This is a genomic window from Bifidobacterium sp. ESL0763 (genome assembly GCF_029433395.1).
Classification (GTDB): Bacteria; Actinomycetota; Actinomycetes; order Actinomycetales; family Bifidobacteriaceae; genus Bifidobacterium.
In genome coordinates this window covers 230,687-273,026 of sequence record NZ_JAQTHW010000001.1, presented here as the reverse complement: position 1 = coordinate 273,026, position 42,340 = coordinate 230,687, and the positions used below count along the sequence as shown (strand labels likewise).

The following is a 42,340-nucleotide window of genomic DNA, read 5'->3' as shown; positions in this document are numbered from 1 at the left end:
TACGACACCGACCTCATCTGGCAGAACGCCCTGCGCACCATGAACCTCGCGGACCTCATGAAAAACCTGCACCTCGACTACATCCTGCCGCAAAATATCGGCACCGCGTTGCCCACAGACAGACGCATCGCCCTGGTCATGCACCTCTATTATGAGGAAAGCTTCGAGAACAACCTGGCGTATATCGCCTCCATGCCCTCGACCTGCGATGTGATCCTCACCGTCGCATCAAAGGCGAAGGCGATGCGGATACGCGACTACTGCGACAGGCACTACCAGAATTACCATATCGATATCCGCATCGTCGAGAACCGCGGACGCGCAATCAGCGCTTTGCTGGTCGCGGCCGGCAAAGACCTGCTCGACTATGACTACGTCTGCTGCCTGGAAGACAGGAAGCGCGACATGCTTTCTCCGCAGGACGTCGGCTACGGTTCACATTCCAAGGGGTTCGATAACACCATTGCGACGAAAGAATACGTCGAGAACGTCATCCATCTCTTCGAGAACAGCCCGAGGCTGGGCATTGCCATGCCCACTCCGCCGAACCACGCGTGGTACCTCCCCAATTTCGTCTATGGCTGGGCCGGTGATCTCGATGGAGCCAAGAAGCTAATCCATGAGACCTTGGGACTCAATCCCCTCCCCCTTGATAACGCGAAGGAAATCATCGCACCGCTGAATGGCGCCATGTGGTTCCGCCCACAGGCATTGAAGCCACTGCTCGGGCACGAATGGAAATACGAGGATTTCCCCGAGGAACCGCTCAAACCCGATGGCACCATCAACCATGCCATCGTCCGCTCCTGCGCCTACATCGCACAGGCCGAGGGATATTTCCCTGCCTATATCCTATCCGATCGATCGGCGCGCACGGAAATCACCAATCTGGCGTTCGAAGACCGTGAGCTAATCAGAGCAATCAGCGACACATGGCTGAGCTATGACATCGAAGACACCAAGAAGAACATCATCAGGGGCAAGCGCCTAGGCAATACGCTGCTACGCTGCACCAGGAATCTCGTCAGCCGTATCCCACTCATTGGCCCCAGCCTGTACCATTTGGATTGGGGCGTGTGAGCAGCCAGATTCACTGACGCAATCTCCGTTGACGTTTCCTTGCGCTACGTCGACAACCTTGGTTGCATTGCCTCCATTGAAGCCATGGGAATACGGAAAGAGGAATGCGCATTGGTGCAAACGGCAACACGGGATGGCGAAGCCACCCAAATCGAGTCCCATGCTCATCGGCATAAACCTCGCCTTTTCTATCTGGATTGGGTGAGGGCGATATCCGTGCTTTTGGTGATTGTCGCCCACTTCAATGTGCCCGCTTTGTTGACGCATCCAATTTTCGCCAACTATCCCTTCCATATCTTCCTGGGCGACCTAGGCGTCTCCCAATTCCTGATCATCTCCGGTGCGGCGCTTATGTACACCTATGGGGATGAAGAACATCTGGACCTCAAAACATTCTATTGGAAACGGTTCAAATCAATTTTTCCCATGTTCTGGCTGGCTTTCCTCTTCGCCAATACGTTTATTTACATCAAAAACGGTGGCGAACCTACGGTAAACGCACCTCTTTGGACCATCGTCCTCTCATTTTTCGGCATTGACAGCTATGCGGCGGCAGCCGGATTCCTCACATTCGCGACCACCGGCGAATGGTTCATCGGTTTCATCGTCATTTTCTACGTACTGTTCCCTCTGCTCCGTTACGGCGTGAACAAGCATCCAGTGCTTACAGCTGCCATAGTCATTGCCCTCTACGTGGCGACGATTGCCCTCAAACCGAGCTTCCACACCCTTCCCTTGGAACTCATGCCCACAAGCAGATTGCCAGAACTTCTTTTCGGCATGTATTTCATTAAATACATCTCCAAATCGAATCTGCTAATGGCGATAGGCTCGGTAATTTTCCTCATTCTCCAGCAAATCTTCGGATTCATTCCTGATACGCTTCTGACCATCTCTTTGGTGGGAATCGCTTTCTTCCTTGTTCTTGCACGGCTGGCGAATATAGTGGAGTTCCAGCCCATCAAGGTCGTAATCGGAACGATTTCCAAATATTCATACGCCATTTTCCTCACCCACCACGTAGTTATCGAACAGATATTCACGGTGATAAAGACCTCGAAATACGCACAGTATGCAGCCGGAGCATATGTCCTGTTCGCAGCTGATTGCGTGGTCATTTTCGTTCTGTCGCTTCTGCTTTACGAAGCTGACGGAAAGATGAAACAATATGTCGAGAAGATGTTTGTAAAACCCGAAATTGCTTTAGCCAAATCAGGAACCAAACAGAACTGAAGTAAGAGAAAATGTTAATGGGGTGGGCGACCATGGTCGCCCACCCCATTAACGTCAGATCATCAGCCGTTTAAGGCACTATCGGATCTCACAAAATCGGCTTACTCGTCACCCATGATCTGACGAATCTTCGTGTCATCACCCCAGACCGCAGGCGAATCATACGGACGGTCGGGGAATGCGCCGTATTCGAGCTTGATGTCGAGATTGTTGTCCTTGATATAGCGTTCGACGCGATCCGCCAAGGAGACGGGCTCTCCGCTGCAGCAGTTGACGATGCCGGCGACCACGTCCTGCGAGACCACCGCGGCGATCTGGCTGGCGAGGACGTCGACGTTGATGAAATCGTATTTGTTCTTGCCCATGGTGAACGGGAAGGTCTTCTTGCCTTCCTGCGCGGCCTGGAGCAGTTTCGAGAAGATGGAGCTTCCCCGCAGATCGTCACCGACGATGTAGTAGGCGCGAATCCACTGGGCCACGGCCTCATGCTCATCGGCCATCTGCAAGGTGGCCTCGCGAAGCGCGTTCTTGGCGATGCCGTACATCGAAGCGGGCTTACAAGGCGTGTTCTCGTCGATCGCGCCCTCCCAATAGCCAACCTCGTGCATCGTGCCCATAACGGCGATCTGCTTCAGGCCGCTGTCCAGCATCTGCTTGATGAAGCGGTAATGACCGGAAAGATCACCCATATGGGCGTCGGAATTGTGCTTGAATCCGTCACGCCATGCCATGTGCAGGCACACATCCGGGCTACCGAGCTCCTCGAACAATCCATCATTGGAAGTGAGCAGGTCGACCGCGACCTGCTTCGCCCTGGGATCGAGATCATGGGGATGGCGGTCGGCAGCTATGACTTCCTGCCCGTCATCCAGCAAGGCCTTCACCACATGCCGGCCGATATACCCACTAGCTCCAGTTACAACAATTCTTTTTGACATAATTCCTTAGTCTATCAGTGTGGGCATAATGAGGTGTCTGCAACGCATAGAAGAAGTTCGGTTTTTCACAAATCAACCATGGATGATGGGCTACAGTTCTATGCCAGAGATTAAAATTAATGTGTTTGCTCGCGCGATTACGCGAAAACCGCGAAAACAAAGGTACTAGAAAGGCCACGATGACAGCAGAATCTGAAATCGTCTCGCACCCAGGTAAGAGTAGAGGCCTGCTGGATGTGCCTCATTATCTTTATCTGCTTAATTTGCTGGTAAAAAAAGAGGTAAGGATCCGCTACCGCGGTTCCTGGCTCGGTATGGCCTGGACCTACGTCAAGCCCCTTACACAGTTCATCGTCTTCTACGTGGCCATGGATGTCTTCATGGGAATGGGACGCGCCGGCAATATCCAGGTGTACCCGGTTTACCTCTTCAGTGGCGTCATCGTCACCAATTTCTTCACCGAGGCCTTCGGCAACTGCACACGCTCGATTCTCGGCAACGCAGGTCTGATTCAGAAAATATACCTGCCAAGAGAGCTCTTCCCTCTGGCGTCCCTGCGTGTGGCATTCGTCCATTTCTTCCCGCAGCTTGTGGTGCTGTTTATCGGCGCGGCGCTTATGGGATGGCGGCCAGATGTCGCTGGCTTGCTCATCGCCGTGGCAGGCCTTATTTCGGTATGTCTCTTCGCCTTCGGCCTCGGCCTGCTGTTCGGCTCGGTCAACGTCTTTTATCGCGATGCCGAAAACATCACGGATCTGGTGGCCATGATCTCCGTCTGGGCGGCACCGTGCTTCTATACCTGGCAGATGGTCGCGGCCCATGTGCCATGGTGGGTCCTCGAGATCTACTATGCCAATCCAATCGCCATCTGCGTCGAAACCTTCCATCGCGGTTTTTGGTGGGGCGCCACTGACGGCTCATTCCAATTCGCCGGCGCATGGTCGATGCGAATCGGCGAGAGCCTTCTTGTCTCGCTGATCTTCCTCATCATCGGCGAAATGACTTTCAAGCATCTTGAGGGCCGCTTCGCACAGGAGATTTGATATGAAGAAACAAACGAATTCGAAACTGACCCTTCCAGACAACGTGGCCATTCAGGTCAGAAATGTCTGCAAACACTTCTCCCTGCGCGCGAATTCCTCGATCAAGGAATTGATCATCAAGCTGTTCACGCCAAAGTCGAAGCGTCACAACAACCAAGAATTCCACGCACTCGATGATATTTCCTTCACCATCAACCAAGGAGAGACAGTAGGCCTGATAGGCGTCAACGGCTCCGGCAAATCAACCATGCTGAAGATGATTTCCGGTGTGATGCAGCCAGACAGCGGCGAAGTGCTGATTCGCGGCAAGATCGCAGGACTCATCGAAGTTGGCGCCGGCTTTGCTTCGGAGCTGACCGGACGCGAGAACGTCTACCTCAACGGAGCCATCCTCGGACTTTCCGAGCAGCAGATCAACGAACGATATGATGATATCGTAGCGTTCAGCGGCATCGAGAAATTCATGGATACCGAAGTGAAGTTCTATTCCTCCGGTATGTTCCTGCGCCTTGCCTTCGCCGTCGCCGTCTACAGCAACCCCGACATCTTCCTGATCGACGAGATTCTCGCCGTCGGCGACGAGACGTTCCAGCATAAGTGCATTGAACGGCTCAAGGAACAGCAAAAGCACGGTCAGACCATGGTCATCGTCTCCCATAGCGAGGACCAGATCAAAGCCCTATGCTCACGCTGCATCGTGCTCGCACATTCCCATGTCATCTTCGACGGCGAACCCGAAGAAGCCTTCAAAGTGATGCGTAAGAATCTTTAGCGTTTTTGCCTATTAAAGATATTGGAATCGACATATCCAATTCTCACTGAGGGTAGCGTTTAATGGTTTGCGTAGATTGGGGATACCAGCAAGAATATGTGCACATTTTAGGTGCTGAGGTATTCTCCCGTATGGTGTAACCGGTGCTTGAGATACATGGGCAGCAATTTTCTTGGTCGGCTAGAATGTGTGTCCGATATCAGGTCGGAGCCGTTGCGACGCAAGGGCTTGAAGGTGTTCGAGATGCCGTGGTTGCATGGGGGAGGCAAGATGCGGCGCCTCCTGGACGCCAGGCCACAACTGGCGAGTCATCAATCTGGGGCCCGGCTTGGAGCTGACTGTTCTCCAAACGGACTCAGTACAAATCGGGCGTGTCGGACCACACGCAGCGCCACCGCAACCTGGTGACGTGGCAGCTCAACTCTCCCGCGTCCCTGCTAGCGGAATACTATGACGTAGTGCACGCCGACAGGATTTAGCTGCACCGTAGGGCCGTCATCCTAATCGCCATCGCCGGCGGGCATGTGGTCGGCTGACACGTCACTAGAAGCGAGAACGACCGGACATGGGCTGTGCTGATGCGCTAGATCCGACCCCACCCAGGGTGCGTATGGCCCGGCAAACGCCCAAGCTCAAGGACACCCTGTTTGAGTCGGTGGTCATCCAACGCTACCGGGCGCACGAGTCGAGCGTCGAGAAGACGCTCTAGGGCAGCCTCAGGAAAGTTTACAAGGGCATTGACGCGTGGCATTGCCAGCCTCTAGAACAAGCGTTCCCATACGTGTTCATGGGCGGGGACGACATCTTGCTGAAACGAAGCTGGGCGGAAAGCTAGAGAACGTCAGCATACTCGTCACAATCATCATAGGCGGCGACGGGCGTCGCGAGGTCACCGGCGTCGGCTAGGACATGAAGGAAGACGCAGCCAGTTGAGAAGCGTTCCATCCGAAGCCTCATCGCCCGCGGTCTGGACGGTGTCTGTCTGGCCATAGACGACCGCGACCCCGGCCTGATGCGCACCGTCCGCGAACTGCCCCGCAGGCCCACTACCAGCGGTGCATGGTCCATTTCGAACGCAACGCGCTTTCCAAGTTACCGAGGAGGAGATGCAAACCCGTCGCCGCTAAGCTCAGGGCCGTGTTCGCCATGGAGGACCGGGGTAGGGTCCTCGTTAAAGTTGGGAAGGCCGTCTACCTGTGCGAGGGTATCTGCGAGGCTACGGCATGCCAACTCTCAGAATTCCCCATGGAGCACTGACAGCGAATCCGCGCCAACAACATGATAGAACGCCTCAACCGCTAGATATGGCGGAGGACAAGGACTATCGGCCAGTTCCCCGACGAGCGCAGCGCTCTCATGCTCGTCACCGCGAGGATCCTGCACGTCACGCAGAACTGGCCTGAACGCCGCTACCTGGACATGTCTCTACTCGAACCCAGAATCGAAGAGACGTCGAAACACCGCAAACAGGTAATTAAGGCCGAAAACCAAAAGTGAGCAACAAACCGGACGTTATCAGAACACCAGCATCAATGTTCTTTGTTATCAATAAGCATTTAACGGATAATCTAAATGAAAAGATAGCTGTTTATATAGTTTTTGCTATTTTTGTGATATTAAAGTACGCACCTTTTGAGCTGGTCTGCTGTTCCAGCAAATTTCAAATAGATGACCTTGATGCCGATTTATTGAGATAGCGAACAGCACCTCTCTGATGAGATCAAGAACAATACAAGTAAGCAGAACGCTGAGGATAAGAAGTAACGCCCTAAAGAAGGAGTGATCCCAATTCCAAATTGTTACAAAGGGGAAGAAGTGTGTCCAAAGAACATCGTTGATGACAGGATGTCGGTGAATTAGATAGACTCCTAGCATCGTTGATGCGACACAATTGATAAAGCGATTATAGAAATGTATTCGTTCAAAGAGCAGAAAAAGACTAAAACCAATCAATACTGTTGGTAATTTCCCGTTAAAGAAAATAAAGTATTGATAGTCTTTTGCAGCTGATATGTAGTTGGTCGGTATCCAGTAAAGCAGATTGATTATTTCACCAGCAAGAATCAGTAGCCAACACTGTTTAGTTGAAAATTCACTCATGTACCAACGGTAGTAAGAAATCAATATAAACCAATAAATGAAAATAAAAACTGATGTTGAATTGAAGTCGATTGTTTCGTTGGGTATTAATGTCCAAATACTTCCGACACCTATGCTCAGCAAGCAAAGCAAAGCGTGACCTGAGCGTTGTAATGATTTCAATGCCTTAATGAGGAAAGGTGAGAGAAGCAAAAAAATCATATAGCAGGTCACGTACCACCATAAGCTATGCAGTGTTGGCGTAAGGGACCAGAAAAGATGAAATTCCGATTTGAATGACGGAATAGATTTATGAAAATACATACTGGCAAAGAAAAGAATAATACTCCAGAACAAGACTTCTCGTTCTAACAGCCAAGCGCGTTTACAGCAACTTTTGATCGAAGGAGTTTTCCCCTGCTTACCAGCTATGAACCAAGCTGAAATAGTAAAAAATATAATATTGCCAATCCAACCGCCATCAAGTATGACCATCTCAAAAAGGAATTTGGAAATTGAAGGTGGCTGTGTTCGTAGGACATCTTCTGAGTTTCGTTGCATGAGATGGAAACCAATAATCATAAACATTGCGAGAATTCGCAGCAACTCCAAACTCGAGTTACGTGGAGTTGCTGTTTTTCTCTGTGTAACGTGTTCCATCATCCTCTTTCAATCCCATACGACTAATGAATAATAAACCGGTAACGTCAATTATAAGCTACGGCATCACAAATGTTAGAAACGATAATGGGTCTAACACTATCCTCGCTATTTGACACCGTATCGTTTGGTTCGTAAGTAAATTCTGTCTAACATTGGCTGACGTTGATACCGACACGTAGAATGGCAACCATGACTGAAGAATTCCAACCTAAGAACATCATCGTCACCGGTGGCTGCGGCTTCATCGGCTCGAACTTCGTGCATTATGTGGCCAACAACCACCCCGAGACGCACGTCACCGTGCTCGACGCGCTGACCTACGCCGGCAACATCGAGAACATCGCGGGCCTGCCGGAGGACCAGGTCGAGTTCGTGCACGGCAACGTGTGCGACGCCGAGCTCTTGGACAAGATCGTGCCCGGCCACGATGCCATCGTGCACTACGCGGCCGAGTCCCACAACGACAATTCGATCATCGACCCGGAACCGTTCATCCAGTCCAACATCGTGGGCACCTACCGCCTGCTGGAGGCCGCGCGCAAGTACGACGTGCGCTACCACCAGATCAGTACCGACGAGGTCTACGGCGACCTCGCGCTCGACGACCCGCACCGCTTCACCCCGGAGTCCCCGTACCGCCCGTCCAGCCCGTATTCGTCCAGCAAGGCCAGCGCCGACATGATGGTCCGCGCCTGGCACCGCACCTACGGCCTGCGCACCACGATCTCCAACTGCTCCAACAACTACGGCCCCTACCAGCACGTGGAGAAGTTCATTCCGCGCCAGGTCACCAACATCCTTGACGGCATCCGCCCGAAGCTCTATGGCAACGGCCTCAACGTGCGCGACTGGATCCACACCGAGGACCATTCCAGCGCCGTGTGGACCATCCTGACCAAGGGCCGGCTCGGCGAGACCTACCTCATCGGCGCCGACGGCGAGCGCAACAACCTCGACGTGCTCCACGACATCCTGCGCGTGATGGGCCAGCCCGAGGACGCCTTCGACTGGGTGCGCGACCGCCCTGGCCACGACCGCCGCTACGCGATCGACCCCACCAAGCTGATGACCGAGCTGGGCTGGAAGCCGAAGCACACCGACTTCGCCGAGGGCCTCAAGCAGACCATCCAGTGGTACACGGACAACGAGAGCTGGTGGCGCCCCGCCAAGGCCGCCACCGAGGCCAAGTACAAGAAACAGGGTCAGTGAGGCTGCATCATGGCATTTGACTTCGAGAAGGACCTGAAGGTCACCAAGACCAACATCCCCGGACTGCTGGTGTTCGACCTGCCGGTGCACGGCGACAACCGCGGCTGGTTCAAGGAGAACTGGCAGCGCGCCAAGATGACCGCGCTCGGCCTGCCCGACTTCGGCCCGGTGCAGAACAACATCAGCTACAACGCCACCAAGGGCGTCACCCGCGGCATCCACGCCGAGCCCTGGGACAAGTACATCTCCATCGCGGCCGGCGAGATCTTCGGCGCGTGGGTCGATCTGCGCCCCGGCGAGAGCTTCGGCCAGGTCTACACCACCCGGCTCGACCCCTCGCGCGCGATCTACGTGCCGCGCGGCGTAGGCAACAGCTTCCAGGCGCTCCAGGACGGCACGGTCTACACCTACCTGGTCAACGCGCACTGGTCGCTCGAGCAGAAGAAGACCTACACCTTCGTCAACCTCGCCGACCCCGACCTGCATATCGAGTGGCCGATTCCGCTCGAGCAGAGCGAACGCAGCGAGGCCGACCTGCACCACCCGATGCTCAAGGACGCCAAGCCGATGGATCCCAAGCGCACGCTGGTGACGGGCTGCAATGGCCAGCTCGGCCACGCGGTACGCGACTATGTGGAGCAGCACGGGCTCGACGGCTTCGAATTCGTCGACTCCGACACCTTCAACATCGCCGACCCCAGCGTCTATGAGAACTACGACTGGGACCTCTACGGCACCATCATCAACGCCGCGGCGTTCACCGCGGTCGACAAGGCCGAGACCCCGGAAGGTCGCAAGACCGCCTGGCGCACTAACGTCGAAGGCGTCGTGAACCTCTCCCGTGTGGCCACCCGCCACGGCATCACGCTGATCCACATCTCTAGCGACTATGTGTTCGACGGAACGGCTGAACAGCATCGCGAGGACGAGGGATTCGCGCCCCTGGGTGTCTACGGCCAGACCAAGGCCGCGGCCGACGCCATCATCTCGACGGTTCCGCGCCACTACATCATCCGCTCGAGCTGGATCGTCGGCGACGGCAAGAACTTCGTGACCCGTATGCTCGGCCTGGCCGAACAAGCCGCAGAGACCCACAAGCAGACCGCGCAGGCGCCAAGCGACCAAACGGGTCGCCTGACCTTCGTCGCGGACCTCGTCAAGGGAATGTTCCACCTGCTCGACCACAACTGCGAATACGGCACCTACAATCTCACGGGCGCCGGTCGCGTGGCTTCCTGGTACGACATCGCGGCCAAGATCTTCGAAATGGAAGGCGTCGACACCAAGTACATCGACGCCAATTCCGTGGACACCTATGCCACCCAGACGGGTGGCTCGCGCCGTCCGCACCATTGCGCGCTGGACCTCGCCAAGATCCGCGAGACCGGATTCGAACCCGCTGACTGGGAGAAGCTCCTGGATCAGTACGTAGCCAAGCGCAAGCAGAATCAGGACTAAGGAGATTCCATGAAAGGCATCATTCTTGCGGGCGGTTCAGGTACCCGCCTTTATCCATTGACCACGGTGACCTCGAAGCAGCTGCTTCCCGTCTACAACAAGCCGATGATCTACTATCCGATGAGCGTGCTCATGCTCGCCGGAATCCGTGACATCCTGGTGATTTCCACGCCGAAGGACCTACCGAATTTTGAGCGGCTGCTCGGCGACGGCAGCCAGTTCGGGCTCAACCTCTCCTATAAGGTGCAGCCCAGCCCCGACGGACTCGCCCAGGCATTCGTGCTCGGCGAGGACTTCATCGGCGGGGACTCCTGCGCGCTGGTGCTCGGCGACAACATCTTCTACGGCAACGGCCTGAGCCAGGTGCTCAAGCGCGCCGCCGAGGCGAAGCACGGCGCATCCGTGTTCGGCTATTACGTCGACGATCCGGAGCGCTATGGCGTCGTCGAGTTCGACAAGGACCACCGCGCCATCAGCATCGTCGAGAAGCCGGAGCATCCCGCCTCGAACTACGCGGTGACCGGTCTCTACTTCTACGACAACCGCGTCGTGGACTTCGCCAAGCAGGTCAAACCCTCGGCACGCGGCGAGCTGGAGATCACCGACCTCAACAAGATGTATCTGGAGGATGGGTCGCTCAACGTGATGACGCTGGGCCGTGGCTACGCCTGGCTCGACACCGGCACCATGGACTCGCTCTACGAGGCCGGGGAGTTCGTGCGCACCGTCGAGCGCGCGCAGGGCCTGCCCATCGCCGTCCTCGAGGAGATCGCCTACGAGAACAACTGGATCGGACGCGACCAGCTGCTCGAAGCCGCCCACAAGTACGGCAAGAGCCCCTATGGCCAGCACCTCAAGCAGGTTGCCGACGACAAGATCATCATGTCCGATCTGTAAGCTCACCACGCAACGGCAGCAACGCTTCTCGTAAGAAATATTCGCGAAAGCCACTGCAACAACAATGAGGTGTGTGCCCGGAAGCTGAAAACTTTCCAGGCACACACCTCATTCAATTCCACCTGTACGATTCCGAGAATACCTTTCTTCGGATTCCAGTATCGGCTAGACGCCGAAAGCATACGTCCTGGTATCGGCTTTTCTACCGTCAGGTGTGTAGAGTTCGAAGTGAGTCCAATACACGCCAGGGCGCGGATGCCAGTTGGCCCATTGCCCGTTAAAGCATTCGATCCATTTTTGGGCGTTGTAGTCGTAGATCTTGATCTTATAGCCGGCTCGGGAATCATTGGAATTCATACCCAACAGAATCCCGTTGCCGTTCCATCCCGCGTATGTGCCCGTAATCGCAGCACTACCAGCCGTATAGTGGAACGCGATGGTCCGTGTGCCGATTGACCGATGCGTCTGCCCATCCCTCACTTCAAGGTGGAGCCAATAGTCTCCGGGTTCCGCTTCCCAGCCGGCCCAATTGGCACTATTCCAATCAGCGATGTCCTTCCAAATATGAGTGTTCACATCATAGGACTGCCATTTGTACTCAATGTTCGAGCTTGAATTCGTCACTGCCGCACCGACGGCTATATCCTCATCGCGTACCACCCACAAGAGGCTGATGTCATCGACCGCATTGTAATTGCCGAATACATCCATATCGACGGTTCCGATTCCCGGGATATTGCCATTGTCCGCATACTGCCATCCACGGTAATTGTTGGGGAAATTAAAGTCGCGCCAACCGTACGTTCCCAAGACGCCGGGATGGGAACCATAGGAAGCGACCCAGTTGGTACGGCTATGGATGTTGTTGGAATTGAGTGCCCCCTCGAGATAACCCGCATAGGAATAAACAGAGACATTCCCATATCCGGAAAGCTGTACCTGCATGAAGAAGTTATTGACGATGCCATCGTAGACATACGGACTTGTGGGCGGGGCATGTCCAGCCCAAGTCCAATTCTCCAAATCATAATAGATCGGATAGCTCAGATCACCGGGACTCACGCCCGCGCCACGAAGCAGATTGACGACGTTGCTGCCTTCGGCCGCACCCATGTAGTCGTTATATGCATACGAATAGAGATAGATGCCGAACGGAATGCCCAGACGCTTGCATTCGCTGATATTCCGCAATGCCTGGTCGTCATAGCCATTATCTTGACCATAAGCGATACGGATAATCGCACCTTCGACGCCATTATTCTTGGCAGTCTGCCAATCTATATAGCCTTGCGCATACGAGACGTCGACCACGCCTTTGGCCTGCTGGGCGAAGAGGCTGCCGTCGCCTTTGAAGAACGCCTGGGTGCCGTTATAGTTGCCCCAATAGGCGCCCCAGCCGCCGTTGGTGAGAGCCACATTGCGAACGATACCGTTCCTGTTACCGGTGGAAAGGCGACGGTCCGCGGATTGGCGTGCGACCGAGGACTGGGCAGATTGGCCGGACTGGGCGTTCGGCTGGGACGACTGGCCTTGGGCACCACTGAGATCGTTGCCCTGACCGCTCTGGCTGCCCGCGCCGGAACCGGCGTTGGCACCGTCGTCAGCGGCAGAACCCGCGTTCGAACCGTTCGCTCCCCCATTGGATGAGGACGAACCCTGGCTCGAGCCTGCATTTGAACCAGTGCCGGAACCGCCGCCAGCGTTGGCGTCGCCGCCGTTCTGCTCGACGGCCTGCTTCACCCTGCTGGCCTCAACGGGGATGAAGTGCCTGCCGCCGGTCTTGGCGAGCGGGTCGGGCTGCTTGTCCTTGGTGCCCACGAGCTTCGGGTCGGTGACGGGCTGGCCGGTGCGCAGGTCCTTGACCTGGCCATCGGAGGTGACGGCGAGATCCTTTGAGACCACGGTCGCGTCATCCGGCACGGCGGCGCTCACTTTGTCGGGAAGCTTCTGGCTGGGATTGTCGGGCATGGCGTCCTTCGGTGCATCCGCGGCGTTCGAGACCCAAGCGCTCTGGTTGCCAATGGTCTTGCCTGTGCTGGCGTTGCCGCGGCCTGACCGCGCCACGGCCGACGTGCTGCCGGATCCCCCAACGCCGCTGAGATTCGTGTCGCTCGCCGCCTGCGCGGGAGCCACGCCCAGCGTCAGGGCGCATGCCGCGGTCGCGAGCGCCGCCACGCTCCTGGCCGCGATCCGGGAAAAATCGTGCGAACTGTGCATACCGTGCATCATCGTCTCATCTGCCTTGTCGGTTTGGTTGGTTCGGTAAGTCTTGCTGATTGCTTCAGGCTGGTCGGTCTCATCGAGCCTGACGATCTTGTCAGTCTGGTCAATCCGGCCAATCCAGCCAATCTGGTCGATTGCGCTTGCCGGTCTCATTCGTCGAGACGATCCAAGTGGCCTCTTGCGCGCGCGAGGCCGTCGGACGCCCTTCGGCCACGCCGGGTCGATTCCTCCACGCATGCGCATGCCCCTTGTCGCAATCGTCTTCGGGCGTTCCGCGGCGGCGCACCGTTCGCGAAACCCCTTCGTTCAAGCCAATACCCCATGGTAATCCGCGCCCCGTCGCCCCGTCTCCGCCATCCAAAACATTACCGAAATCCTAACAGTTCCCGCGCCCTGCATGATTGCCGGTCTCAGCTAGCTCTTCATTACATGGTAATCTTGAATGCATTCAACTCATCTTCTACAACGGCGGTCATCTATGGAACAAAGGAAAGCGGCAGACTCAATCTGCTTCACGCCCGCGCCTTCGCCACGCGCATTCCACAAGTGTGCCACGGCAGTACGCTGCTTCCTGGATGATGAGCTCGAAAGCCTATGCATAAGCCTGGCTCCGGCCAAACAGCACCGTTTCAAGGGCGAGTTAAAGGCTCTTTGTCTGGAAGCGGCAAAGGGACAACTCGATTACTCCGATTATTACCCGCCTCTCAGCCCTTGCGCCACACAACCAGATATATGGGAACTGCGGTATCAGCTGGATGATGCACCCTACCGTCTGTACTATTCGGAAGACGACAAACGTACTCCTGAGTTCGTGGGCTTGTTGCTAAGCAAGAAAGCAATTGACGGATATTCGTCTGATGAAATCAAAAGCTTACAGAACACCGCAATCGCCGATGCGCAAGACCGATTCAACCAATACCGGAACCAGACGTGGGGCCATGCTAGTATGGCTTGTACTTTTTGTGTCAAGAATTAGTAACGGGTTAAGGAGGAGCCATGCCAATCGAAGACCGCTACGCCAGCGAGGATTTTGACCGTATCGCCGCCTCCAACTATGCCGATTTCCTCGACCTCAAGCACGCCTTGGTTTTCCGACGCCAAAAAGAGGGGCTCACTGTTGAAGACGTAGCAGCGTTCCTTGGCGAGCAACCGCAGAAAATCGCTGAATTCGAAAACTACTATTACGATCCCAAGGCATCAGAAATAAGGAACTATGCCCTCGCCGTGGCAGTCGAACTGCAAAGCCACGGAACCGCTTTCGTGCCTCCGAAACCGGAAGAGGCATTCACTTGGGAATACGAGCATGATGGTGTACTCAACGAGGCCACGGAGGAAACCAGCCTCTCCTACGTCGAGTAGCAACGAATAGAGGTCAGTATCGCATGGTCGCAGCAGCAATAACCAACCTTGACCTCGCTATGTCCAGTGGAGTCATAGAGAACAGGAAGCCCAAGAAATCGCTGGCTTTCAACAAGCAGGTATCGACCTCTTGCAAGAGACTGCGTGGCGAGGACAGAAACCATATCACGCAGGCCCAAATCAGGATTGAAATTTCCATACAATCCTCTGCCGATAAAAAGACCAATGAACCAGCTGGAAAATATCTCAAGGCTTCGGTCGAAGTGGAATACATAGCCGCTTTCTCGGAATCGGTCTCTGCCAATGAGGCAATGCGGCGTATCTGGCCTTTCCTCAGGACCAGCGCCATCAACCAAATCCGGATAATGGGATTAGCCGGCGCGGAAAACGGATTGCCCATAGAGTTCAACGATCGGAATTGGCATGAGGAAAAGGCTCCTGAGACCAGGACATCTGAGAAGCCAACGAATAGCAATAAGCAATAACCGAGGGCACTCGCCTACCAAGCGTTCTTAAGCCACGCTCCCTCTAATGAATCTTTTGATATCGTCGACTTGATGATGACCGTGCAAAGCGTATCAGCCATGGGAACATATGGCTCATACGTATCGCACTCCTCGGCAAGCCATCAATTTTCTCGACAGCTACTGATTCTTGTCTTTCTTTTACGTGAAACGAACATTTTTTTTGTTCGGTTTGATGGGCAATTGGGAGAAGGCGTCAGGGCCGGACAGACAAATCGTCGGGGAATGGCGGAATGCACGCAGTGGCAACAAAACGCACATAAATGAACGCTTCTAAACGCCACGACTGTGCTACACTGAGGAAATCGGCACAGCATTGTGTCGGAAACACCGAGAGGGATTGTGGTGGTGAAAGGGATGTTCCATCTAACATGCTCTGCGCCCCGCGGTTCCGCCATCCATTGGCATTTTGGCCGATAGGAAGGAAGCATCATGGCAGATGAGAAAACCATCGTCGTAGACCCGTCGCTCTACGGCAAGACCCCGGCCGAAAAGACCGCGGCGGCCAACAAGGTGGCCAGGAAATTCGGCATCAGCGACGAGTCGCTGGCCCAGGTTGAGGACTTCAAGAAGCAGCTGACCGACCACAACGCGTGGGACCTGCCCTTCATGGGCTACGTGGACGAGGACGGCTACGGCTATGCCTACGTGCCGAACAAGGCCATCGCGCCGCCGAACTGGGACGCGCATGCGGCCTTCAAGGCGCTGCCCTACGACGTGCAGACCGCTTTCGCGATCCGCATGCTCTTCACGCACCGCGACGTGGACCGCTACGGCGCCACGATGTTCCTGCACTATGAGCGCAACTTCGCCATCGAGACCAAGGACTGAGGCTTCGGGCTCGAGACTTTGAGCTTCGGGCTTTGGACTTGAGGTTCCGGGCTGAGGTTCGACCGACATAGATTTTCAGATTGAATAGCACGAAGGCGGGCTCGCGGCATCTCCTTGACGGAGGTCGCCGCGGGCCCGCTTTTGGCATGCCGGAACGGGCTCCCATGCGGACGGAACGCATCTCGATGCGGACACGCCTGTTTTCGGGGATTGCGAACGTCTTGAAGGCATGGTATCTTATTTAAGTTGTGTGCTGGCGAGGTATTCGCCGCGCGCATGCTGGAGGATTCGCCTAGTGGCCTATGGCGCACGCTTGGAAAGCGTGTTGGTGTAACAGCCTCGCGAGTTCGAATCTCGCATCCTCCGCCACACAGAAACCCCTCGGGAATCCGAGGGGTTTCGTCATATCCGACGCCGTACGCGCCAACGCTCCGCGCTCACCGCACGCGAAGACGGCGGGTGACGTAGCGCTCCAGACTAGCGGCGGTCAGGCCGGCGTAGCCATCGACCGAGGCGAATTGCGGGCCGGTGGACGTGTCGATGTCGATGAAACCGGTCTGCGCGATGGTGGTCGCGCCCGAGGCTGCGGCCGATTCGATGCCGGTCATGGAGTCCTCGATGGCCACGCAACGGGCCATCTCCCTGCGGAACGCACGCCTGCGGGCAACATCGTCATGCTCGCCATCGTCAGCGGCATTCTTACCGCCGCCAACGCCACTACGCTCATCGGCGCCAATGCCAACACCATCGCGGCTGCCATCACCTGGCACCTCGATGCCAACGACCTTCGCGGCGGCGAGATACGGCGCGGGATCGGGCTTCTTGGGCAGGTCGTCATCGCCGCAGACGTAGCCGACGAACACGCCTTCGGGAGCCTGGCGCAGGAGGTTCTCGGCCATGCGGCGCGGTGACGCCGTGACCAAAACCGAGGGAATGCCGGCGGCGGCGAGCGAGCGCAGCACGTCCTCCACGCCCTCGATCCACGGCATCCGCTCGGCCTCCTGGCGGGCCACGCTCTCGATCAGCCCCTGTGCGATCCGCTCGGACGAAAGCCGCGTGCCGTGCTCGATCATCCTGCTGGCGACCACGGGCAATGCCTTGCCCGAGCATTCCCAGCCAAGCGCCTCGCTCCACGAACCGCCATGCTCTCGCGCGATGTCCATCTCGGCCTGGTGCCAGTAGGGCTCCGAATCGATCAGCGTGCCGTCCATATCCCACAGCACGGCCCTGAGCGCCGTCATGCCGCTGGCATCGTCACGTGTCTCATCGTTCAGGCCCGTCGCGTTCATCGTGTTCAGTCCATTCTTCCAAAGTGCAATCAGCTCTACCAAGCCTACCGTCATAGTGAATCCGGCGAAACCGGCCAGCCCCACGGCAGCGGTCAGTCGAAATAATCGCCCCAGACGACCATGGAGCGGGCGGCGACGAACGGGTCGTCGTCGAACATGCCGCGATTGTGGTCGCGGGATTGGGCATCGGCGGCATCGGTACCGAGGGAAGAGTGACGGCCGGAACCGTCACCGACGGCACCATGCTCATATGCCTGGCTGGCCCTTTGGCCATTGGAATCCGAGTCCGAGGCAGCGCCATCGGTACCGGCAGCACCGGCATCAGCATTTGCATCGCGATAGTCACGATAGTAGGGGCGCGCGGGCAGCTCGCGGACACGGGCGCGCACGTCGTGACGCCAACGACGGGCCTGGCGCGAGCGCTGCACCTCGGTGATGCCGCCGTCGGGATCCGCCGCGAACACGCTGGATCCGCGCGGACGGTTGAGCCGTTCCACCTCTCGCCGCAGCTGCCGGTTCTCCTCCTGCAGGTCGAGGATGCGCGAGATGCCGGCGAGGTTGATGCCCTCGCCCTGGCTCATGCGCTGGGCCTGCGCCAGCTTGTCGACGTCGCGCAGGGAGTAGCGGCGGGCGCCGCCTTCGGTGCGCTGCGGCACGATGAGCCCCTGGCGGTCGTACTGGCGCAGGGTCTGGGGGTGGATGTCGGCCAGTTGCGCGGCGCGGCCGACGCTGAAGACGGGCAGGTCGATGTCGAAGCCCACGTTGTCGGCACCGTCCAGGTCGGCGCGCCGCTCCACGAGCGCGACGGCGCACAGCCCATACAAGGCCTGCACCTCATGTGAGATTCGCGCCATCAGTTCCATCTCCTATCGTTTCGCCGGTTCCGGTCTCCTCACCGGTTCGGCCGTTCCACCGGTTTCTGCCGTTCCGTCCGTTTACTTATATCTTCCGCCACACCCGATACATCGAATCCGTCTGATGCGGCCGTTATGCCTATCCGATGCGGCCATGCGCCAGCATCGCCGATTGCCCGGTTCCGGCTGCCCCGGTGACGTCGATGACGCCGGCCGTTTCGGTATCGACACCTACCGTGAGACCGGCGCCTATCCTGCCAAACTAGCTCGAGACCGGACCGACAGCGTCCGGCTCTGTCGACCTAACCAGACGGTCCGCCAACGCCAGCCCTGTCAGCCAAGCCGACCAAACCATCGGCTCGTCCCGCAGACCAAGCCGACCGAGCCACTGGTCCGACGTGGCCCCGTCGACCGAACCGGCAACGCGTCTACGCCACCGGTCCAGCCGACAACATTGACTCAGCCGGTCCGGCTGACAGCTGACACCACAATCGACAAGCGACAGCCGTCAGGCGGTCACAGCCGCTCTTTCGCCACCTCGTCGACGTACTCGCCGGCGCTCTTGTCGAATTCCTTGGCGTCACGCTTCTGCGCCATGGTGGGCTTGGACGGCACGCGAATCTCGACACGGCCGACCAAGTCGCCGTCGTGGCCGGGAACGCCCTTGCCGCCGACGCGCACCTCGGTGCCACTCGACGTGCCGGCCGGCACCTTGAACGTCACCTCGTCACCGTCGAAGTCACGCGCCTTCACGCGCGCTCCCGACACCGCCTGGCCGATGGTGATCGGCAGCGGCATCACGATGTCGTGGCCCTCCATCGAGAACTTCGGGTCGTCACGGACGGTGATGTGCAGGTACATGTCGCCGTTCGCGCCGCCGTCGATGCCGGTGCGCCCCTTGCCGGGCAGTCGGATCTTCTGGCCGGTCTTCACGCCTGCCGGGATGCGGGTCTTGAACTTGCGCCCGCCGGCCTTCAGCGAGACCGTGGCGCCCTTGACCGCCTGTCGGAACGTCAGCGTGATCTTCGAGTTGCGGTCCTCGCCGCGCCTGGGCTTCGGCGGCTCACGGTAGGTGCTGGACCCGCCGCCCATGCCGCCGAACGGCGCGCCGGCACCGGCATAGCCGCCGGCGCCCTGGCCCGCCGCGTTGCCGAACATCGAGAAGATGTCGTTGAGGTTGCTCGGCCCGCCGCCCGAGGTCGAGAAGTGGACGTTGCCCGGGCCGCCGGCACCGCCGCCGAACATCGAGCCGAAGATGTCGGAGAAGTCGGAGGCTCCCCCGCCGAATCCGCCCTGCCCGCTGCCGCCGGCGAAGCGCGCCCCGCCACCGGCGAACTGGCGGATGGCGTCGTACTTCTTGCGCTCTTCCTTGTTGTTGAGCACGTCGTAGGCCTCGGAGATGTCCTTGAACTTCTCCTCTGCCTCTTTCGTCTTGTTGAGGTCCGGATGGTACTTACGCGCGAGCTTGCGGTAAGCCTTGGTGATCTCCTGATCGCTGGCATCCTTCGAGATGCCGAGCACCTTGTAGAAATCCTTGTTCAGCCATTCATTCTCGGCCATAATCACTGCCCTCCTTTTGGGGCTCAGCCTGTGCTGTTCCGCCGGGCGCCGCCGTTCTCACGCCCGATACCAATAAGTGCGGCCCTCCGACCAGCGGGGAGCCGCACCAACGGCATATGCGGAACCCCGCTAGGCCTGCGGAGACGCCACCACCACGCGGGCCGCGCGGATGACGCGCTCGCCGATGCGGTAGCCGGCCTCCACCACCGTGTCGACGGTCTCCTCGGTCGCGTTCGCGTCCGGCTTGTGGAGGATGGCCTCGTGCTTGGTCGGATCGAAGGTCTCGCCCTTCTCGCCGAACTTCTCGACGCCGAACTTCTCGAAGGCCTTGTCGATCTTCGTGGCCACGGCGGTGAACGAATCGTCCATCTCGCTGTGCTCGCGGATGCGGTCGATGTCGTCGAGCGCCGGGAGCAGCGCAGTCAGCACGTCGATGATGCCGTGCTGGCGGAAGATCTCCTGTTCCTTCTTGGAGCGGTTGCGGAAGTTGACGAACTCGGCGCGCTCGCGCTGGAGCGCCTCGAGGTAGTCGGCGGCTTCCTTCTTGGCCTGGCCGAGCGGCGTCAGCTTGTTGCCGTCGCCCTCGCCGTCCTTGCCGTCCGCAGCGTCTGCGTCCGCATCCGTATCCGCGTTAGCGTCGCCAGCGTTATCGCCGCCGTCAACGCTCGCATCGGCCTTGCCGTCCGCGGCGTTCGAACCGGCGTCGGTACCAGCACCGGCACCATTGTTCGCGGCATCGGCACCAGCGGCCTCAGCGGCGTCGCCGTCATTACCGGCGGCCGAGGCTGCGGCGTCCCGCGCGGCCCGCTTCGCTTCGTCGTCCTCGTTCCTGGCTTCTTCGGAGCTCATGGTTTCACCCGCCTTCTTGCCGGTATCGCCGGCCTTGGATCGCTCGGGCCCGACCGGGGCGCCATGCCCGCTGCCACCGGCGGGACCGCCGGATCCGGCGTCCGAGGCATGGACCCCGCCAAAGGAGCGGAGCCATGCCTCGTCGGGATCCGGCAGGTCCTTGAGATAGGCGTCCTTATCGAACCCGGACACGATTACTTGTTGTCCTTCTTGTCGTCGTCATCGTCCACGACCTCGGCATCCACCACGTCGTCGTCATCGGACGAGGAGGAGCCGGAGGCGTTCGCGCTGCCCGCGCCCGCGGCACCGGCGGCACCCTGGGCTCCGGCGGCACCTTCGGCGCCCTGCTGAGCGTAGAGGGCCTGGCCGATCTTCTGCGAAGAGGTGGTCAGCTTCTCCTGGGCGGCCTTGATCTTGTCGATGTCGTCGCCCTTCAGGGCCTCCTTGAGCGCGTTGACGTCGTCGGTGACCTCCTTGGCCACGTCGTCGGAGAGCTTGGCCTTGTTGTCGTTGACCATCTTCTCCATCTGGTAGGCGAAGGACTCGGCGGTGTTGCGCGTCTCGGCCTCCTCCTTGCGCTTCTTGTCGTCGGCCTCGTGGGCTTCGGCTTCCTTGACCATGCGGTCGATCTCGTCCTTCGGCAGGGCGGATCCGCCGGTGATGGTCATGGACTGCTCCTTGCCGGTGCCCTTGTCCTTGGCGGAGACGTGCACGATGCCGTTGGCGTCGATGTCGAAGGTGACCTCGATCTGCGGGACGCCACGCGGCGCCGGCGCGATGCCGGTCAGCTCGAAGGTGCCCAGCGGCTTGTTGTCACGGGCGAACTCGCGCTCGCCCTGATAGACCTGGATCAGCACGGAGGGCTGGTTGTCCTCGGCCGTGGAGAAGACCTCGCTGCGCTTGGTCGGGATGGCGGTGTTGCGGTCGATGAGCTTGGTCATGATGCCGCCCTTGGTCTCGATGCCCAAGGAAAGCGGGGTGACGTCGATCAAGAGGACGTCCTTGCGGTCGCCCTTGATGACGCCGGACTGCACCGCGGCGCCGACCGCCACGACCTCGTCCGGGTTGACGGACTGGCTCGCGGCCTTGCCACCGGTGAGCTCCTTGACCAGGTCCTTCACGGCGGGCATGCGGGTGGAGCCGCCGACGAGGACCACGTGGTCGATGTCGGAGACGGAAATGTTCGCGTCGTGCAGCACGTTGTTGAACGGCGTGCGGCAACGGTTGAGCAGGTCGGAAGTCATCTCCTCGAAGTGCGCGCGGGTCAGGGTCTCGTCGAGGTGCACGGGCGTGCCGTCGGGGGTCATGGCCAGATACTGCATCGAGATCGAGGTCTCGGTGGAGCTGGAGAGCTCCTTCTTGGCCTGCTCAGCGGCTTCCTTCAGGCGCTGCAGCGCGATCTTGTCCTTCGAGAGGTCGACGCCGTACTTGTTCTTGACCTCGCCGACGAGCCAGTCGATGACCTTCTGGTCCCAATCGTCGCCGCCGAGCTTGTTGTCGCCGTTGGTGGCCTGCACCTGGATGGTGGCAAAGCCGTCGTCGTCCTTGCCGATCTCCAGCAGGGACACATCGAAGGTGCCGCCGCCGAGGTCGAAGACCAGGATGCGCTCGTCTTCCTTGCCCTTCTCAAGGCCGTAAGCCAATGCCGCGGCCGTGGGCTCGTTGATGATGCGCAGCACGTTCAGGCCCGCGATCTTGCCCGCGTCCTTGGTGGCCTGGCGCTGTGCGTCGTTGAAGTATGCGGGGCAGGTGATGACCGCATCGGTCACCGGCTCGCCCAGATAGGCCTCGGCGTCGCGCTTGAGCTTCATCAGCACCTGCGCGGAGATCTCCTGCGGGGTCCACTTCTTGCCGTCGATGTCCACCGACCAATCGGTGCCCATGTGGCGCTTGACCGAGCTGATGGTGCGGTCGACGTTGGTGACCGCCTGGCGCTTGGCGACCTCGCCGACGAGTATCTCGCCGGACTTGCTGAACGCGACCACCGACGGGGTGGTGCGGGCGCCCTCGGCGTTCACGATGACCGTGGGCTCGCCGCCCTCGAGCGTCGCGATGCAAGAGTTCGTGGTGCCCAAATCAATTCCTACTGCACGTCCCATATTCGTTTCTCCTTGTATTCGTTCGTTCACATCTGTTCGCTCGGGTCCGGCACCGCTGCGCGGCGTTCGCTTCGTCGCCCGCGGCCCGCATCCAGGTTCGCACCTGCTACACGTTCCAAAACCTGAGCCTACTATACTCAACTTTTAATCTCAAGTTCTATTCCCGAATTCAAGAAAAAACCTGAGCCTTTTTGACTCAGGTTTCGCAATCGCCTCCTACAGAGACCAATAACCAGCGCACCAAATCAGCGTCCAGTGAAGAAACGGGACCTAAGCCGCACTTAGAACCCGTTTCTCAACAGCAACCGCACAATCCAGTGACAAAACAGGACCTTAGCGGCCGCCAGAACCCGTTTCTCAACAGTAAGCATCGGTTCCAGTGAAGAAACAGGACCCAAGCCATCCCTCAGTGAAGAAACGGGACCTAAGCAACAACCAGAGTCCGTTTCGCCACCGAAACAACACGGTCCAGTGCAGAAACGGAACCTTAGCAGTCATAAGAGCCCGTTCTTTAACAGTCAGGACGCAATCCAGACATCGACAAACGACCTCTTTCACCAACCCAGCCAGATATCGATTCCAAGCACAATGACGGCTACGAGCACGCCAGCGGCAAGCGACAAGATGCTGTTGCGATGGGTGCGGTCCACCGGCTTGCCGGAAATATAGGACAGCAACTCCCTGAACGTCGCGATATCCGCCTTTTTCTGCAACTTCTCGGAATACACTCCGACACCAATGCAAATAAGGCCCACCGGAATGACGACCATGCTCCAATACGGCTTCCAATACCTTCCATGCGTATAGGAATCGAAGAAGACATAAGCGGTGAGGAATACGACCAACGCCCATTGAACAACCACCAAAAACAGAATCCTGCGTCTGTTGCGCCTAATCTCCTCATCCATCTTCTCCACATCCCCCTTGACCAACTCGTCCAGTGTGATGTCGAAAAGATTGCCGAGGAGCAGGAGGTTCTGCACGTCCGGGTAGGTGTGGCCGGTCTCCCAGTTCGAAACCGTCTGGCGGGAGACGAAGAGCCTGCCGGCCAGGTCGTCCTGCGAGAGACCCATCGCCTCGCGATGCTCACGGATCTGCCCGCCCAACTTCATCTCGACCACCATCGCCTCGCCTTTCCTCACTCCGTTTTGCAACAGGAATTCGCCATTACCAAACTACTCCGAGTCGCCGCAGGCAAGCCGTACGACCCGCCTCGCGAAACGAACCACATAATCCGGGCACGCACCGCCCGGATCCCGGGTCACCCCGACCCCGTTCCACTGAACTGCCCAAACGGCAATCAACGGCCACGGCAACCGCGAAGTGATTCGACGCGTTCGGCCAACGCTTGCCGTCGATTCCGCCAGCAATCATTCCGACAATCTCAACGTAACCCGACGCGCCCGGACGCTCCAAGCCAGAACACGAAAAGCCCTGCCAAAAGTCTTTGACACGGCGGAATTCCAACGATTTTGGCGCCGTAACAGCTGCAAGCAAACAAAGCTAACCGACAGATTGCATAAGTTGAAACCGGCAATCTGCATAAACTGAATTAATCAATCCTCATAACTTGTAACCGACAAATTACATAAAACGAAACCGTCAATTTGCATAACTTGAAACCGTCAATTATCATAAAACGAAACCGTCAATTTGCATAACTTGAAATCAGGTCCTTTATGATCCCGCGCGAACTCAGCGACCATGCCAGACAAATGGCAACATGGTTCCCTATCGTCTCTGTCATGGGACCACGTCAAAGCGGCAAATCGACATTATTACGCAACGCCTTTCCCGATTACACCTACCTGAATCTTGAGACTTCAAAACTAAGCAATCTGGCCAATAACGACCCTGCGGGCTTCATGGAACTACAACCGAAGCACTCATTCATCGACGAAATGCAGTTCGCACCTGACCTGTTCCCAGAAATGCAAGCCATAAGCGACGAACGACATGAAACGGGGCAATACCTCATCTCCGGCTCACAGAATTTTCTGATGAACAAGAATATTACTGAGTCATTGGCCGGCCGAGTGGGAATTCTGACGCTGCTGCCGCTGAGCTATCGAGAGACCCAAGGCGCATACCCCGACTTCTCTGTCGACCAATTCATGTTCCGAGGCGGCTATCCGCGTATCTACGATGCCGGCATTCCCGAAGACGTGTACTTCCGCAGTTACATCGACACCTATCTGCAACGCGACATCTCGACGCTACTGCCCGTACGCAACCTCACCACGTTCCAAAATTTCCTCAAACTCTGCGCGCAGAATTCCGGAGAGCTGCTCAACGCCTCAAAACTGGCTCGGGATATGGAGCTACGGCGTGAGACCATCAATGAGTGGTTGACCGTTCTCGCAGCCAGTTATATCGTGTTTCTGCTGCCCCCATATTTCTCGAACGCACGCAAGCGACTTACGAAAACGCCGAAACTCTACTTCTACGACACCGGCCTGCTGTGCTATTTGCTCGGCATCCGCAGCGTTGACGCACTGATCCGCCACCCCAAGCGCGGAGCCGTGTTCGAAAACCTCATCGTCGAAGAGACGCTCAAACGCGGATTCAACGCCAACAGCGAATCACGGCTCTATTTCTACCGCGATTCCAACGGCGTTGAGGTCGATTTGATGGATATGACCGACTCCCTGAAGCCGCAACTCATCGAAATCAAGTCAGGCATCACACCGAAAGACGATTTCTTCCGCCATCTAAAAACCGTCGGACGCGATCTCGATATACCGATCGAGCAACGCCAGGTCGTTTATCGCGGCAAATCAAGCTACCGCACCCCCAATGGCCGGTTTATGTCGGCCAAGGATTATTTGCTGAGATAACGACTCGGTATGAATCCGCGACGACATCATCGTGCCGCTTCCGCACCGCATTCATTCCTATGGAGTAAGGAAATATGACTCACGAAAGTCGACGATAGAAAAAGATTTTGTTGGAAATCCGCCATTTTATTTTTCTATCGATGACTTTTGTGAGTCTCTACCAACACCGGCACACCCAAATGGGGGGTATTTAAAATCGGAAGCGCGGAAAATGGCCATTCCTTTTTTAAATACCACCTTTTGGGTGCGCGCGCCCGCACTTTAGACGGGTTGCCGAAGCTGAATCGGCAGAACACCGCAGAATCGTGTTTGGCAACCACACCAAAGTGCGAGCGCCGCTAACCGATGATATCGTCCGGATCACCGCTCGATGGTGGTGGAGAGCTCCTTCTGGCGCACGAAGAAGAAGACGAGCACGGCGGCGGCCATGAACGGCACCATCCACAGGAAGATGGGCAGCAGGGCGCTGTTGTAGGCGTCGACGATCGGGGTGCGCAGCATCTCGGGCAGGGCGTTGACGCCGCTGGGGGTGAGGTTGCTGGCGCTCAGGTGCGCGGCGCCCATCATGGCGTCCATACCCTTGTTGCCGGCCACACCGCTGGCGGCCATGTGCCTCATCGCGGCGGCGAGGTTGTCGTGCACGAAACCGGTGAGGCGCGAGGTGAAGATGCCGCCGACGATGGCCGTGCCGATGGTGGCGCCGACCTGCTTGAAGTAGTTGAACGAGGCGGTCGCGGTGCCGACGATCGAGGCCGGGAAGGCGTCCTGGACGATGAGCATGAGGATCTGCTGGCCGAGGCCCAGGCCCAAGCCGAAGACCACCGTGTAGACGCAGAGCATCCAGACCGGCGAATCCGCCTTCAGCGTGGAGAGCAGCACCAGGCCCACGGCCATGATGGCGGTGCCGACGATCGGGAACGCCTTGTACTTGCCGGTCCTCGAGACGAGGTTGCCGGAGACGATCGAGGTGACGAGCACGGAGGCCATCATCGGCGACATCAGCAGGCCGGCCTGGGTGGCGGTGACGCCGGTGGTCATCTGGATGTAGGTCGGCAGGTAGCTCAGCACGCCGAACATGGCCACGCCGATCAGCAGGGCGCCGAGCGTGGCGACGTCGAAGTTGGAGTTGCGGAAGAGGTTCATCGGCATGACCGGTTCCTTGACCTTGAGCTCCACGGCGATGAAGGCGGCGACGAGGACGACGAGCGAGACGATGACCTCGGCCCAGTTCCAGGTGTGCGGCTTGCTGGCGTTGGTGCAGACCAGCACGACGATGACGGTGATCGCGGCGATCAGGGCCATGCCGAGGTAGTCGATGTGCGACTGGTTCTCACGGCTCGGCTTGGGCAGGTGCAGGAAGATGGAGACCGCCGCGAGCGCCAGGACGCCCAGCGGAAGGTTGACCCAGAAGGCCCAGCGCCAGCCCGGGCCGCTGGTGAGCCAGCCGCCGATCAGGGGGCCGGCCACCGAGGAGACCGCGAAGACCGCGCCCATCACGCCCATGTACTTGCCGCGCTCGCGGGCGGGCACCACGTCGGCGATGGCTGACTGGGAGAGGATCATGAGGCCGCCGCCGCCGAGACCCTGGATGACGCGGGCGGTGACCAGCAGGTTCATGCTGCCGGCCAGGCCGCCCACCGCGGAGCCGCACATGAACAGCGCGATGGCGATCAGAAGCAGCGGCTTGCGGCCGAAGAGGTCGCTGATGCGGCCGTAGACCGGCATCATGACGGTGAGCGCGAGCCCGTAGCCGGTGACGACCCAGGTCATGCGGTCGACGCCGCCGAGATCGCCGACGATGGTCGGCATGGCGGTGGAGAGCACGGTCTGGCTCAGCGAGGACATGAGCATGGTGACCATCAGGCCGATGAAGACGAGCGTCACGTCGCGCTTCGACGGGCCGTCCTGCCGCGCTTGCTTGGCGGCGCCGACGGCCTCGGCATGGTGCATGGCGGGCGGCGTGAATGTCGCTTGAACAGCAGTCGTTGACATGTGAATCCTTTGCACGTTAGAAGGGAGGCCGCCCTGTGTCTCGCTGTGTGTATCCCATTTCCCGGTTCGCTTATCGGGTCGCCCGCTTGGGCGGCGCCCATTGGGGCACCTGTTCGGGGCACCCGTTTGGGACAGCGCCCATCGGGACGCCTATTCCGGAGCACCCATTTGGGGCACCTGGGGATTGGCACCAGAACGCGTGACGCCACCGACGGCCAGATTTTGGCTATTCGACGTGGCGCGCGGTTGGCGGACAATCGGCTTGTCTGACCGATTCTTGCTTAGCCGGCCATCGGGTCCGGCCTGTTGCCGGAGCGGTTGCCGAACCTGACCTATCGGATCAGCCATCCGAAACGACCAGCCGAATCAATCGGCAGGACCAATCACCGGATCCGGCCTGTTGCCGAGTCAGTCAATCACCAAACTCGGTGCCACCAAGCCAATCGATCACTAAGCCTGGTCCGTTGCCAGGCTGACCAATTTCAGCTCAGCCAACAAACCAGCCTTCGAACCGGTCCACTGCCGAATCCGACCAATCGCCGAATCCGGTCTGTTGCCGAAGTCGCTTGATCGCCAAGCACAGTCTCTTGCCGAGTTCGTCGCGAAGCCCGTCGCCAAACCGATTGGCGATGGCCCGCACAACGCGAGTGGCTATCGAGCAACTGACGGCTATCGCTGGCGCACAGGGTGGGGCCCTGCCGCGGATAGCGATGTGGCGCGCGGATGGCGCGGTCGGTCATGGCCCACACGGGGCCGGCATGGCTCATGGGCGCATGGCTCCATGGGACGCGTTCTGGCCGTCACACCCATTGAGGGGGATATGAAAAACCGGCACCGCGCACAGCGAGGAAATCACCATTGACGCGATACCGGCCACAGTCTTGACGACGGCCTTGAATTTCTTTACCGTTGCAGGTTATCGGTTGCGACCACATCGACGCAAGAGGATTCGGTGTGACATTCGCCATATCGCCGTTGCCAGAGAAGTGTTTCCGTTCTGCCCAATTCACGAGACCTCAAAGATTCGCGTGCCCAATAATGGCGGAACGACAAGCATTACAAGGCGTTGAAAACCATCAGACCAGGTCATCCTGAAAAGGAATCAAAGGGACGGTAGATGCGCTTCGAACCTCACGAATCGAGGACGGAGAATCAGCCCGAAGCGCAATCGATTCGCCACGAGCATAGGCGCGAAACGGGATGGCCGGCGCTTCGCACACACTAAGTGGCGAAACAAAAAACGAAGGGCCATTTTCCGCCCTTCGTTTTTTGTATCTCGAGTTAGTGTGTGCCGACTTCCGGCATCACTCCCCTATTCGACCCGGTCACGCCTGGCGGCGCGCGCCACCCAGATCGAGGCGACGAGGCCGATGGCGAGCATCACGATGGCGGCGAGCAGCGTCCACTTCGCAGAGCTGGTGAAGGCCGACGACATCGCGTCGACCACCTTGGGGCCGAGCGGACCGAGCTTGCCGGTCGTGCCCTGGGCGCGGATGCCGACGATGGCCGAGCCGGCCGAGGCGTCGAGCGAGGTGGTGAGTCCGTCGACCAGCTGGCTGGGCAGGCCGCGCACGCCGGAGAGCGCGCTGGGTGTGAAGCGGCCGAGCATCACGGAGAGCACCAGGCCCGCGAGCGCCGCGCCGATGCCGGTGCCGAGCTGGCGGATGGTGGACTGCGTGGCCGACCCCTCGCCGGACTGGGCCACGGGCACCTCGGAGAGCACCAGGCTGGTGAGCTGCGCGGCGGCGAAGCCGAGGCCGAGGCCGTAGAGCACGAACGGCACCAGCATCCAGGCCACCGGCAGGTCGGGCCGCATCATCACCATGAGCAGCGCCACGGCCATGATCTCGACGATCAGACCGAACTGCACGGTGTGCGCCGCGCCGATCTTCGCGGTCACGGGCCGGGCCAGCCCACCGGAAACGATGGCGCCGAGGCCCATGGTGGCCAGCAGCGCGCCGGTGGGGATCATGTCGATGCCGCGCACGTTGATCAGGTAGAGCGGCAGGACGAACATGATGGCGAATTCGCCGGCCTGGATGGCGCCCGCGGCGATGTTGCCCATCGCGAAGGTGGGGATCCTGAAGAGCGTCAAGTCGAGCATCACCGGCAGCCCGCGGCGGGCACGGCCGGTCTCGGCGCCGATGAACAGCGCGAAGAACACGACGCCGAGCACGATGCAGATCGGGATGACCGAGACCGGCCAGCCCGCGCCCCACTTGAAGCCGCCGATGCCGAAGTCGCCCTTGGGGCGCCACCAGCCGTAGGTCTGGCCCTCGATGAGGCCGAAGAGCAGGAACGCCGAACCCAGCGCGGAGAGCACGACGCCCAGCGGGTCGAAGCCGTCGCGCTTGGCGGAACTGGCACTGGAGCCAGCCGCCCCGGCAACAGCACCGCGCGAATCGGCCGCGGCCAGTCGCTGCGCGGCGGCGCCCATGGCGGATGCCCCGGCTTTGCCGCCGGTCTTGGGCACGAAGAATATGGAGGAGACGAAGACGATGAGCCCCAGCGGCACGTTGACCAGGAAGATCCAGCGCCAGCCGATGGTCTGGGTGAAGAGGCCTCCCAGGAACGGCCCGATGGCGGCCGCGGCGCTCATCACCGAGCCCCACACGCCGAACGCGATCGCGCGGTTCTTGCCGCGGAACGAGGCGGAGACGATGGAGAGCGTGGAGGGCATCACCAACGCGCCGCCGACGGCCTGCACCGCGCGGGCGGTCAGCAGCAGCGCCGCGCCGTTGGAGGAGGCCGCGAGCGCCGAGCCCGCCACGAAGACGACCACGCCCACCTGCAGGGTCATCTTGCGGCCCTTCATGTCGCCCAGCTTGCCGAAGGGCAGCAGCAGCGCGGCGAGGATGATGTTATAGAGCGAGGTGACCCATTGCGCGTCAGTGAGGTTGAGCCCGATCTCGCGGATCATCACCGGGATCGAGACGTTGACGATGGAGCCGTCGAGCACGATCATCGCCAGGGCCAGTGCCAGCACCCAGAGCGCGTTCCACGGCGGTTTCGCCTCCGCGCGAGGGGCCGTGACGGAAGCGGCGGTATGCGGGGCCGCGCCCTGTGCGGTGCCAGTGCCGGAGGCGGGCGATGCGACGCCCGGACGGCCTGCTTGCTGGCCGGCGTCGGGCCGGCCGTTGTGTTGTTGGTTCATCTTCACTTCCCGTGCTGCGCTTATGCGATCGAAACGAGACATCCGCCGCCCTTTCCAGGCAGTCGGCCGGTGCGTGCTTATTTTTGCGACACGCTGTCTCAAACCTTGTGTGACTATACGTCGTTACTATGGAAGATGCAAGTCAACGGGCCGTTCGCACGCCACCACACCCGGCAGCGCCAACGCAGCAAACAGTCGAGAGGACGATATGCCACGCATCAGCGAAGCCAATCTTGAGGAACACCGCCGCCACACCATGAACGCCCTGCTCGACTCGGCGGAGACGATCATGCGCGAGCAGGGCGACGAGGCCCTCACCCCGGCCAACGTCAGCCGCGGCGCCGGCATCGCGCGCAACTCGATCTACCGCTACGTGCACGACATGAAGGACCTGCGCCGGCAGCTGATGGCGCGGCACATGCCCCAGTGGGTCGAGGCGCTCGAGCAGGGGCTGGGCGGGATCACCGACCCGGCCGAGACCGTGGTCGCCTGGGTGCGCATCAACCTCGAGCAGTCCATATTGCAGGGCCACGATTGGATGGCCAAGATCCCGCTGAGCGACGCCGAATCCTATGGCGAGGACGACGACCTCTGGCGGGGCGGCGAAGGCACGGGTGCCGGCGCCTCGGATACCGGCGATAGGAACGGCAAGAACGGCGGGAGCACGCGAGACGGTTCCGCCCACCCCGGCATCGATTCGGCACGATCCGGCAACGCACAAAGAATCGGCCGTCAGGGCACCGGGCGCGGCAAGGCGACTTCGACCTCAGCCACGAGCCCCGCGAGCACGGCGGTGCGGACGAAGGCACCGACCCAGGCGAAGACGGTGACCGACCCCTTCTGCGGCCACGAGGTGCCGGTGGACGCGGCGCCCTCGCTCAACCCGGACCAGCCGAGCCTCCACCAGCGCGTCAACGCCCCCATCGTCGCCGCGTGGAAGCGGCTGTGCCCCGAACGCCCGAAGGCCGGCATCGCGCTGACCGAGGGCCTGGTGACCAGTGGCATGCGGCTGCTCGGCGCCGAAGGAAAGGACAAGCGGGAGCAGAACGCCACGATCGACGACATCGCCCGCGCCACCACCGCCATCGTCGAGGAGCTGCGCGCCGACCGGAAGTAAGGACGCGAGAGACCCCGAACCGGCACCGCTCCATCCACAGGCGAACCCACTTTCATCCACATCGATTCACATCCGCGCCCCGCCAGGCACCTCGATAATGTGAGATAGCTTACATGGCCAAAACCGTCGCGCGAAAGCCCACCTTGCGACACCCGTTGAGCCGCTTGCCCTCATATAGGCCAGCCACTACATCTAGTGGTTGCCGACGCGACACGCTACTAGAAGTTGGGGTTTGGTTTGGAACTACAAGCATGTAACCTAATCTCTTGAAAGCTTACAAGACACCAGTTCGGAGGTTACGATGACCGTTACCGTTTTCACCAAGCCACGCTGCCCGCAGTGCGAGGCGACCAAGCGCCAGCTCAAGCGCCAGGGCATCGCCTTCGACGTCGTCGACCTGACCGAGAACCCGTCCACCCTCGAGCAGATCACCGACGCCGGCTTCCGCCAGGCCCCGGTCGTCATCACGCCCGACGCCTCGTGGAGCGGCTACCGCCCCGACCTCATCAAGCAGCTCGCGGCGAATCCCGCGGCCGCAACCGCCAAGACGGCCCAGCAGACCGTCCTCGCCTGACGCGCGACAAGCGACGAACCAGCGGGTGACGGACCAGCAGGCGGCAGGCAGCGAGACGGCCACGAACGAGACGATGAACCAGACCGAGAACACCGAAAAGACGACGAGCAGAGAGAAGGCGATGATGGCGGACGCGAACACCGAAAACGCCACAGCGCAAACCGCAGCGGGCAAACCATTCGACGACGAATGCGTGGTGCCGAGCAAGCCGGAGGCCGCAGTGCCCGAAGGCGCGAAGCACATCGGAGCCGTGGTCTACTTCTCGTCGGTCTCGAACAACACGGCGCGCTTCATCGAAGCCTGCGGCTTCCCCGACGAAGGCATCAACGTCTACCGCATCCCGCTGCGGCCGAAGGAGGAGCCACTGCAGGTGCGCGAGCCCTACGTGCTCATCGTGCCGACCTACGGCGGCGGCAACATCGCCAAGGCGCTGCTCCCCCAGATCCGCAAGTTCCTCAACGGCCACAAGAACCGCAGCTTCATCCGCGGCGTCATCAGCTCCGGCAACAGGAACTTCGCCACCGCCTACTGCGCGGCCGGCGACGTGATCTCCAAGAAGTGCCATGTGCCGTTCATGTATAATTTCGAACTTCTGGGCACCCAGGACGACCAGCGCCAGGTGCGCGAGGGCGTGAGGGATTTCTTCCTGAATAACCAAAACTAGACTCACAAAAGTCGACGATACAAAGAGTCCCGCGTTGGGATTCCGCCATTTTGTTTTTGTATCTCTCACTTTTGTGAGCGTCAGATTTCCATTCATCATTACCAGACGCGGCCCAGCCGCCGACAACACACCGAAAGGACACCCACATATGGGACTCAACGATTCCGCGCTGAGCATGGACAACACCGTCGAAGACACCGGTTTCGACCCGGAGCACGACTACCATTCGCTCAATGCCATGCTCAACCTCTACGACGAGGACGGCAAGATCCAGTTCGACAAGGACAAGGAGGCCGAGCGCGCCTACGTCAACGGCCACGTCGCGCAGAACATGATGAAGTTCGGCTCCACCGCCGAGCGCATCAAGTACCTCGAGGACAACCTCTACTACGAGAAGGCCGTCTTCGAGAAGTACACCCCCGAGTTCCTCGACTCCTTCTATAAGCACGTGGAGGACTTCGGCTTCGAGTTCGAGACCTTCCTGGGCGCCTTCAAGTTCTACCGCTCCTACGCGCTGAAGACCTTCGACGGCAAGCAGTACCTCGAGGACTTCGCCCAGCGCTGCGCCGCCGTGGCGCTCGAGCTGGCCGCCGGCGACGAGAAGGCCGCGATCAGCTACGTCGACGAGATCCTCTCCGGCCGCTTCCAGCCCGCCACCCCGACCTTCCTGAACCTGGGCAAGGCCCAGCGCGGCGAGCCCGTCTCCTGCTTCCTCGTGCGCATCGAGGACAACATGGAGTCCATCTCGCGCGGCATCAACTCCGCCCTGCAGCTCTCGAAGCGCGGCGGCGGCGTGGCCCTGCTGCTGACCAACCTGCGTGAGCAGGGCGCCCCGATCAAGCACATCGAGCACCAGTCCAGCGGCGTCGTGCCGGTCATGAAGCTCCTGGAGGACTCCTTCTCCTACGCCAACCAGCTGGGCGCGCGCCAGGGCGCCGGCGCGGTCTACCTCAACGCGCACCACCCCGACATCCTGCGCTTCCTCGACACCAAGCGCGAGAACGCCGACGAGAAAACCCGCATCAAGTCCCTGTCGCTGGGCGTCGTCATCCCCGACGTCACCTTCGAGCTGGCCAAGCGCAAGGAGAAGATGGCCCTCTTCTCCCCCTACGACGTCGAGCGCGTCTACGGCAAGCCCTTCGCCGACATCTCGGTGACCGAGCACTACGACGAGATGCTGCACGACGAGCGCATCCACAAGACCTACATCGACGCCCGCGAGTTCTTCATGACCCTCGGCGAGGTGCAGTTCGAGTCCGGCTACCCCTACATCCTCTTCGAGGACACGGTCAACAAGGCCAACCCGATCGACGGCCGCGTGACGATGTCGAACCTCTGCTCCGAGATCCTGCAGGTGCAGGAGCCGTCGACCTACAACGACGACCTGAGCTACGACCACGTCGGCAAGGACATCTCCTGCAACCTCGGCTCCCTGAACATCGCGAAGGCGATGGACGGCGGTCTAGCCGAGCCGGTGCAGACCGCGATCCGCGCCCTGACTTCCGTTTCCGACCAGACCCACGTCGACTCCGTGCCGTCCATCAAGCGCGGCAACGAGGAGAGCCACGCCATCGGCCTGGGCCAGATGAACCTGCACGGCTTCCTCGCCCGCGAGCACATGTTCTACGGCTCGGAAGAAGCGCTGGACTTCACCGACATGTACTTCATGACCGTGGCCTACAACGCCTACAAGGCCAGCCACGCCATCGCCGTGGAGCGCAAGCACGCCTTCGCCGGCTTCGAGAAGTCCGACTATGCCAAGGCCGCCGGCCAGGGCAACTACTTCGACAAGTACACCGACGGCAGCCGCTCGCTCGAGCCCAAGACCCAGGCGGTCAAGGACCTCTTCGAGCGCTTCGGCATCCACATCCCGACCGTGGCCGACTGGGAGACCCTGCGCGACGAGATCCTGAAGGATGGCATCTACAACGCCTACCTGCAGGCCGTCCCGCCGACCGGCTCGATCTCCTACATCAACCACTCCACCTCCTCGATCCACCCGATTGCCTCGAAGATCGAGATCCGCAAGGAAGGCAAGGTCGGCCGCGTCTACTATCCGGCGCCGTACATGACCAACGACAACCTCGAGTACTTTGAGGATGCCTACGAGATCGGCTGGAAGAAGATCGTCGACACCTACGCCGAGGCCACGCAGCACGTCGACCAGGGGCTTTCACTGACCCTGTTCTTCCCCGCCGGCGTGACCACGCGCGAGCTCAACAAGGCGCAGATCTACGCCTGGCGCAAGGGCATCAAGACCCTCTACTACATCCGCATCCGCCAGCAGGCGCTTGAGGGCACCGAGGTCGAGGGCTGCGTCAGCTGCATGCTCTGATCGCCGCCGATTGCTCGGTTGACCGGATGCCCGCCAATGGATTCGCTCTTTTGGCGGGCATCCGCGTATCGGGCGCGGGGAGACTTCCGTTCAGGGCGAACCCGGCGGACTGATTCGTCAGCAGTGCGATACTGATGGGTAATCGACTCTTTTGCAAAGGAACTTTCATGACTTTCACCGCAATGAACTGGAACCTCGGCGGGGCGGGCGCCGACACGGGCCGCGACGTCTTCGCCACCATGACCGCGAACCTGTGGACGCCCGAGCAGGTCTCGCTCGCCGACGACGCCGACGACATCGCCAATCTGGGCGACACCGAGCGACTCGCGCTCACCCGCATCTTCGCGGCCCTGGCCACGCTCGAATCGCTGCAGGCCACCACCGCGACCGGCGCGCTCATGGCCGATGCGGGCAATGCTGCCGGCGGTACAGCCAACGCGGGCAGCACGGACGGCAGGACCGGTTCCGACGGTGCGGACGGCGGCTTGGGGCAGGCCGCGCTGACGGCCATCGCATTCGGCGAGGCCATGCACACCAAGGCATACTCCACGCTCATCGCCGCCATCGGCGGAAACGAAGCCACCGGTCCGGCATTCGAGTGGGCACAGCGGAGCGAGGCGATGCAGGAGAAGCTGGGGCTGCTCAGCCAAGTGTATGCGGCAACAGCAAACACCACGGCCACCACCTCGGACGACCAGCCCGAGAACACGACGACTTCCAACAGCGAGAACGGCGACACTTCACAGGCTGGTTCCGGCTCAGACGCCGGCCCGGCCGCCGACCTGAACTCGGCTGTGGACTCGGCCGTTGACTCAGCCACGAGCTCCACCCAAACCTACGACATCGCCGCGCTCAAGCGACTTGCGGCGGCGGTGCTGGCCGAGGTGCTGCTGGCGGAGTCCGGCTTCTACCTGCCGATGTGGCTTTCCAGCCGCGGCACGCTGGCGAAGTCCGCCGACCTCGTCCGCCTGGTCAACCGCGACATCGTCACGTCCAGCTCCTACCTCGGCTCCGTCTACCAGCGCAGCCTGGCCACGCTCGGCGACGACACCCGCGAGGAGATGCGCCAGTATGTCTACGACCTGGCCAACAACCTCTACTTCGCCGAGGAGGACTTCGGCTACGAGCTGCCCTACGGCGAAATCGGCCTCGAGGACGACATCGAGAAGTTCCTGAGCTACAACGCCAACAAGGCCCTCTCCTACCTGGGCTACCCGGCCCTCTTCCCCGCCGAGATCAGCCAGCCGAACCCGGCCGTCACCGACGAGCTCAACGACATGGACTCGCTCGACGCGGCCCTGAAGTCCGGCGGCCCGCTCGCCGCCGGCGCGGGCGCCGGCACACGTTCGGGCTTCGGCTCGGCAGGTTCTTCGGCCTCGTCGGCAACTTCCTCCTCAACGGGCGCCACCGCCGCCAACAAGGCCGAGGAAACCAGCGACGACGACTGGGACTTCTGATCTCGTTCCATAATCCGGTCCAACGGCACCAACAAAAAACACGAGAATCCGTCAATCCTTAGAGACGGATTCTCGCATTATCTGTCTCTGGAAGCCAGGAAAACAATGCACTAAAAAGTACGCGCATCCGTCATTGATAAGACGGATGCGCGTATTTTCAAGTATTTTTACGCGTATCAAGTACGTATTTATGCCTGTCAACTCAGTTTTATGCGTATCAGCACCGTGGCTCGCAGCAAGCGGCCAACGGCCAGCAACCCGGCAACCCGCCCTTACGCATCCTTGCGGGGCAGGTCGCGACGGCGGAGACGCGGAGGGCGCTGGCTCGCTAGGGCGTGGCGTATCTCCCATGGGCGGCGGTGGCTCAGCCGCACGGCGGGCAGGCCGAGCACGAGCCCGGCGAACGTGAGCAGCACCCCGTAGAAGAGGCCGTCGCCGCGCGCCTCGTCGGGGTTGGGTATCGGGTCCGGAATCGGCTGGCGCGTGCCGGTGATGATCAGGCGATGGGTGTTGACGCCGTAGGGCGTGCAGGTCATCAGCGTGACGAGGTCCTTGCCGGGCACCACCTTGTAGAGATGCGTGTCCTCCGGCTTGATGACGTTGATGTCGATCACGCGGTAGCCCATGGTGCGCCCGAGGGTCTGCACGTAGAAGATGTCGCCCTTGCGCAGTTCGTCGAGCCTGGTGAAGAGCAGCGCGCTGGTGAGGCCGCGGTGCCCGCTGAGCACGGAGTTGGTGGACGGCCCGCCCACCGGCAGGCTCGTGCCGTAAAGATGCCCGGCCCCGTGCTTCAGAACCGCGTCGGAGGTGCCGTGCCCGATCGGCAGCTTCACCGAGATCTTGGGGATGCGGATGGTGCCCATCACCCCGTCGCCGGTGTCGAGCAGCGACCGGTATTCGGCGTCCTTCTCGCTCAGGGGCTTGCCGGCGGCGCCGTCCGGGTCGAACGGATCAGTGAACTCGCCCAGCTCCGGCTGCCCGGAGTCGGCGATGCGCTGGTTGTAGGCCTGGGCGCGGTGGTATTCGTCGGCCACCTTGCCCTGCGGCCAGTGCGAGATGCGGTCGACGGACGCCTCAATCGCATCGTTCTCCTGGTACATGTCGTAGGCCCAATGGGCCGGGAACCAGCAGATGGAGACGATCAGCGCCACCATGAAAACGGCGATGAGCGTGTCCACAATATAAATGACAGCCCTGCGTTTGCCGTCGACCCGATCCTGGCTGGGATCGAGAAGCGCTTCAAACGCAGGGCTGTTGTTCATCATTCCTAGAGTAGCGCCCGCCGGGGAGCGGGCCTGGCTTTCGTCAGGCGCGCAGCTTGCGGCGCAGGGTGATCAGGCCGCCGACCACGAGTGCGAGGGCGACGATGACCAGGAGGGCCATCACCATGCCCGCGCCACCGGTGAGAGGCAGCTGGGAGACTGACTTGACGTTCTTGAAGACCACAGAACCAGCGTCCGTGCTCATATCAACCGCGGTCAGCGTCTTTGGATTGGTGGAGGGATTGCCCTTCACGTCGACCAGGCCGTAGACGTTGTCCTTCGTGTTGGCGAAGCCGTACTTGGAAGCATCGCTGGCGAGGCCGCCGACCGTCACGTCGGTGCTTGGCTTGAAGATGTAGTCGGAGTTGTTCGCGACCTTCTTGACGGTGTAGGTGCCACCATCCTTCAGGCCGTCGACACGCAGGTCGCCCAGCGCGGTCGGATCGCCGTCGGTGAGAGCCGCAGCGGCCGTAGACTTGACTGCCAGATCCGTCACCACATCGTCACCGCTGACTTCCTTGGTCTGATCGGCGATCTTCTTGTAGGAGCCGTCGCCGACCTTCTTGAACTTGACCGGGGTGGTGCCGTCGAGCACCTGGAACTTCGCGCCGGAGATGCCGGCACCGGTGGTCTTGACCTCATCCTTCAGGGTGAAGTGACGGAAGTAGTTGGAGGCGTTGGTGTCGTCGCCGCTGCCCGTGTCGTTGGAGATGGAGCCATTGGTGCAGGTCTCGGGGGTGGCGGTGTCCTTGCAATCCTTGATCTTGCCGTTGTCATCCGGATCGGGCTGGGCCTTGTCGTCGGAGCCCGGGTCCTTGGTGTCGTTGGAGTAGCCGAGCGTCACGCCGTTCTTCAGCAGACCGCCGTTGGCATCGTCGTTGACCTTCATCGAATACGTGATCGTGATGGGGTCCTGGTACTTCACCTTCATGATGCAGGGCGTGAGGTCGAAGACCACGTACTTGGTACTGGAAGCGTTCGGAGCGGCAAACTTGCCTTCGGTCACCGTGTAATCGGTGTCCTTGGCCATCGTCTGGGTCCCGATCTTGACCACAGTGGCATTTGCGGCGTCATTGTAGGTGAGACCCACCGCGGCCGGGTTGTCGACCATGGCGAAGACATAGTGCGGGAAGCCGGTGGTCAGCGGGACCTGGCTGGTGAGCTTGTAGTGCAGGGTGCCACCGATGGAGCTGTCGTTGTCCTTCGAGGTGTCGGTCGCCTTCTTGACCCACGGCTTGTCGGCCTTCATCGAGACCTCGCCAAGGGTCTGGGAATTCTCGCCCGCGCCCAGCTTGGTGAAGGTGTTGGAGCCCGACTTGACGCCTGTGCTCACCAGCATCGGAATGGAGGCCTTGTGGCCCTTGCTGCCGCTGAGAGGATTGGTGACGTCCTCGACGATGTAGATGCCGGGGCCTTCAGAGGCGGGAACGGTGACCGAAGTGTCGGTATCAGTACCCGCGGCGGACGAATGGCTGCCCGCGGCCGTCGTCATCAGGCCCTTGAACGTGGCGGAACTCGACAGATTCGTGGCGAACGTACGCAGGTTGCCGTCCCAGCCGTGCAGACCGGAACCGACCGCGGTCGGGGTGTTCGAAGTGGAATCATCGGAACCGGCCAGGCCGAGCCACTTGGAGGCGACTTCGCCGACAGGGTTGTCGGTGTAGCTGTCATCCGGGGTGGTGGGCGAGATCGAGGCGGCGGTCTTGGTGTCCTTCAAAGCCTTTGCGGCGGCGGCATTCATGCCGGTGGCCGTGCTGGTGCCAACCAGCACGGACGTCAAGGTATCGGTATGATCCGTGTCGTAGTTGGCCTTGGTGTAGGTGCCGATCCTCACGGCGGCGAACTTGTGGCCCTCCAGGTCACCGGCCGCAGCGGTGATCTTGATGTCGGGAGCCGTGGCGTTGGTCAGGTTCACCTCGGAATCGGCCGCGTTGGCCGTGCCTGCGAACGGGGCGAATGCCAGCAGCGTGGCGGCTGCGACCGTCAAGCCCGTAAGGCTCTTGATGCTGAACTTTCTACTCATGGGAATAATTCTCCTCTTCTTAATTACCTAAATATTTATGGCCAAATCTTGTTCGGAATCGAGTGGTGCCGGTACTGGCATCGCCGGCACCGCCCGGCTCTAGTCGGGTTTCTCGCGTCGCCCGGAAGCGTCAACGAAAGCGATCATTTCGCATGCCTCCCCTTGCAGGTCAGCAGGCCCTTGCCCAGCAGGCCGCGACGGTACTGCTTCATGCCCTGGTAGCCGATGATCGACACCGCGACGGCAGCCACGGCGATCACGATCGTCCACCACGGGAAATTGCCGGTGAACGGCAGCTTGAACGCGGGAGGCGTGGGGTTGAAGTCCTTCTTGAGCACCTTCTTGGAGGCGTTGGTCTCGTTGTCGGTGGCGTAGGCCGTGATTGTGCCGGCCTTGGCGCCCAGCGGCACCGCAGCCTGCCAATCGCCGTTGGTATCCACGTCGACGCTCGACGGAGCGGTGGAGGGCGTGCCGGCCGGCCAGCTCAGATAGACCTTGGCGGGATGGGTCTCATCCGCCTTGACGATCGAGCTGGCGATGACAGGCGTGTTGGGGTCGGAGGTGACCTTGCCCTTCACCCAAGTGTTGTCGGCGCTGGTGATGGTGACCACCGGCGCGTAGAAGTCGACGCTCGTGGTGAGCGGCGTGGACTCGGCGGATACGCCATCCTTGTTGGTGGTGACCGCCACGAACTTGAAGTAGCAGCCTTGGCCACCCACGGGAGTGGGGGTGTTGGTGATGAACCACGAGACCGGCGTCTTGCAGGTCCAGCTCTGGTCATCGCCCTCGCCCACCGTCTGCTCGCAACTGGCGGAGGTGGTGCCGGGAATCTCGGTGCCGAGACCGGTTCCGCCACGCGTCGCCACGGCCGAACGTGTGGACTTGACCGACTTCTTCGACCTCGCTTGGCCGGTCGGCGGATCGGTGTGGATCGCGTAGAGCTTCATCGAGGAGTCGCCCTCCGTGGAGCTCATCTTGCCGCTGATCGTCACCTTCGTGTCGTTGCCGTCAGTGAGCGCGCCATCCAGCGTCGCCGTGTGCTGCGTATGCGGCACCTCGACGCTGGTGATCGTCGGCGCCTTGTCCGCCGGCGCGCTGAAGTTCACCAGGTCCAGCGGTGTGAAGTAGGACGAAAGGTCCATCTTCAGATGGTTCATCTCAGTCGTAGTATCCGTTTGGTACGCATGGTATCTTCGCACGCGCTCAATCGGGTTCGTTCGGTCGACGTAGTCAATGTCGCTCGAATTATTCGGCACCGAAATCGACCACGGACACTGGGGGATTTCAGGGTCTTCCTGGGTCACCTCAGGACACGTTGTCGGCACCCTGGCCGTCCCTATCAGGTGCCCGGTATCGCCATACTCATCGAGCACACCCTTCTGCAGGATGTTCTTCTTTGTATGGTCCGTATCGTTGAATGTCCCCGTTGAATTCGGCACATCCTCGAACAGGGAGATCAGCTGGTTCGGCGTACCCATGCCCTTGATCGTCGGAGCGTCAGCCGCCGAAAAATCGGAAGACTTGTTGTCCGCCAGGGGATACTGGGGATCGCTGCTATCGGTGATGGCGTTGAACCCGAGGTAGTCGCCCGCTTTCGCATTGGTCTTCGAGACGCCGGTGATGGTCGGTACCTTCGGACGGGTCACATCGTACTTGTAGAACGCGGTGTTGTTGACCCAGCCCTTGTCGACTTGAGCTTGAGCCTGTTCCTTGGTCATGTCTAGTGTGATACCAGGGTTACCAGTAGAATTGGTCTGATCAGGCACTCCGCAACCAGAGGCATCAACATTGGGCCAGCTGATCAGTTTAAAGTAGCCGTTACCGGGGTCCTCGGTCTTGGCCATCTTAAAGTTGATGTTACCTTCACTATCTTGTGCAGGCTGCATGGGCCCACCTGCCTGATTCATGCCCGTGGTCGACTGATAGAAGAGATTGTCGGTCTTACCGTCCTTTGGGTTCTCATTA

31 protein-coding genes, 1 tRNA gene and 1 pseudogene (1 of these 33 only partly in view) are annotated in these 42,340 nt (G+C 60.1%); 19 read left to right on the top strand and 14 right to left on the bottom strand.

Features of this window, described 5'->3' with window-relative positions; translation table 11 throughout:
- Both PT282_RS00880 and PT282_RS00875 read left to right on the top strand, forming a co-directional pair.
- The coding region (locus tag PT282_RS00880) for a rhamnan synthesis F family protein (RefSeq protein ID WP_277167710.1) at nucleotides 1-1,080 on the top strand (1,080 nt) is incomplete at its 5' end.
- A 114-nt stretch (nucleotides 1,081-1,194) separates the two neighbouring features.
- On the top strand, nucleotides 1,195-2,313 hold the full coding sequence (locus PT282_RS00875) for an acyltransferase (RefSeq protein ID WP_277167722.1): 1,119 nt from the start codon (nucleotides 1,195-1,197) through the stop codon (nucleotides 2,311-2,313).
- Between the two features lie 101 nt (nucleotides 2,314-2,414).
- Here the strand turns inward: PT282_RS00875 and PT282_RS00870 are convergent, their stop codons facing one another.
- Complete coding sequence (locus tag PT282_RS00870) at nucleotides 2,415-3,251, bottom strand: NAD(P)-dependent oxidoreductase (protein WP_277167709.1); 837 nt, start codon at nucleotides 3,249-3,251, stop codon at nucleotides 2,415-2,417.
- A gap of 179 nt (nucleotides 3,252-3,430) precedes the next feature.
- On the opposite strand from PT282_RS00870, the gene PT282_RS00865 reads away from it, so the two are divergent.
- The 3 genes from PT282_RS00865 (at nucleotide 3,431) to PT282_RS07575 (ending at nucleotide 6,323) form a co-directional block, all read left to right on the top strand.
- On the top strand, nucleotides 3,431-4,294 hold the full coding sequence (locus PT282_RS00865) for an ABC transporter permease (RefSeq protein ID WP_277167708.1): 864 nt from the start codon (nucleotides 3,431-3,433) through the stop codon (nucleotides 4,292-4,294).
- Between the two features lies 1 nt (nucleotide 4,295).
- Complete coding sequence (locus PT282_RS00860; protein ID WP_277167707.1) at nucleotides 4,296-5,066, top strand: ABC transporter ATP-binding protein; 771 nt, start codon at nucleotides 4,296-4,298, stop codon at nucleotides 5,064-5,066.
- A gap of 978 nt (nucleotides 5,067-6,044) precedes the next feature.
- On the top strand, nucleotides 6,045-6,323 hold the full coding sequence (locus PT282_RS07575) for a transposase (protein ID WP_374114123.1): 279 nt from the start codon (nucleotides 6,045-6,047) through the stop codon (nucleotides 6,321-6,323).
- Between the two features lie 345 nt (nucleotides 6,324-6,668).
- Here the strand turns inward: PT282_RS07575 and PT282_RS00855 are convergent, their stop codons facing one another.
- The gene (locus PT282_RS00855; RefSeq protein WP_277167706.1) at nucleotides 6,669-7,808 is read right to left on the bottom strand and encodes an acyltransferase; all 1,140 of its coding nucleotides are present in this window, start codon (nucleotides 7,806-7,808) and stop codon (nucleotides 6,669-6,671) included.
- A 189-nt stretch (nucleotides 7,809-7,997) separates the two neighbouring features.
- Between PT282_RS00855 and rfbB the strand changes: the two genes are divergently transcribed.
- From rfbB to rfbA, 3 genes are read left to right on the top strand one after another with little or no spacing between them, the layout of a single operon-like run.
- Nucleotides 7,998-9,017 (top strand): dTDP-glucose 4,6-dehydratase, encoded by a 1,020-nt coding sequence (rfbB, locus tag PT282_RS00850; protein ID WP_277167705.1) that lies wholly within the window; start codon nucleotides 7,998-8,000, stop codon nucleotides 9,015-9,017.
- Between the two features lie 9 nt (nucleotides 9,018-9,026).
- Nucleotides 9,027-10,475, top strand: a complete 1,449-nt coding sequence (locus PT282_RS00845) for a bifunctional dTDP-4-dehydrorhamnose 3,5-epimerase family protein/NAD(P)-dependent oxidoreductase (protein ID WP_277167704.1) — start codon at nucleotides 9,027-9,029, stop codon at nucleotides 10,473-10,475.
- 9 nt (nucleotides 10,476-10,484) lie between these two features.
- Nucleotides 10,485-11,372: a glucose-1-phosphate thymidylyltransferase RfbA gene (gene rfbA / locus PT282_RS00840; RefSeq protein WP_277167703.1), complete on the top strand. Its 888-nt coding sequence runs from the start codon at nucleotides 10,485-10,487 to the stop codon at nucleotides 11,370-11,372.
- Nucleotides 11,373-11,537: 165 nt separating this feature from the next.
- On the opposite strand, the gene PT282_RS00835 is transcribed toward rfbA, so the two are convergent.
- Entirely contained in the window at nucleotides 11,538-13,748 is a 2,211-nt protein-coding gene (locus PT282_RS00835) for a GH25 family lysozyme (RefSeq protein ID WP_277167702.1), read from the bottom strand.
- 325 nt (nucleotides 13,749-14,073) lie between these two features.
- Here PT282_RS00835 and PT282_RS00830 point away from each other — a divergent pair, with 325 nt between their 5' ends.
- The 5 genes from PT282_RS00830 (at nucleotide 14,074) to PT282_RS00810 (ending at nucleotide 16,678) form a co-directional block, all read left to right on the top strand.
- Nucleotides 14,074-14,571 (top strand): hypothetical protein, encoded by a 498-nt coding sequence (locus PT282_RS00830; RefSeq protein WP_277167701.1) that lies wholly within the window; start codon nucleotides 14,074-14,076, stop codon nucleotides 14,569-14,571.
- A gap of 20 nt (nucleotides 14,572-14,591) precedes the next feature.
- Nucleotides 14,592-14,954 carry a helix-turn-helix transcriptional regulator gene (locus PT282_RS00825; RefSeq protein WP_277167700.1) on the top strand — a complete coding sequence of 121 codons (363 nt, stop codon included), beginning with the start codon at nucleotides 14,592-14,594 and terminating at the stop codon, nucleotides 14,952-14,954.
- Between the two features lie 23 nt (nucleotides 14,955-14,977).
- Nucleotides 14,978-15,439 carry a hypothetical protein gene (locus PT282_RS00820; RefSeq protein WP_277167699.1) on the top strand — a complete coding sequence of 154 codons (462 nt, stop codon included), beginning with the start codon at nucleotides 14,978-14,980 and terminating at the stop codon, nucleotides 15,437-15,439.
- Between the two features lie 471 nt (nucleotides 15,440-15,910).
- Nucleotides 15,911-16,309 (top strand): glycerophosphodiester phosphodiesterase, encoded by a 399-nt coding sequence (locus tag PT282_RS00815; protein ID WP_277167698.1) that lies wholly within the window; start codon nucleotides 15,911-15,913, stop codon nucleotides 16,307-16,309.
- A gap of 281 nt (nucleotides 16,310-16,590) precedes the next feature.
- Nucleotides 16,591-16,678, top strand: a tRNA-Ser gene (locus PT282_RS00810).
- Between the two features lie 68 nt (nucleotides 16,679-16,746).
- On the opposite strand, the gene PT282_RS00805 is transcribed toward PT282_RS00810, so the two are convergent.
- The 6 genes and pseudogenes from PT282_RS00805 to PT282_RS00780 form a co-directional block, all read right to left on the bottom strand.
- Nucleotides 16,747-17,598, bottom strand: a complete 852-nt coding sequence (locus PT282_RS00805; RefSeq protein WP_277167697.1) for an HAD family phosphatase — start codon at nucleotides 17,596-17,598, stop codon at nucleotides 16,747-16,749.
- 278 nt (nucleotides 17,599-17,876) lie between these two features.
- A pseudogene (locus tag PT282_RS00800) lies at nucleotides 17,877-18,452 on the bottom strand (heat shock protein transcriptional repressor HspR); the annotation flags it as partial.
- 516 nt (nucleotides 18,453-18,968) lie between these two features.
- On the bottom strand, nucleotides 18,969-20,012 hold the full coding sequence (locus tag PT282_RS00795; protein ID WP_277167696.1) for a DnaJ C-terminal domain-containing protein: 1,044 nt from the start codon (nucleotides 20,010-20,012) through the stop codon (nucleotides 18,969-18,971).
- Between the two features lie 129 nt (nucleotides 20,013-20,141).
- The gene (gene grpE, locus PT282_RS00790; protein WP_277167721.1) at nucleotides 20,142-20,861 is read right to left on the bottom strand and encodes a nucleotide exchange factor GrpE; all 720 of its coding nucleotides are present in this window, start codon (nucleotides 20,859-20,861) and stop codon (nucleotides 20,142-20,144) included.
- Nucleotides 20,862-21,055: 194 nt separating this feature from the next.
- Nucleotides 21,056-22,960 carry a molecular chaperone DnaK gene (gene dnaK / locus PT282_RS00785; RefSeq protein ID WP_277167695.1) on the bottom strand — a complete coding sequence of 635 codons (1,905 nt, stop codon included), beginning with the start codon at nucleotides 22,958-22,960 and terminating at the stop codon, nucleotides 21,056-21,058.
- A gap of 554 nt (nucleotides 22,961-23,514) precedes the next feature.
- On the bottom strand, nucleotides 23,515-24,084 hold the full coding sequence (locus PT282_RS00780; RefSeq protein ID WP_277167694.1) for a helix-turn-helix domain-containing protein: 570 nt from the start codon (nucleotides 24,082-24,084) through the stop codon (nucleotides 23,515-23,517).
- A gap of 555 nt (nucleotides 24,085-24,639) precedes the next feature.
- Between PT282_RS00780 and PT282_RS00775 the strand changes: the two genes are divergently transcribed.
- The gene (locus PT282_RS00775; protein WP_277167693.1) at nucleotides 24,640-25,797 is read left to right on the top strand and encodes an ATP-binding protein; all 1,158 of its coding nucleotides are present in this window, start codon (nucleotides 24,640-24,642) and stop codon (nucleotides 25,795-25,797) included.
- A 360-nt stretch (nucleotides 25,798-26,157) separates the two neighbouring features.
- On the opposite strand, the gene PT282_RS00770 is transcribed toward PT282_RS00775, so the two are convergent.
- The gene (locus tag PT282_RS00770; protein WP_277167692.1) at nucleotides 26,158-27,789 is read right to left on the bottom strand and encodes an MDR family MFS transporter; all 1,632 of its coding nucleotides are present in this window, start codon (nucleotides 27,787-27,789) and stop codon (nucleotides 26,158-26,160) included.
- Nucleotides 27,790-29,101: 1,312 nt separating this feature from the next.
- Entirely contained in the window at nucleotides 29,102-30,943 is a 1,842-nt protein-coding gene (locus PT282_RS00765) for an MFS transporter (RefSeq protein WP_277167691.1), read from the bottom strand.
- A gap of 208 nt (nucleotides 30,944-31,151) precedes the next feature.
- Here PT282_RS00765 and PT282_RS00760 point away from each other — a divergent pair, with 208 nt between their 5' ends.
- The 5 genes from PT282_RS00760 (at nucleotide 31,152) to PT282_RS00740 (ending at nucleotide 37,090) form a co-directional block, all read left to right on the top strand.
- The gene (locus PT282_RS00760) at nucleotides 31,152-32,060 is read left to right on the top strand and encodes a TetR/AcrR family transcriptional regulator (RefSeq protein ID WP_277167690.1); all 909 of its coding nucleotides are present in this window, start codon (nucleotides 31,152-31,154) and stop codon (nucleotides 32,058-32,060) included.
- Nucleotides 32,061-32,361: 301 nt separating this feature from the next.
- Complete coding sequence (nrdH, locus tag PT282_RS00755) at nucleotides 32,362-32,634, top strand: glutaredoxin-like protein NrdH (protein ID WP_277167689.1); 273 nt, start codon at nucleotides 32,362-32,364, stop codon at nucleotides 32,632-32,634.
- Nucleotides 32,635-32,827: 193 nt separating this feature from the next.
- Entirely contained in the window at nucleotides 32,828-33,298 is a 471-nt protein-coding gene (gene nrdI / locus PT282_RS00750; RefSeq protein ID WP_277167720.1) for a class Ib ribonucleoside-diphosphate reductase assembly flavoprotein NrdI, read from the top strand.
- A 175-nt stretch (nucleotides 33,299-33,473) separates the two neighbouring features.
- Complete coding sequence (gene nrdE, locus PT282_RS00745; protein WP_277167719.1) at nucleotides 33,474-35,633, top strand: class 1b ribonucleoside-diphosphate reductase subunit alpha; 2,160 nt, start codon at nucleotides 33,474-33,476, stop codon at nucleotides 35,631-35,633.
- Nucleotides 35,634-35,800: 167 nt separating this feature from the next.
- A complete protein-coding gene (locus PT282_RS00740; protein WP_277167688.1) occupies nucleotides 35,801-37,090 on the top strand; it encodes a ribonucleotide-diphosphate reductase subunit beta in 1,290 nt (429 codons plus the stop codon).
- Between the two features lie 272 nt (nucleotides 37,091-37,362).
- On the opposite strand, the gene PT282_RS00735 is transcribed toward PT282_RS00740, so the two are convergent.
- From PT282_RS00735 to PT282_RS00725, 3 genes are all read right to left on the bottom strand, one after another.
- Complete coding sequence (locus PT282_RS00735) at nucleotides 37,363-38,268, bottom strand: class C sortase (protein WP_277167687.1); 906 nt, start codon at nucleotides 38,266-38,268, stop codon at nucleotides 37,363-37,365.
- A gap of 127 nt (nucleotides 38,269-38,395) precedes the next feature.
- Nucleotides 38,396-40,375 (bottom strand): isopeptide-forming domain-containing fimbrial protein, encoded by a 1,980-nt coding sequence (locus PT282_RS00730; protein ID WP_277167686.1) that lies wholly within the window; start codon nucleotides 40,373-40,375, stop codon nucleotides 38,396-38,398.
- Between the two features lie 143 nt (nucleotides 40,376-40,518).
- Nucleotides 40,519-42,340: the 3' portion of a hypothetical protein gene (locus tag PT282_RS00725; protein ID WP_277167685.1), read on the bottom strand. Its footprint extends 1,376 nt past the window's final position; 1,822 of the gene's 3,198 nt are visible here — the last part of the coding sequence; its start codon lies off the right edge, out of view — the gene reads right to left on this strand; the stop codon is at nucleotides 40,519-40,521.

Excerpts from the sequence above, each read along its gene's own strand:
- PT282_RS00870 (WP_277167709.1), bottom strand. The coding sequence starts at position 3,251 with ATGTCAAAAAGAATTGTTGTAACTGGAGCTAGTGGGTATATCGGCCGG.
- PT282_RS00865 (WP_277167708.1), top strand. The coding sequence starts at position 3,431 with ATGACAGCAGAATCTGAAATCGTCTCGCACCCAGGTAAGAGTAGAGGC.
- PT282_RS00860 (WP_277167707.1), top strand. The coding sequence starts at position 4,296 with ATGAAGAAACAAACGAATTCGAAACTGACCCTTCCAGACAACGTGGCC.
- PT282_RS00855 (WP_277167706.1), bottom strand. The coding sequence starts at position 7,808 with ATGATGGAACACGTTACACAGAGAAAAACAGCAACTCCACGTAACTCG.
- rfbB (WP_277167705.1), top strand. The coding sequence starts at position 7,998 with ATGACTGAAGAATTCCAACCTAAGAACATCATCGTCACCGGTGGCTGC.
- PT282_RS00845 (WP_277167704.1), top strand. The coding sequence starts at position 9,027 with ATGGCATTTGACTTCGAGAAGGACCTGAAGGTCACCAAGACCAACATC.
- rfbA (WP_277167703.1), top strand. The coding sequence starts at position 10,485 with ATGAAAGGCATCATTCTTGCGGGCGGTTCAGGTACCCGCCTTTATCCA.
- PT282_RS00835 (WP_277167702.1), bottom strand. The coding sequence starts at position 13,748 with ATGAGACCGGCAAGCGCAATCGACCAGATTGGCTGGATTGGCCGGATT.
- PT282_RS00830 (WP_277167701.1), top strand. The coding sequence starts at position 14,074 with ATGGAACAAAGGAAAGCGGCAGACTCAATCTGCTTCACGCCCGCGCCT.
- PT282_RS00825 (WP_277167700.1), top strand. The coding sequence starts at position 14,592 with ATGCCAATCGAAGACCGCTACGCCAGCGAGGATTTTGACCGTATCGCC.
- PT282_RS00820 (WP_277167699.1), top strand. The coding sequence starts at position 14,978 with ATGGTCGCAGCAGCAATAACCAACCTTGACCTCGCTATGTCCAGTGGA.
- PT282_RS00815 (WP_277167698.1), top strand. The coding sequence starts at position 15,911 with ATGGCAGATGAGAAAACCATCGTCGTAGACCCGTCGCTCTACGGCAAG.
- PT282_RS00805 (WP_277167697.1), bottom strand. The coding sequence starts at position 17,598 with ATGAACGCGACGGGCCTGAACGATGAGACACGTGACGATGCCAGCGGC.
- PT282_RS00795 (WP_277167696.1), bottom strand. The coding sequence starts at position 20,012 with ATGGCCGAGAATGAATGGCTGAACAAGGATTTCTACAAGGTGCTCGGC.
- grpE (WP_277167721.1), bottom strand. The coding sequence starts at position 20,861 with ATGAGCTCCGAAGAAGCCAGGAACGAGGACGACGAAGCGAAGCGGGCC.
- dnaK (WP_277167695.1), bottom strand. The coding sequence starts at position 22,960 with ATGGGACGTGCAGTAGGAATTGATTTGGGCACCACGAACTCTTGCATC.
- PT282_RS00780 (WP_277167694.1), bottom strand. The coding sequence starts at position 24,084 with ATGGTGGTCGAGATGAAGTTGGGCGGGCAGATCCGTGAGCATCGCGAG.
- PT282_RS00775 (WP_277167693.1), top strand. The coding sequence starts at position 24,640 with ATGATCCCGCGCGAACTCAGCGACCATGCCAGACAAATGGCAACATGG.
- PT282_RS00770 (WP_277167692.1), bottom strand. The coding sequence starts at position 27,789 with ATGTCAACGACTGCTGTTCAAGCGACATTCACGCCGCCCGCCATGCAC.
- PT282_RS00765 (WP_277167691.1), bottom strand. The coding sequence starts at position 30,943 with ATGAACCAACAACACAACGGCCGGCCCGACGCCGGCCAGCAAGCAGGC.
- PT282_RS00760 (WP_277167690.1), top strand. The coding sequence starts at position 31,152 with ATGCCACGCATCAGCGAAGCCAATCTTGAGGAACACCGCCGCCACACC.
- nrdH (WP_277167689.1), top strand. The coding sequence starts at position 32,362 with ATGACCGTTACCGTTTTCACCAAGCCACGCTGCCCGCAGTGCGAGGCG.
- nrdE (WP_277167719.1), top strand. The coding sequence starts at position 33,474 with ATGGACAACACCGTCGAAGACACCGGTTTCGACCCGGAGCACGACTAC.
- PT282_RS00740 (WP_277167688.1), top strand. The coding sequence starts at position 35,801 with ATGACTTTCACCGCAATGAACTGGAACCTCGGCGGGGCGGGCGCCGAC.
- PT282_RS00730 (WP_277167686.1), bottom strand. The coding sequence starts at position 40,375 with ATGAGTAGAAAGTTCAGCATCAAGAGCCTTACGGGCTTGACGGTCGCA.